Annotated in this window: 57 protein-coding genes and 4 pseudogenes (1 of these 61 running past the window's edge); 33 read left to right on the forward strand and 28 right to left on the reverse strand. The window is 60.1% G+C overall.

Translation table 11 applies throughout. The annotated features are described in order from the left end of the window. Window positions 1-182, forward strand: a pseudogene (locus tag QDY28_RS20185) (ISAs1 family transposase); the annotation flags it as partial. A gap of 23 nt (window positions 183-205) precedes the next feature. Here QDY28_RS20185 and QDY28_RS20190 read toward each other — a convergent pair. After that, window positions 206-733: pseudogene (locus QDY28_RS20190) on the reverse strand (response regulator); the annotation flags it as partial. Between the two features lie 270 nt (window positions 734-1,003). On the opposite strand from QDY28_RS20190, the gene QDY28_RS20195 reads away from it, so the two are divergent. Both QDY28_RS20195 and QDY28_RS20200 read left to right on the forward strand, forming a co-directional pair. Then, a complete protein-coding gene (locus QDY28_RS20195; protein ID WP_331383436.1) occupies window positions 1,004-1,210 on the forward strand; it encodes a NepR family anti-sigma factor in 207 nt (68 codons plus the stop codon). A gap of 12 nt (window positions 1,211-1,222) precedes the next feature. Then, window positions 1,223-1,774: an RNA polymerase sigma factor gene (locus QDY28_RS20200; RefSeq protein ID WP_331383437.1), complete on the forward strand. Its 552-nt coding sequence runs from the start codon at window positions 1,223-1,225 to the stop codon at window positions 1,772-1,774. Window positions 1,775-1,961: 187 nt separating this feature from the next. Here QDY28_RS20200 and QDY28_RS20205 read toward each other — a convergent pair whose 3' ends face one another. The 7 genes from QDY28_RS20205 to hemP form a co-directional block, all read right to left on the reverse strand. Beyond that, on the reverse strand, window positions 1,962-2,366 hold the full coding sequence (locus QDY28_RS20205) for a hypothetical protein (RefSeq protein ID WP_331383438.1): 405 nt from the start codon (window positions 2,364-2,366) through the stop codon (window positions 1,962-1,964). A 9-nt stretch (window positions 2,367-2,375) separates the two neighbouring features. Continuing rightward, entirely contained in the window at window positions 2,376-2,726 is a 351-nt protein-coding gene (locus QDY28_RS20210) for a hypothetical protein (RefSeq protein ID WP_331383439.1), read from the reverse strand. Between the two features lie 173 nt (window positions 2,727-2,899). Beyond that, a complete protein-coding gene (locus QDY28_RS20215; protein WP_331383440.1) occupies window positions 2,900-3,691 on the reverse strand; it encodes a heme ABC transporter ATP-binding protein in 792 nt (263 codons plus the stop codon). Window positions 3,692-3,698: 7 nt separating this feature from the next. Further along, window positions 3,699-4,793: a FecCD family ABC transporter permease gene (locus QDY28_RS20220; RefSeq protein WP_331383520.1), complete on the reverse strand. Its 1,095-nt coding sequence runs from the start codon at window positions 4,791-4,793 to the stop codon at window positions 3,699-3,701. Between the two features lie 19 nt (window positions 4,794-4,812). After that, window positions 4,813-5,736: a heme/hemin ABC transporter substrate-binding protein gene (locus QDY28_RS20225; RefSeq protein WP_331383441.1), complete on the reverse strand. Its 924-nt coding sequence runs from the start codon at window positions 5,734-5,736 to the stop codon at window positions 4,813-4,815. A 10-nt stretch (window positions 5,737-5,746) separates the two neighbouring features. Beyond that, window positions 5,747-6,814 carry a hemin-degrading factor gene (locus QDY28_RS20230; RefSeq protein ID WP_331383442.1) on the reverse strand — a complete coding sequence of 356 codons (1,068 nt, stop codon included), beginning with the start codon at window positions 6,812-6,814 and terminating at the stop codon, window positions 5,747-5,749. Window positions 6,815-6,823: 9 nt separating this feature from the next. Then, entirely contained in the window at window positions 6,824-6,997 is a 174-nt protein-coding gene (hemP, locus tag QDY28_RS20235) for a hemin uptake protein HemP (protein ID WP_331383521.1), read from the reverse strand. A 186-nt stretch (window positions 6,998-7,183) separates the two neighbouring features. Here hemP and QDY28_RS20240 point away from each other — a divergent pair, with 186 nt between their 5' ends. From QDY28_RS20240 to QDY28_RS20260, 5 genes are all read left to right on the forward strand, one after another. After that, window positions 7,184-7,630: a hypothetical protein gene (locus tag QDY28_RS20240; protein WP_331383443.1), complete on the forward strand. Its 447-nt coding sequence runs from the start codon at window positions 7,184-7,186 to the stop codon at window positions 7,628-7,630. 1 nt (window position 7,631) lies between these two features. Next, entirely contained in the window at window positions 7,632-8,921 is a 1,290-nt protein-coding gene (locus QDY28_RS20245; protein ID WP_331383444.1) for an energy transducer TonB family protein, read from the forward strand. Between the two features lie 120 nt (window positions 8,922-9,041). Further along, entirely contained in the window at window positions 9,042-9,440 is a 399-nt protein-coding gene (locus QDY28_RS20250) for a DUF2325 domain-containing protein (protein WP_331383445.1), read from the forward strand. After that, complete coding sequence (locus tag QDY28_RS20255; protein ID WP_331383446.1) at window positions 9,437-9,715, forward strand: hypothetical protein; 279 nt, start codon at window positions 9,437-9,439, stop codon at window positions 9,713-9,715. The genes QDY28_RS20250 and QDY28_RS20255 overlap by 4 nt, the downstream gene beginning before the upstream one ends. Before the next feature lie 18 nt (window positions 9,716-9,733). After that, window positions 9,734-10,048, forward strand: coding sequence for an antibiotic biosynthesis monooxygenase family protein (locus QDY28_RS20260; RefSeq protein ID WP_331383447.1), 315 nt, complete (start codon window positions 9,734-9,736; stop codon window positions 10,046-10,048). Window positions 10,049-10,092: 44 nt separating this feature from the next. Here QDY28_RS20260 and QDY28_RS20265 read toward each other — a convergent pair whose 3' ends face one another. The 3 genes from QDY28_RS20265 to QDY28_RS20275 all read right to left on the reverse strand — a co-directional run bounded on the left by QDY28_RS20265 (window position 10,093) and on the right by QDY28_RS20275 (window position 12,050). Beyond that, window positions 10,093-10,470, reverse strand: coding sequence for a DUF423 domain-containing protein (locus tag QDY28_RS20265; protein WP_331383448.1), 378 nt, complete (start codon window positions 10,468-10,470; stop codon window positions 10,093-10,095). A gap of 7 nt (window positions 10,471-10,477) precedes the next feature. Continuing rightward, entirely contained in the window at window positions 10,478-10,867 is a 390-nt protein-coding gene (locus QDY28_RS20270; protein ID WP_331383449.1) for a group II truncated hemoglobin, read from the reverse strand. A 139-nt stretch (window positions 10,868-11,006) separates the two neighbouring features. Next, entirely contained in the window at window positions 11,007-12,050 is a 1,044-nt protein-coding gene (locus QDY28_RS20275) for a substrate-binding domain-containing protein (protein WP_331383522.1), read from the reverse strand. Between the two features lie 133 nt (window positions 12,051-12,183). Between QDY28_RS20275 and QDY28_RS20280 the strand changes: the two genes are divergently transcribed. The 14 genes from QDY28_RS20280 to QDY28_RS20345 all read left to right on the forward strand — a co-directional run bounded on the left by QDY28_RS20280 (window position 12,184) and on the right by QDY28_RS20345 (window position 26,293). Continuing rightward, the gene (locus QDY28_RS20280) at window positions 12,184-13,224 is read left to right on the forward strand and encodes a Gfo/Idh/MocA family protein (RefSeq protein WP_331383450.1); all 1,041 of its coding nucleotides are present in this window, start codon (window positions 12,184-12,186) and stop codon (window positions 13,222-13,224) included. 7 nt (window positions 13,225-13,231) lie between these two features. Then, entirely contained in the window at window positions 13,232-14,125 is an 894-nt protein-coding gene (locus QDY28_RS20285) for a sugar phosphate isomerase/epimerase family protein (RefSeq protein ID WP_331383451.1), read from the forward strand. A 247-nt stretch (window positions 14,126-14,372) separates the two neighbouring features. Next, complete coding sequence (locus QDY28_RS20290) at window positions 14,373-15,641, forward strand: ABC transporter substrate-binding protein (protein WP_331383452.1); 1,269 nt, start codon at window positions 14,373-14,375, stop codon at window positions 15,639-15,641. A gap of 72 nt (window positions 15,642-15,713) precedes the next feature. Continuing rightward, window positions 15,714-16,616: a carbohydrate ABC transporter permease gene (locus tag QDY28_RS20295; RefSeq protein ID WP_331383453.1), complete on the forward strand. Its 903-nt coding sequence runs from the start codon at window positions 15,714-15,716 to the stop codon at window positions 16,614-16,616. A gap of 1 nt (window position 16,617) precedes the next feature. Beyond that, window positions 16,618-17,502, forward strand: coding sequence for a carbohydrate ABC transporter permease (locus QDY28_RS20300; RefSeq protein ID WP_331383454.1), 885 nt, complete (start codon window positions 16,618-16,620; stop codon window positions 17,500-17,502). 54 nt (window positions 17,503-17,556) lie between these two features. Beyond that, entirely contained in the window at window positions 17,557-18,657 is a 1,101-nt protein-coding gene (locus QDY28_RS20305) for an ABC transporter ATP-binding protein (RefSeq protein WP_331383456.1), read from the forward strand. 82 nt (window positions 18,658-18,739) lie between these two features. Continuing rightward, window positions 18,740-19,303: a TetR/AcrR family transcriptional regulator gene (locus tag QDY28_RS20310; RefSeq protein ID WP_331383457.1), complete on the forward strand. Its 564-nt coding sequence runs from the start codon at window positions 18,740-18,742 to the stop codon at window positions 19,301-19,303. Between the two features lie 119 nt (window positions 19,304-19,422). Then, on the forward strand, window positions 19,423-19,764 hold the full coding sequence (locus tag QDY28_RS20315; protein WP_331383458.1) for an SMR family transporter: 342 nt from the start codon (window positions 19,423-19,425) through the stop codon (window positions 19,762-19,764). Between the two features lie 200 nt (window positions 19,765-19,964). Further along, window positions 19,965-20,750 (forward strand): ThuA domain-containing protein, encoded by a 786-nt coding sequence (locus QDY28_RS20320; RefSeq protein WP_331383459.1) that lies wholly within the window; start codon window positions 19,965-19,967, stop codon window positions 20,748-20,750. Between the two features lie 8 nt (window positions 20,751-20,758). After that, window positions 20,759-21,802: a Gfo/Idh/MocA family protein gene (locus QDY28_RS20325; RefSeq protein WP_331383460.1), complete on the forward strand. Its 1,044-nt coding sequence runs from the start codon at window positions 20,759-20,761 to the stop codon at window positions 21,800-21,802. Between the two features lie 298 nt (window positions 21,803-22,100). Beyond that, window positions 22,101-23,201: a helix-turn-helix transcriptional regulator gene (locus tag QDY28_RS20330; protein WP_331383461.1), complete on the forward strand. Its 1,101-nt coding sequence runs from the start codon at window positions 22,101-22,103 to the stop codon at window positions 23,199-23,201. 156 nt (window positions 23,202-23,357) lie between these two features. Further along, on the forward strand, window positions 23,358-24,182 hold the full coding sequence (locus QDY28_RS20335; RefSeq protein ID WP_331383462.1) for a class I SAM-dependent methyltransferase: 825 nt from the start codon (window positions 23,358-23,360) through the stop codon (window positions 24,180-24,182). A 516-nt stretch (window positions 24,183-24,698) separates the two neighbouring features. Next, complete coding sequence (crcB, locus tag QDY28_RS20340; RefSeq protein ID WP_331383463.1) at window positions 24,699-25,088, forward strand: fluoride efflux transporter CrcB; 390 nt, start codon at window positions 24,699-24,701, stop codon at window positions 25,086-25,088. Between the two features lie 359 nt (window positions 25,089-25,447). After that, window positions 25,448-26,293, forward strand: coding sequence for an aspartyl/asparaginyl beta-hydroxylase domain-containing protein (locus QDY28_RS20345; protein ID WP_331383464.1), 846 nt, complete (start codon window positions 25,448-25,450; stop codon window positions 26,291-26,293). An 85-nt stretch (window positions 26,294-26,378) separates the two neighbouring features. On the opposite strand, the gene QDY28_RS20350 is transcribed toward QDY28_RS20345, so the two are convergent. After that, complete coding sequence (locus QDY28_RS20350) at window positions 26,379-29,702, reverse strand: thiamine pyrophosphate-dependent enzyme (RefSeq protein WP_331383465.1); 3,324 nt, start codon at window positions 29,700-29,702, stop codon at window positions 26,379-26,381. Between the two features lie 280 nt (window positions 29,703-29,982). Then, the gene (locus QDY28_RS20355; RefSeq protein WP_331383466.1) at window positions 29,983-30,975 is read right to left on the reverse strand and encodes a sterol desaturase family protein; all 993 of its coding nucleotides are present in this window, start codon (window positions 30,973-30,975) and stop codon (window positions 29,983-29,985) included. Window positions 30,976-31,124: 149 nt separating this feature from the next. Here QDY28_RS20355 and aac(6') point away from each other — a divergent pair. Further along, window positions 31,125-31,563, forward strand: a pseudogene (gene aac(6') / locus QDY28_RS20360) (aminoglycoside 6'-N-acetyltransferase). Window positions 31,564-31,593: 30 nt separating this feature from the next. On the opposite strand, the gene QDY28_RS20365 reads toward aac(6'), so the two are convergent. Continuing rightward, window positions 31,594-32,256 carry a GNAT family N-acetyltransferase gene (locus tag QDY28_RS20365; RefSeq protein WP_331383467.1) on the reverse strand — a complete coding sequence of 221 codons (663 nt, stop codon included), beginning with the start codon at window positions 32,254-32,256 and terminating at the stop codon, window positions 31,594-31,596. A 34-nt stretch (window positions 32,257-32,290) separates the two neighbouring features. Continuing rightward, complete coding sequence (locus QDY28_RS20370) at window positions 32,291-32,974, reverse strand: pyridoxamine 5'-phosphate oxidase family protein (protein ID WP_331383468.1); 684 nt, start codon at window positions 32,972-32,974, stop codon at window positions 32,291-32,293. Between the two features lie 95 nt (window positions 32,975-33,069). Between QDY28_RS20370 and pdxR the strand changes: the two genes are divergently transcribed. After that, window positions 33,070-34,497, forward strand: coding sequence for a MocR-like pyridoxine biosynthesis transcription factor PdxR (gene pdxR, locus QDY28_RS20375; RefSeq protein WP_331383469.1), 1,428 nt, complete (start codon window positions 33,070-33,072; stop codon window positions 34,495-34,497). Here pdxR and QDY28_RS20380 read toward each other — a convergent pair. The 7 genes from QDY28_RS20380 to QDY28_RS20410 all read right to left on the reverse strand — a co-directional run bounded on the left by QDY28_RS20380 (window position 34,472) and on the right by QDY28_RS20410 (window position 40,987). Continuing rightward, window positions 34,472-35,053, reverse strand: coding sequence for a histidine phosphatase family protein (locus QDY28_RS20380; protein ID WP_331383470.1), 582 nt, complete (start codon window positions 35,051-35,053; stop codon window positions 34,472-34,474). The genes pdxR and QDY28_RS20380 overlap by 26 nt on opposite strands. Window positions 35,054-35,139: 86 nt before the next feature. Continuing rightward, complete coding sequence (locus QDY28_RS20385) at window positions 35,140-35,346, reverse strand: hypothetical protein (protein WP_331383471.1); 207 nt, start codon at window positions 35,344-35,346, stop codon at window positions 35,140-35,142. Continuing rightward, entirely contained in the window at window positions 35,343-36,098 is a 756-nt protein-coding gene (locus QDY28_RS20390) for a COG4280 domain-containing protein (protein WP_331383472.1), read from the reverse strand. Before QDY28_RS20390 ends, QDY28_RS20385 begins: the two co-directional genes overlap by 4 nt. A 30-nt stretch (window positions 36,099-36,128) precedes the next feature. Beyond that, the gene (locus tag QDY28_RS20395; protein ID WP_331383473.1) at window positions 36,129-37,172 is read right to left on the reverse strand and encodes an ABC transporter ATP-binding protein; all 1,044 of its coding nucleotides are present in this window, start codon (window positions 37,170-37,172) and stop codon (window positions 36,129-36,131) included. Further along, the gene (locus QDY28_RS20400; RefSeq protein ID WP_331383474.1) at window positions 37,169-38,971 is read right to left on the reverse strand and encodes an ABC transporter permease; all 1,803 of its coding nucleotides are present in this window, start codon (window positions 38,969-38,971) and stop codon (window positions 37,169-37,171) included. Before QDY28_RS20400 ends, QDY28_RS20395 begins: the two co-directional genes overlap by 4 nt. A gap of 16 nt (window positions 38,972-38,987) precedes the next feature. Beyond that, window positions 38,988-39,995, reverse strand: coding sequence for an ABC transporter substrate-binding protein (locus tag QDY28_RS20405; protein WP_331383475.1), 1,008 nt, complete (start codon window positions 39,993-39,995; stop codon window positions 38,988-38,990). A gap of 92 nt (window positions 39,996-40,087) precedes the next feature. Next, a complete protein-coding gene (locus QDY28_RS20410; RefSeq protein WP_331383476.1) occupies window positions 40,088-40,987 on the reverse strand; it encodes a MurR/RpiR family transcriptional regulator in 900 nt (299 codons plus the stop codon). Between the two features lie 237 nt (window positions 40,988-41,224). Between QDY28_RS20410 and msrB the strand changes: the two genes are divergently transcribed. Continuing rightward, window positions 41,225-41,713 carry a peptide-methionine (R)-S-oxide reductase MsrB gene (gene msrB, locus QDY28_RS20415; RefSeq protein WP_331383477.1) on the forward strand — a complete coding sequence of 163 codons (489 nt, stop codon included), beginning with the start codon at window positions 41,225-41,227 and terminating at the stop codon, window positions 41,711-41,713. Between the two features lie 40 nt (window positions 41,714-41,753). Here the strand turns inward: msrB and QDY28_RS20420 are convergent, their stop codons facing one another. Together QDY28_RS20420 and QDY28_RS20425 are read right to left on the reverse strand one after the other, a co-directional pair. Continuing rightward, complete coding sequence (locus QDY28_RS20420; RefSeq protein ID WP_331383478.1) at window positions 41,754-42,797, reverse strand: LLM class flavin-dependent oxidoreductase; 1,044 nt, start codon at window positions 42,795-42,797, stop codon at window positions 41,754-41,756. Between the two features lie 186 nt (window positions 42,798-42,983). After that, on the reverse strand, window positions 42,984-44,648 hold the full coding sequence (locus QDY28_RS20425) for a phosphoethanolamine transferase (protein ID WP_331383479.1): 1,665 nt from the start codon (window positions 44,646-44,648) through the stop codon (window positions 42,984-42,986). Between the two features lie 256 nt (window positions 44,649-44,904). Here QDY28_RS20425 and QDY28_RS20430 point away from each other — a divergent pair, with 256 nt between their 5' ends. Then, window positions 44,905-45,324: a response regulator gene (locus QDY28_RS20430; RefSeq protein ID WP_331383480.1), complete on the forward strand. Its 420-nt coding sequence runs from the start codon at window positions 44,905-44,907 to the stop codon at window positions 45,322-45,324. A 23-nt stretch (window positions 45,325-45,347) separates the two neighbouring features. Here QDY28_RS20430 and QDY28_RS20435 read toward each other — a convergent pair whose 3' ends face one another. The 3 genes from QDY28_RS20435 to QDY28_RS20445 form a co-directional block, all read right to left on the reverse strand. Beyond that, window positions 45,348-46,112, reverse strand: a complete 765-nt coding sequence (locus QDY28_RS20435; protein ID WP_331383481.1) for a phosphatase PAP2 family protein — start codon at window positions 46,110-46,112, stop codon at window positions 45,348-45,350. A gap of 205 nt (window positions 46,113-46,317) precedes the next feature. Beyond that, the gene (locus QDY28_RS20440) at window positions 46,318-46,794 is read right to left on the reverse strand and encodes a cupin domain-containing protein (RefSeq protein WP_331383483.1); all 477 of its coding nucleotides are present in this window, start codon (window positions 46,792-46,794) and stop codon (window positions 46,318-46,320) included. Between the two features lie 143 nt (window positions 46,795-46,937). After that, complete coding sequence (locus QDY28_RS20445; RefSeq protein WP_104823932.1) at window positions 46,938-47,315, reverse strand: VOC family protein; 378 nt, start codon at window positions 47,313-47,315, stop codon at window positions 46,938-46,940. A gap of 297 nt (window positions 47,316-47,612) precedes the next feature. Between QDY28_RS20445 and QDY28_RS20450 the strand changes: the two genes are divergently transcribed. Together QDY28_RS20450 and QDY28_RS20455 are read left to right on the forward strand one after the other, a co-directional pair. Next, window positions 47,613-48,014 (forward strand): YciI family protein, encoded by a 402-nt coding sequence (locus QDY28_RS20450; protein WP_331383484.1) that lies wholly within the window; start codon window positions 47,613-47,615, stop codon window positions 48,012-48,014. A gap of 31 nt (window positions 48,015-48,045) precedes the next feature. Next, a complete protein-coding gene (locus QDY28_RS20455) occupies window positions 48,046-49,314 on the forward strand; it encodes an RNA polymerase sigma factor (RefSeq protein ID WP_331383485.1) in 1,269 nt (422 codons plus the stop codon). A 72-nt stretch (window positions 49,315-49,386) separates the two neighbouring features. Here the strand turns inward: QDY28_RS20455 and QDY28_RS20460 are convergent. Next, window positions 49,387-50,786, reverse strand: a pseudogene (locus QDY28_RS20460) (MFS transporter). Between the two features lie 121 nt (window positions 50,787-50,907). Between QDY28_RS20460 and QDY28_RS20465 the strand changes: the two are divergent. From QDY28_RS20465 to QDY28_RS20485, 5 genes are all read left to right on the forward strand, one after another. After that, window positions 50,908-51,903, forward strand: coding sequence for a LysR family transcriptional regulator (locus QDY28_RS20465; RefSeq protein WP_331383523.1), 996 nt, complete (start codon window positions 50,908-50,910; stop codon window positions 51,901-51,903). Window positions 51,904-51,923: 20 nt separating this feature from the next. Then, the gene (locus tag QDY28_RS20470) at window positions 51,924-52,442 is read left to right on the forward strand and encodes a GNAT family N-acetyltransferase (RefSeq protein ID WP_331383486.1); all 519 of its coding nucleotides are present in this window, start codon (window positions 51,924-51,926) and stop codon (window positions 52,440-52,442) included. Window positions 52,443-52,570: 128 nt separating this feature from the next. Then, on the forward strand, window positions 52,571-53,677 hold the full coding sequence (locus QDY28_RS20475; RefSeq protein ID WP_331383487.1) for a hypothetical protein: 1,107 nt from the start codon (window positions 52,571-52,573) through the stop codon (window positions 53,675-53,677). A 393-nt stretch (window positions 53,678-54,070) separates the two neighbouring features. Then, on the forward strand, window positions 54,071-54,640 hold the full coding sequence (locus QDY28_RS20480) for a PE-PGRS family protein (protein WP_331383488.1): 570 nt from the start codon (window positions 54,071-54,073) through the stop codon (window positions 54,638-54,640). A gap of 124 nt (window positions 54,641-54,764) precedes the next feature. Continuing rightward, window positions 54,765-56,042 carry the 5' portion of a type I secretion system permease/ATPase gene (locus QDY28_RS20485; protein ID WP_331383489.1) on the forward strand. The gene runs 462 nt beyond the window's last position, so only the first 1,278 of its 1,740 coding nucleotides appear in the window; the start codon lies at window positions 54,765-54,767; its stop codon lies off the right edge, out of view.

Here is a 56,042-nt window from a genome sequence, read left to right on the forward strand (position 1 = left end):
ACGTCACCTTCAACGAGGATGCCGCCCTATCTCGAACCGGGCATGGACCAGCCAACATGGCCGTCGTCCGACACTTCGCCATCAACATGGTTCGAAGCCATAACGACAAGCGCAGTATCAAACTCAGACGAAACAAAGCAGGCAGAAACCCACAATACATGGCCGAAATCATCCGAGCATAACTGTTAACCCGGATTCAGAGCCGTGCCTCGGCATGGGTCCGGGCGATGCCGGTGACCCGGTGCCCGAGGCTTTCCACCATCTGCTCAATATCCATCGCGATCAGCGGTTCATCCTCGATGATCATGATGTCGGTCGCGACTTGGCGCGAAATCTCCTGCGAGGCCTTGTCCAGCAGATTCATGGCCTCGGTCTCCGTCACGTCGAGAATGTCGGCGATCTCGCCGAGACGGAAGTTTTCGACGGAGGCGAGAAGGAAGGCCTGACGGGCGATGGGAGAAACCTTGGCGAGATTGACCGAGGCGCGTTGTTCCCACGCATAGGGCGAGGTCGGTTCGGGGATCTGGATCGCCGAGGAACCGAAGAGCTGGGTGAAGAGTTTATAGAGTGCAACGCGGTCGTTCGGCGTGTCGGGGAAGATGGAAAGATCGGCAATGATCGCTTCCAAAACCGCCGCGACATAGGCGTCACCCGATGTCTGTGTCCCGGTGAGCGCGCGGGAATAGCGGCGCAAATAGGGAAGATGCGGCGCAATGCGTGTGGAAAGTGTCATCAATGGCTCCCGCCCCTTATCAATTCCTAATTGAAACACAGCCTCCAAGACTGCAATGACAAACAAACGCAAATTCGATAAAAAAGTTCCTCGGCATCGGAACTTTTTTTGGAGAAGCACATTACCCCTGCCGACGAACAGTAGGCTTAAACCTCTCCGAATTCGGGCCAAAGCGGACGTGAGGAGGGCGGACTGGCCTCCCCCACTGGGGTGCATAGAGGTACACCCTGAATCCATGAACGCAAGAAAATGCGGAAGCGAGCAGGCTAAATGACCACCCAGAATCAAGAGGACGCGGACCGCAAACGACCTGACGTGCGAGCCACTGATATCCTCGATCCCAACAATCAAATCGGCAACCGGCTGCGCTCATTCTATGCGGCGGTGCAGGACGAGGCTATCCCCGATCGCTTGCTCGACCTTCTCGAGAAGCTGGATCAGGCCGAACGTTTGGCTTCCGCAAAAGTCTCCGATTAAGGAGGAAGCGTCATGGAATCGAAACCGAGCTTCAAGCGCGAACTCCTGGCTGCCCTGCCGAGCCTGCGGGCCTTTGCGATCTCGCTGACCGGTCGCCACGACCGCGCCGATGATCTCGTGCAAGACACGATCATGAAGGCCTGGGCCAAGCAAGACCATTTCGAGATGGGCACGAATATGAAGGCCTGGCTCTTCACCATCCTGCGCAACGAACTCTACAGCCAGATGCGCAAGAGCGGCCGCGAAGTGCAGGACAGCGACGGCCTATTCACAGAATCAATGGCAACGCACCCCTCGCAATACGGAGCGCTGGACCTGCAGGACTTCCGCAAGGCGCTGGATCAATTGCCGCCCGATCAGCGCGAAGCCATCATCCTGGTCGGTGCATCCGGTTTTTCCTATGAAGAAGCTGCTGAAATCTGCGGTTGCGCTGTCGGCACCATCAAGAGCCGTGTGAACCGCGCCCGCCAGCGGCTGCAGGAATTGCTGCAGATTTCCGGAGAAGCGGATTTCGGGCCGGATGCCACCTCAGCGCCTTTGACGTCCAAGGCGTTTGCCTTCTAATCACGCGATCTGCACCACGTTTGCTCCATGGCGCAAATGCATCTATTGCGCCATGGTAGCCCAGCTTGACGTTCTTCCGATCGATCGTTGGCCAGGACAGCGTTTCCCTGCGCTGGCCAAAAACCCCTTTGAATTGTTTGCGGCAATGCGCGGACTTGTAGCGCAACACGAGGCTACTCAAGTCACCCTAGTCGTCTCGGCTCTTTGTGCCGATCAGGTTGCCGAACACCAGGGCGGTGGCGATGGCGGCGGTTAGCAGCGGCTGCGACTTGGCAAGGCCGAGCGCCGCCACAGCCATAGATTCCAAGGCCGCACGGCGTTCGCGGGCACGGCGTTCTTCCTGCTTGTTTATCACCGCCATGATGACGAGAAGGATCAGGGCGAGCAACAGCGCGCCGGCGGCGATCAGGAGCGCCGAAACGGCTGCGCCATAGATGGTCGCCAACCAGATTGCGGCGGCTATGAGGGCAAAGGCATAGGCCGTCAGAAAGAGGATAGCCGCTATGCCGATGAAAATACCGCTGCGTTTCGTGCGCGCAACGGTGCGACTCAATGAGCCCGAAAGAAACAGGCCGAGGAGCGGAGCTAGCATTGCGGCTCCTTAACGGCGCGACAGAAGCAGGGCAAACGCCAATCCGAAAGCTGCAGCCGCCCCGATAGTGGCAATGGGATGCTGGCGCACGGTCCTGCGCATTTCGCGCGTGCCCTTGGCATAGCCATGTTGCAATTCCCGCAGCAAGTCTTCGCCACGAGCCGCCAAATCCTCAAATCCGGTCTCCGCCCGCGCACGCATCGACCTGCCCTGAATGGCGCTGTTTTCACCGACGATCTTGGCGAAAGCGGCAATTTCATTGCGCAGATGCTCGATCTGCTCCTCAATGCTGGCTTCGAGGTCATGCAGGCTGCCGCCATTACGCTTAGCTCGCGCCGAATGGAGGATGGAAGTCGCCATGGTCTTGCTCCCTTACGTCGTTGGCATCTTTGTGCCGGCGCTGCTGCGCCGGCTTTGCGATGAGCGAATGCTGCCAGACATATTGCGCGGTTGAGCGCGCAGAACAGCGATCTGGATCACCGATTATCAACGCAGCGATGCAACGAAAAGTTCCGGATTTGACGAAAGGAGGGTCACTCCGCTAGTGCGCTGTGAGCGAGAACGAACGGGATGCCGTCGATCGGAACACGATTGACCCTTAGCGCGCAGCCGAAGACATCCTGCAAATGCCGGTCGGTCAGAACGTCGCCCACGGGACCTGCCGCCTGCAACCGGCCGTTCTTGAGCAGGACCATTTGATCGGCGAAGAGCGCCGTCAGGTTAAGATCATGCATGACGGCGATGACACCGCCCCCGCGCCGACAAAATTGCCGGGCGAGCGTCATAATGGTCAGTTGATGGCTGATGTCGAGGCTGGAGACGGGCTCATCGAGAAGCAGCCAGCAGGGCTTGCCATCCACGACGGGCTCGGAGATCTGGCATAGCACCCGCGCGAGCTGGACGCGTTGCTGCTCACCGCCGGAAAGCTCCTGATAGAAGCGACCTTCGAAGCCGGCGAGGTCGACGGAGGAGAGCGCCTCCGCGGCGATGCGATCGGCCTGCTCGGGATGGCTGTTGCGGCCGCTGGTCAGTCCCATGCGTACGATTTCCCGAACGGTGAAAGGGAAGGAAATGGCACTCGCCTGCGGCAGCACGCCGCGCAATTCCGCCAGTTGCCAGGCTTGAAGGCTGCCGATCTCCGATGCGTTGAGACGCACCGAACCTTGATAGGCAAGCTCCCCTGAAATCGCCTTCATGATCGTCGTCTTGCCCGAGCCGTTCGGCCCGCAAATCGCCGTCAGCGCGCCGACTTTGGCGGTGAAGCACACATCCTGCACGACTGTTTTGCCCGAGAGCCGAACAGAGAGATTTGAGACCTCGATCACCGGAACCTCACAGGCTGAGGCGCGAGCGCTGCCGAAGCAGCATCCACAGGAAGAAGGGCCCGCCGACGCCGGCGGTGATGATACCGATCGGCAGTTCGGCCGGAGAGACGACGGTGCGGGCCACCACGTCGGCGATGATGAGCAGCGAGCCGCCGAGCAGGGCGGAAGCCGGCAGCAGGAAGCGATGATCGGGGCCGATCGCCATGCGCAGGATATGCGGCACGATGATGCCGACGAAGCCGATGCCGCCGCTGACCGCGACGGAAGCGCCGACCGCGGCCGCAACGCTGACGATGGCTATATTCTTCAGCCGCTGCACGGCGACGCCTATGTGGAAGGCGGCTGCTTCGCCGAGGGTTAGCGCATTGAGACCGCGCGCCATGAAGGGCAGGGGCAGCATGGAGAGAATGATGATTGGTCCGGTGGCCGCGATCTTGGACCATGTGGCACCGGCAAGCGATCCCATGCTCCAGAAGGTAAGATCACGTAACTGCCGGTCGTCGGCCATGTAGATCAGCAAGCCGGTGGCCGCCAGCGCCAGCGCGCCGAGCGCAATGCCGGCCAGCAGCATGGTTGCTATGGACGTCAATCCTTGTCGCGTCGCCACTCTGTAGAGAAGTATGGTCGTGACGAGGCCGCCGGCGAAGGCTGATATCGGCAGGGAGAAGATGCCCAGGACCTGCGCGACCGGTGCGAGGATGCCGCCGCCGAGAACGATCATCCCCACGGCGCCGAGGCTGGAGCCGGCGGAAATGCCGATCAGGCCGGGATCGGCCAGCGGATTGCGGAAGAGGCCCTGCATGACCGCGCCGGAGACCGCGAGCCCGCCACCGATCAGAAATCCGAGAATGGCGCGGGGCAGGCGAATGTCGAAGATGATGATCCGATCGCGGCTGCTCAGCGCATTGTCGGCGCCGCCGCTCACCATGCTGCCGATGACGTCGACGATCGAGGCATCGGATGCGCCGGTCGTGATTGAAAAGACGAAAGCAATGAGAGCGGTGATGACGAGGCCCGTCAACACGAAAAGGGAGAGCGCAGTGCGGTCGCCTTCGCGGTGGCGGCGGTTCCTTCGGTGCGACTTGCGCTTCAGTCCCGGCATGACCTCGTTGAGCGCCACCTCAGCCCCCGTAGATCGCGGCATTCAGCTCGCGCACGGCACTGGCGGTACGCGGCCCGAAGCCGAGCAGATGCAGGCCGTCCATGCGGACGATCGCCTTGTGGCTGGCGGCGGGTGTCAGCGAGATCGCCGGCTGCTTCAAGAGGTCGTCGTCTTTCATCGACAGCGGACCCTCGCGGTCAATGATGAGGATCACGTCGGGGTTGGCCTTGATGATCGCCTCATCGGTCAGCGGCTTGTAGCCCGAGAAATTGCTGACGGCGTTGATGCCACCTGCAAGCTTAATGATGCCCTCGGCGGCGGTGTTGCTGCCGGAGGCGAGAATCTTGCCGTTCTGGTTGCTGAGAATGAAAAGGACGCGTTTGCGTTCGGCCTGCGGGCGCTTCTCAGAGTCAGCAATTGCCGCGTCGAGATCAGCGGCAACCTTGTCCTCCAATGCCTTTGCCTTGTCGTGCACGCCGAGCAGCGAGCCGACCACGTCGATCTTCTTCAGAATGCCGTCACGGTCATAGCTCTGCGGCATGGTCTCGAAGGGTACACTGGCATTGCGCAGCACCGCCAAAGCCTCGGGCGGGCCGGAACCATCCACTGCGATGATGGCGGTCGGATTGACGGCGAGAATCCCCTCCGGCGACAGCGCCCGCATATAACCGACATCGGGCAGCTTGGCTGCCGCCTCCGGGTATGTGCTGGTGGAGTCGCGGGCAATCAGCCTGTTTTCCTCGCCGAGCGCGTAGATAATTTCGGTGACATCGCCGCCGACGGAAACGAGGCGCGACGTATCGATCTTGCGCGCTTCAGCGGCATGGGCGCGCTGAACCAGACTATAGCCGCCTTTGACCGGCACTAGCGGCAAAGCCATCACCAGCGCCGTCAGCGCGATTTCCCACGGCTTGATGCGCTTGAGATTCTTCAGCATCATCATAACCCGATCCTTACGCGGCGACGCTGGCGCCGGCCTTCGGCAGGTTCTCGATGATGGCGCGCCAGTCGGGACGCTCGTCGAGACCTTCTTTTCGCTTGCCGAAGAACTGGATGATCATCTCGCCCTTGGCGTTGTAGGCTTCGAGCGAAGTGACGTGACCGTCCTTCGTCGGCTTGCGCACGGCCCAGGCCTCGGCGATGTGATCCTGGCGCAGATGCAGATGGAACGTGGGGTCCATAACGTTGATCCAGAGACCCATTGTCTGCACGTTGAAGATCGGACCGGAATGAATCTGCACGATGCCGTCATTGGCGACGAAGCACATGATCGGCAGACCTTCACGAACGGAAGCATGCATCATCTCGGCGACCGCGTTCGTTTCCAGCTTCCAGGCATAGTCGTCGCCCACCGTGCGGATCGCCGCCTGGCGGCCGATCTTCAGTTTTTTCAGCATGCCGAAGAATTCATGCGTGTCCGTCATACGGCTCCAGTGGTCGCGCAGTTCGTCGCGGCTGACATCGCCCTCGATCTCGCCGTTATCATAGCCCGTGCGATCCTCGACAAAATCCTGCGACTGCTCGTCCAGCCGCAGTTCGGCGACCATGGCGTGGTAGGCTTCAACGTTAGAGGTGGGGCGGAGATGCACCTTATGCACGGCATCGCCGGCCTTATCGAAGAACTGCAGGCTGAGCCGTTGCTGGTCGCCGTCGGTTTTGGTGACCGCGAAGGCGTGCGCCCAGCGCTTCGGGAAGATGCGCAGATCGATGTTCTCGCCAAGCACAATGGCCGCCTGCACACCTGATTTGATATTTTCGTAAGCCCCGATCTTTTCGTGCACGGCGCTTTCGTTGCGCGACAGTGCCAGGACTTCGCCAAGGGACGCGACGCGAGCCAGGAAACGGTGGGCATCGGCATCGATACGAACAGCGGAAATGCCGACTTCCGCAGCGACCAGCGCCGCTTCGGAAACGCCCAATCGAGCCGCGAGATCGCGCTCGCGCATTTTCGCATTTTCAGCGCGAAAAGCGCGGATATCGGCTGGGGCCAATCGGGTCGTTTCTCTGGTCGTCTCAGTCATCTGCAATGCCTATTTGTTGAGAATGAGTTTGCCTTGGCGCGTGATTTTCATCCGGTAGATGGTGCCCTCGTGCCTGATCATGATTTCAGTCTGGCCGCGAAAAATATCCGTGCTCTCGATAATTCTAATGTGCGGTGCGGCAGTCGGCGGCACCGGCTGTAATGGTGGTTTCTCAGCAATCATCCTGCTTGGTTTTGCCTGAAAATTCATAGGAAGCCGGGCTCTGTTCCGGCCAGATTTATCTTGACTCACATACTCAAGGTTTCCTAAAGACGCAATAGAAGACTGTAAGAGTCAAGTTTTAATTTTGGGCGATGCACGCACGGCATTGATCCGCGCTCGTCAGCCAATATTCAGGAGAGATTGCCAATGCCGACGAAGACGATTTTAGCCGTGGTTGCCGGCGGACTGTTCAGCATTGCCTCCTGCCTCCCAGCCTTTGCCGAGGAAGCGACCGCGGCTTCGCCAAATGCGCCGAAGCTCAATGTCGAACTCAATGCGCTCGTGCCGTCTCAGAAGGGCTGCATGATGACCTTCGTCGCGGAAAACGATCTGGCGACGCCGATCGGCAAGATCTCCTTTGAGCTCGCCTTCTTCAACGACAAGAACGCGGTCGACCGTGTGACCGTCCTTGATTTTCGCGACCTGCCGGTCGGCAAGAAGCGCGTGCGGCAGTTCGATATGCCTGGTGTGAAGTGCGAGAGCGTCAGCCGCATCATCATCAACGATACGCCGGTGTGCGACGGCCCCGCCGCGGGCGAGTGCAAAGCCGCGCTCACCACCCGTTCGCAGCTTTCCGTTTCCTTCGAAGGCTGAGATGATGGCCTCCCGCTCGGTCAAGGTTTCCATCGAGCGTCACCGCGCCGGCGGTGACATGAATGACAATCATCCGAGCGTTCTTCCGGGGCACGAACTGACCGGACTTGACGGCGTGCCGCGGCCGCCAGCCGCCGAGGCGGTGGTTCACTACAGCCGTTTTGCCCAGATCGGTTCCTTTCCCGCCCATCCTGCCGAGCCTGTGTCTGATGCGTCCGAGCCGCCTGCCATGGATCTGCCGGCGGAGAGACCGAATCGTGCTTTTGCGACTGGCAAGAAAACAGTCACCTTCGCCTGCCTCGGCTCCTTCCTCTTTCACGCCGCCATCGTCGCCGCCTTGTTGGTGACGATGGTGGCAGTGCCCGAAGATGCCACGGAAGAGGCGGGCGATACCGTCAGCGTCATCATGCTCGGCAGCTCCGATATGGACCAAATGTCGGCAGGCGAGGAAAGCACGGAGCCGCAGCCGGAAGAGATAACGGCAGATGCCGTGCAGCCCGAGACGGTGCAGCCGGCCGATGTAAAGCCCGCTGAAATGGAAGCTGTTCAGCCGATGACCGAGACCGTGGAGGCCGTGCAGCCGTCGCAACCGCTGCAACAGGTGTCTCCGGACATCGTCGTCAGCCCGGAGCCGGAGGTGCTGGCGACGCAGGCGCCGGCTGAGACGACAGTGGTTCAACCGATGACGTCTGTGCAGCCGACAGATGCTGAGCCTGCCGAAATTCGGCCCGCCGAGGCGGAACCGGTCGACGTGCAGCCGGCGGAAACTATGCAAGCAGCCGTGCCACCCACCGAAGTGGTGACCCCGGTCGAGAAACCGGTCAAGCCAGCCAAACCGGTCGAAAAACCAAAGGATGTAGTCAAGAAGCAGCCCCCGAAGGTGGCGAAGAAGGCCGGCTCCGGTGGTGAGAGCGAGCAGGACTCGAAAAAGGGCGCTGCCGAAGGGACGGAAACGGTGCAGTCAAATGGGAATTCGCAAGCCGACGGCCAGCGCACTGGCTCGGGCAGTGCGGCGGTTGCCAACTATCCAGGTAAAGTGCAGTCCCGTATTCGCCGCGCTGTCCGCCTGTCGTCGAAATACGAAAAGGGCATAACGGTTCGTGTGCGTCTGACGATCGGAGCGGGCGGCGAGCTCAGTTCTCTTTCCGTAGCACGGAGTTCCGGCATTCCTGAACTGGATGAAGCCGTCACCGACGGTGTTCGTCGCGCGGCGCCATTTCCGCCGCTGCCGCCGGAATGGGGCAAGCCCAGTTGGTCCTTCACGCAAGAGGTTCAGGTGACAGGGCGATAGGTTGAATAAATATGACCCAGTATCTCAACTTTATTCTTTACTGCAAAACTCAACTTTAATATGGTCGCCTCGCGCTCGATGGAATCGAGCGCAAAAGAGCAACCAGCAAACGGGTGATGCATGGCGCGTAAGGGGAAAAAGGATTTTGGCCGCGATGGCCGCGAGGCGCAAACGCCGGCGCAGGTATCGGCAAGATCCAGTCTCGACGGGCGCAGCTTCCTTTATGTCGGCGGCCGCGATTGCCAAGTGGCGCATCTTCGCGAGATCGCCAGCAGCTTCGGCGCCGAGCTGATCCATCACGACGGCGGTTTGCGCGAGGCAGTGTCGCGCATCGACACCGTGCTGCCTTCCGTCGACTGCGTCTTCTGCCCGATCGACTGTATCAGCCACGATGCCTGCCTGCGGGTGAAGACCGGCTGCAAGAAGTTCGGCAAGGCATTCATTCCTTTGCGCAACGGCAGCAAGTCGAGCCTTGAGCGAGCGCTGCAGACCATGAACGAACGAGACAATTCCCGATGACTGACAAAGGCCCTGACGGGTTCATGATGATCGGCCTGCACAAGCTCGCCTCGCAGAAGGGCGACGGCTTGGTGCCGGAACTCTATGAGCTGTTGATGCGACGCGCCGAAGAGCAGCGACAGGCTCCAAATGTGACGGCTTTTCCCTTTTGGGAGGCGCGCCTCCCCGGTGAAGCGACGGATATCCCGCTCGGCATTTCCGCGCGCGACGGCACGAATGTCATTGCCTTTGCGCCACAGCCGGGCAAAACTGCCGAGCGCCGCAAGAAGGTTTGACCGCCGGGAGATCCAGCCATGTACATCGCGATGAACCGCTTTAAGGTCATCATCGGTTCGGAGAGCGCTTTCGAGGCCGTTTGGAAAGGCCGCGATTCACGGTTGGAAGAGGTTCCAGGTTTCGTAGAATTCCGTCTGTTGCGGGGCGGAACGAATGTGGAGGAGGGCTTTACGCTGTTTTCCTCGCATACGATCTGGCGCAGTGAAGAGGATTTCCTCAACTGGACGAGATCCGAGAATTTCCGCATGGCGCACCGCAATGCCGGAGACAACAAGGCCCTCTATCGGGGACCGCCTCGATTCGAGGGATTCAATGTGGTTGCCGGGGTTTGACGGCATCGCCACATATCAGCCTGGCGAGATAAACCGCCGGTTCTTCAAGTTTCAATCGCTGTTCTTTTAAAGAACGCTCCCAAAGCCACCACGGCCCATCCGCCTATCATTCCGAGCCCTCCCGTCGGTGCGGCCAGCGGGAAAAGCGAATTGCCACCGAAATGACGGCCGACGAGATCGCCGGCAAAGATCAGTGTTCCCAGCCCAAGCAGCACCGCCGCCACCGGGGCTGTGCGGATGCGGTCATAGCCGGCGTAGAGGGCAAGCAGGGCAGGGGCATGCGCCAGGCACATAGTCGAAGCAGAGCCGAGAAAATGCGCATCGCCGCCATGGGACGCTGCTGCCGCGAGCGCGACACCGGCGCCGCCGAGAATGCCTGCGAGAAACAGGGTGAGCGGACGGATTATAGTGCTGGAGCTCATGTCTTTTCTATTCCCGGTTCTGCATATGAAAGGCGAGTCGCTCGACCGGCTCCCAAATGATAGTCCGAAGCTTCTCGTTCTCGATGGTTTCGTCCATGGCCCTACGGAAGCAGAGCAACCATTCGTCGCGCTCCTTTGGACCGATGGCGGCAATGAAATGGCGGCTGCGCAGGCGCGGATGGCCCCGCTTTTCGATATAGAGCTGCGGGCCACCGAGATAGCCGGTCAGATATTCGTAAAGCTTTTCCCTGGAGCCTTCGAGGCTTGGCGGATGCACGGCGCGGCAGTTTGCTGCTTCCGGAAGCGTATCCATCAGATCGTAAAAACGCGCCGTCAGCGCCCGCACGGTCCGATCGCCGCCGATTGCCTGATAAAGTGTGATGGTCTCTTCGCTCAAATGCCAGCCCCCATTTGCTGCGCTCTAAATGGCAACTCGCAAGACTGGCCGCAACTGCCGATATCCTCCATGCGGCGTTTCGGCGCTGCAGCGGCATGATCTCATTCAAAAGCTGTTCTCGATCTTTGCAGATCGAGCGCTATTCCGCCGCCATCAGTTGGAAACTGTCGCTTTCGCCGGGAATGAGCTCGAGCGGCCAGATCGTCTGGCGCGTCTTCCTGGGGTATTCCTGGCTGTAAGCGGGCATTCCGGAAAGCAGGATCTCAGCCAGTTCGACGCCGAGATCGTGCAATGAGGTGCGGAAGCAGGTCAGTGCCGGCTGCAGGAATTTGGCACGCGGCGCCTCGCGAAAGCTTACGACGGCAATGTCGCGCCCAGGAATGATGCCGGCTTCCATCACGCGACGATAGAGGCCGATCGCCATCAGTTCGTAGATCAGGATCACGGCCGTTGGCTTCTCTTTGAGCCGCAACAGTTCGTCGGCGACCTGATAGCCGCCCTGTTCGCTCGATTTGGCGCGAATGACGAGAGCCGGGTCATAGGCGATGCCATGCCGCTCCAGCGCGCGGCGATAGCCCTCCACGAAAATGAAGCCGAGATTGATGTCGCTGGAGGGGGCGCTGATGGCGATGCGGCGATGTCCATGCGCCACGAGCCGGTCGACTGCGCTGTTGGCAACACCGTCGAAATCGAGGTCGGCCCATGGATGCTGCGTGCCCGAAAGGCTGCGCCCGAGAGCGACGAAAGGTATCTTCGCTTTGGCGAGTAAGTCAAAACGCTTATCGACGCGATGCGTCTCCGAAATGATGAGCGCATCGACGATGCGTCTCGCCACCATGCGCTTCAGATATTCATAGGGGTCTTCGTCATGCGGGCAGGGCAACATGATCAGATCGAGCTTGTGGCGCAACAATACGCTCTGCAATCCGCCTGTTACCGTCAGAAAGAAATTATCGCTGTTTTCAACAGTTTCCCGGCTGGATTGGATCATCAGCCCAATGACGTTTGTCGTACCTTGCCGCAGGCTGCGCCCCGATTGGTTCGCTACATAGCCAAGCTGTTCTGCCGCGGCGAGAACGCGCTTGCGGGTTTCCTCATTGACGTCGGGCTTGCCGTTAAGCGCCCGCGACACCGTGCCGATTGAGATATCGAGATGTTCGGCAAGCTGACGGATACCCTTCATCGACTGCGTTTTTCCTTCCTGCGGCAATTTGCGGTCTCCCTCTATTGACACAGTAAATTCTTTTCGCATAGGATCGTAAACGTTTACGGGACGCGTGTCACGAGGAGTTTGACACCGTTCGCTGGAGGAAATCGTGAAATTTAACGCCATTCTGTGCGGGTGCGGAGCTATGTCAAAAGGCTGGCTCAAAGCCATTGCCTCGACCCCGTCGCTTGCCGAATCCATCAGGATTGTTGGTCTGGTGGACCTGAACCGCGCGACCGCGGAAAACCTTGCGGGGGAATTCGGTCTTCAGGAGGCGGTTATCGGCGCGGATCTGGCCGAGGTCATTGCCGCGACGAAGGCCGATCTGGTATTTGACGTTGTCATCCCCGCCGCCCGTTTCGGCGTCGTGTCGACCGCGTTGAAGGCTGGCTGCCATGTCCTGAGCGAAAAGCCGATGGCAACCTCGCTCGCCGAGGGTGCCGCTCTTATCGATCTCGCCACCGAAACCGGCAAGGTTCATGCCATCATCCAGAACCGCCGCTTCATCTCCGGCGTGCGCCGCATGCGCCGTTTCGTGGAGGAGGGCGCGATCGGCGAGCTTACCGGCATTCATTGCGACTTCTTCCTGGCCCCGCATTTTGGCGGATTCCGCGAGGAGATGGACAACGTGCTTCTCCTCGACATGGCGATCCACACCTTCGATGCTGCCCGGTTCGTTGCCGGCAAGACGCCGCTTGCTGTCTATTGCGTCGAGAAGAATCCTGCCGGCTCCTGGTACAAGCACGGTGCGTCCGCGCATGCGCTGTTCGAATTTTCCGACGATGTCGTCTTCAGCTATCGCGGCTCCTGGTGCGCCGAAGGCAAGCGCACGAGCTGGGAGAGCCAATGGCGGCTCACCGGCAGCAAGGGCATGCTGACCTGGGACGGCGAAGAGCATTTCGAAGCCTCCCTTGCCGGCCATGAGTCCGGCCTGCTGCACGGCTTTACCCCGATCGACGTTCCCGGTCCCGAGCATGATGACGAGACGCATGGGCATGCCAGCGTCATTGCGTCGTTCATCGAGGCGGTGAAGACAGGCAAGCGGCCGGAAACCGAAAGCCGGGACAATATCCATAGCCTCGCCATGGTCCTCGGCGCGATCGAAAGCGCCAAATCGGGCCGGCGTATCGAAATTTCAGCACAAGGATAGTGAGCTCATGACAAATCCGGCAAAGGCCATCCGCATCGGCACGATGATCCGGGCGGCCAACGAAGATGCCGCCGCAGGCATTGCCAAGATCGCCGATCTTGGCTTCGAAAGCTTCGAACCCTTCTTCTGGCAGACGACCAACGGCCAGAACCTTGCGGAACTCGGCAAGCGCTGCCTCGATGCGATCGGCAGCCGCGACATCACCATTTCTACGCTCGGCATGTTCGGCAATCCGCTCGAAGCAACCGAACTCGACCAGCAGACGCTGCAGGGCTGGAAGGATTGCATCGACAACGCCCATCATTTCGGTGCGACCTGCGTTGCGGGCTTTACCGGCCGCATCCGCAACAAGCCGCTCACCGACAGCCTGCCGCGCTACAAGCAGGTCTGGAGCGAGCTTGCAAAGCGTGCCGCCGACAAGGGCATCAAGATCGCTTTCGAGAATTGCGCCATGGACGGCGATTGGGCAACCGGCGATTGGAACATCGCGCATAATCCCGATGCCTGGGAGCTGATGTTCAACGAGACCCCGGATGACAATCTCGGCCTGGAATGGGAGCCGTGCCATCAGATGGTCTATCTGATCGAGCCGCTGCCGCAGATCCGCAAATGGGCAAAGAAGATCTTCCACGTCCACGGCAAGGATGCGACGATCCGCTGGGACGTCATCAGGGAACACGGCATTTTCGGCAAGGAGAAGTTCGTCTTCATGCGCACGCCGGGTTTCGGCGATAGCAATTGGACTGATATCATCTCCGAACTGCGCCTAGCCGGCTGGTCCGGGTCGATCGACATCGAAGGCTGGCATGATCCGGTCTATCGCAATGAGCTGGAAATGACTGGCCAGATCCATGGCCTGAACTATCTCAAGAAGAGCCGCGGCGGCGAATTCGTCGAATAGCGCGCAGCCGCCTGAATCGGGATCCATTTAGGAAAAGAGTTGTGCGTTAATTCGGTGAGCTGGAGCGGCGCTTTGTTACGCTCCAGCCAGCCCGGGCGTCGAAACGGAGGAGCGTTGAGAGGTCGAAGGACTGTTTGCCGGGCTCAGGGTGGCGGACAGACGTAAAGCCAAGAGGAAAACGCCGACAGGCATCGCGGGCCATGCCGTCGGACGGGTACCGTCACGGTTCGCAAGTGGAGGAGAATAGATGAACATGTTTTCGAAGCTGGCGATCACTGCCGGCATGTCGCTCCTGTTGGCTGCCGGCGTGGCGCAAGCCCAGAGCAAGACATTTAACGTCTGGTGGTACGAACTGCCGGATACCGCCCAGGCCAAGGCATGGACGCAGGCGCTTGGCGAACTGAAAGCCAAGCATCCCGACATCAATATCAATTTCGAACAGAAGACCTTCGAGCAATTACAGAAGGCTGGCAGCCTCATTCTTAATTCGGACCAGGCGCCGGATGTGCTCGAATATAACAAGGGCAACGCCACGGCCGGCCTCGTCGCTTCGCAGGGATTGCTGACGCCGCTTGACGATGAATTCAAGTCGCGCGGCTGGGACAAGATTCTCAACGAAACCAATACGCAGCTCAGCAAATACGACGAGAACGGCATCTACGGTTCCGGCCCGATGATCGGCATTCCGGCCTACGCCGAATTTGTCTCGGTGTTCTACAACATCGACATGTTCCAGGCGAACGGCGTCAAGGTGCCGACGACCATCGATGAGTTCGAGGCCGCTCTCGATACCTTCAAGAAGAAGGGCATCACGCCGCTTGCCTATGGCACGGTGGATTCCAACGCACAGCATCTGCTTTATACGCTGGCGCTGACGCAGGCGGACGACACCTGGGTCAAGAATTACCAGGGCCTCAAGGCTCCGCTCGACACCAAGCCCTTTCTCTTTGCCGCTCAGAAGATCGTCGACTGGGTCAACAAGGGCTACATCTCGAAGGATTCGACCGGCCTCAAGGGCACAGGCGGCGCCGATAACCTGTTCTCCTCCGGCAAATCGCCGATGTTTGTCAGCGGTACGTGGAACAACGGCAATTTCGCTACCAATATCAAGAACTTCAAGTGGAGCCAGTTCATCTTCCCGACGCCGAAGTACAGCACCGGCTCTACCGGCAGCATGTTCATGGTGCCGAAGAGCGCCAAGAACAAGGATCTGGCCTATGAGTTCATCGATCTGGTGCTGAGCAAGAAAAACCAGAACGCGCAGGCAAATCTCGGCGGCGTTGCCATCGCTGCCGATCCGGCCGCCATCACCGATGAGGTCGGCAAGCGCAACGTCGAGCTCTTCAACCAGATCTCCAGCAAGGGCGGCCTCGGCTTTTATCCGGATTGGCCGGTGCCGGGCTATTACGAGCTGCTCATCCAGGCAACTACCGGTCTGGTGAATGGTTCGACGACACCCGACCAGTTCGTCGCGCGCCTGAAGAAGGCCTACGACGACGTGCAGGCGGCTCAATAAAACCATCGGCAGCATTTCACCGCGGCGGGACGGCTTCAATGCCGCCTCGCCGTATCGAACTGGAGGAATTCGATGGAGAAGTCGCAGAACGCCGGGAAAGCGGGCTACTACCTCTATATAGTCCCAGGCATGGTGGGATTTATCCTGGTGGTGCTCGTTCCGTTGATCGCCAATTTCGCGATCAGCTTTACCACCTGGAAGGGCGGGAACATTGCGCCGCGCTTTGTCGGAGTTGAGAACTATCAGAGGCTGCTCGCCGATACGGTGTTTTGGAGTTCGATCCAGCACACGGTTCTGTTCATCATTTCGATGACGATCGTGCCCATTCTGCTTGGGCTGGTTCTGGCGGCGGTCCTCTTCGACTATATCAGCGCGCAGTTCAGCGAGACCTGGTCGAGTTTCTTTCGTGCCGGCTTCTATCTACCGCAGATTTTGCCGCTGACGGCGGCGGGCGTTCTTTGGGCATGGATCCTCAATCCGGTCGGCATCATCAACGCGGTGCTGAAAGGGATTGGCCTCGATTTCCTGGCGAAGAATTGGCTGGGGGACGCAAGCTTTGCGCTCTGGGCCGTTTCAGCCGTCATCGTCTGGGTCCAGGTCGGCTATTGCCTGGTCGTGTTCATGTCCGGATTGGCGCGCGTTGACCCTTCGCTCTACGAAGCCGCCGAACTCGACAATGCGAGCTGGTTCGGGCGTTTCCGCTACATCACCATCCCCATGCTCATGCCTGAGATTTTTGTCGTCGCGCTGACGACGCTGATCGCGGCGCTCAAGGTCTTCGCGCCTATCTACGTTCTGACGTCCGGCGGCCCCGACAATGCGACGACCGTGCCATCCTATCTGTCCTACTATCATTTCTTCACGACAAACCGCGTCGGTTATGCAGCGGCGATTGCGACCTTGCAGACCGCGATGACGATCGTGCTCGGCATCGTCTTCCTACGCATGCAGTCGAAACAAGAGGGAGGGCGCTGACATGACGACCACGGCTTCGCTTTCGACCGAGGTTGCATCGGACATGCATGTGCATCATGCCCAGAAGAAGGGCTTTGCCCGCTGGATCGTGCTGGCTCTCTTGCTCGTCCTTCTTGCTGCCACGCTCTTTCCCTTCCTGCTGGCGGCTTTGAATGCTATCAAGACGCCGGCAGACTATACGGCCAATGGTCCGCTTGCCTTGCCGCATAGTTTCGACCTGACAGCGCTCAAGAACTTCTGGACGACTGTCGATTTCACCCGCAAGCTCTTCAACAGCATTCTGATCAGCGGATGCACGGCCATACTGGCCGTGGTTCTCAGCCTGCTCAATGCCTATGCGATCGGCATCGGCCGTGTGCGTGGCGGAAAAGCATTGCTGGTGATCCTGCTGATTTCCATCATGGCGCCGCAGGAAGCACTGGTTTATCCGCTTTATTACATGGCCAAGCAGGTCGGCCTGTTCGACTCGATGCTTTCCGTGATCCTGATCATCGGCGTCTTGCACACCGCGTTCGGCACTTATCTTCTGTCATCAGTCATGACGACGTTCCCCCGTGAGATCATCGAGGCGGCGCAGATCGACAATGCGAGCCGATGGCAAATCCTTTGGATGGTGATCGTGCCGGTGCTGCGGCCGACGCTTGCCGTTCTGGCAACCTTCTTCTTCATCTGGACCTGGAACGAGTTTCTGATTCCCCTGGTTTTCCTGGTCTCCAACAATAATCAGACGGTCTCCGTCGCCATGGGCGTGCTGTCGGGTGCCAATACGCAGGATCCGACCGCGATTGCGGCAGCATCGTTGCTCGGCGTCACGCCGACGGTGATCTTCTTCCTGATTTTCCAACGCACGCTGACGCGGGGCGTGGCGGTTGGTGCTGTCAAATAGACCGAGTGAAGAGGCAGGTCTGACAAGGTTCAATTCTCCTGGAGGAGGAAAAAGGTGGCTGGTATCAACATCAAATCCCTCACCAAGCATTTCGGTGCGGTGCAGGTTCTGAACGACATAGACCTGACGATTCAGCGCGGAGAGTTTGTCGTGTTCCTGGGCGGGTCCGGTTGCGGCAAATCCACTTTGCTGCGGATGATCGCCGGGCTTGAGTCGATCACGAGCGGCGAGATCTGGATTGGAGGCAAGCGCGTTGACCAGCTTCCGCCCGGCGAGCGCGGCGTGTCGATGGTGTTCCAGTCCTACGCGCTTTATCCGCATATGACGGTTCGCGACAACATGTCGTTCGGTCTCAGGAACATCAAGACGCCGAAGGCGGAGATCGCGAAGCGCATCGATGCCGCCGCCAAAATATTGGAGATGCCGCATCTGCTCGACCGCAAGCCGTCGGAACTTTCCGGCGGCCAGCGCCAGCGTGTCGCGATCGGCCGCGCCATCGTGCGGGAGCCGGAAGTCTTCCTGTTCGACGAGCCGTTGTCCAACCTTGATGCCGGGCTGCGCACCCGCACCCGTGTCGAGCTTGCCCAATTGCATGAACGACTGGGCGCAACGATGGTCTTCGTCACCCACGACCAGGTGGAGGCAATGACGCTTGCCGACCGGATCGTATTGCTGAACAACAAGAAGATCGAACAGGTGGCGACACCGGTGGAGATCTATACGCGTCCGGCGACGCGCTATGTCGCCCAGTTCGTCGGCTCTCCGGGCATGAACTTCGTCAATGTAGCCGATGTCGGCGAAGCCGGCGGCTTTGCGACGGCGACCTTGCCCGATGGATCGGTCATCAAGACGTCTGTTCCGCTGAATGGTATCATGCGGTCTGAACTGACGCTCGGCATCCGGCCGGAATATCTGGTGGTCGCGACGGCGGAGAAGGGCGATATTGCCGGCACCGTCGAGACGGTGGAGCGATTGGGCGACCGCTCGCTCGTCCATGTCAGGCTGAAGGACGGCTCGAAGATCATCGGGACCGATCCGGGCATGACCACCATCGCAACGGGAGCGCCGATCGCCTTTGCCGTCAACAGTGCCAAGCTGACGATCTTCGACCAGAACGATGTTGCCCATCATTCCGCAGTCGAGGGAACGCATTAAAAATCGGAAATAATTGCCGCCACCAAGGCGAAGCGTCAAACCTGCCATTGACGAAACCGTCTATTTGGTATGTTATGCAGGCATGTCTGACGCGCACCACAGAAAGAAGCAGCCTATGCTCGTCCGCCAGCAGTTGCTGGAGGTGGCGGCACGGTTGGCCTCGGAGAAGGGCATGACGGCGGTGACGCTGGATGCCGTTTCCGGTGCTTCCGGCGTGAGCAAGGGCGGACTGCTCCACCATTTCCCCAACAAGAATACCCTTTTGGAAGCGGTGTTCGATAGCCTGCTCGAGCGCCTGGATGGGGCAATCGAAGAGGCGATGCGCGCCGATCCGTTGCCACACGGGCGTTTTACGCGCGGCTATCTCCGTGCCTGCCTCGCGCTTCGCGATCAGCCGCAGGAAACGAAGGATTGGGCGCAGGTGACGATGGTGCTGCTCAGCGAACCGCAATTGCGGCAACGCTGGCGCGATTGGGTGCGCGAGCGCAGCGAAGAGTATGTCGGCACGGACTCTTCGGCAGATGCCGCGATCGTGCGTTTGGCGACCGACGGGATCTGGCTCGCCGACCTGCTCGGCAGTCATGACATGGATGAGAGCGCCCGAGAGAAGCTCGTCGACCGGCTGATCGAACTCACGCAGCTTTAGAGCACTTCCAGGAAAAGTGCGAAGCGGTTTTCCGTCCGCAATGCGTAAAAACAAAGGGATAGAACGGTTCAGCAATTCCGTGAAACGCTGAACCGTTCTAGAAATCAAGGAAGAGCGTAATGGCGAATGCATCTGTCTATGCGATGCTGCTGGTGGCAATTGTGCTGGAGGTGGTCGGCACGACGGCATTGCAGATGTCGCAGCAGTTTACCCGCCTCGGCCCCTCGATCGTCCTCGTACTGTGTTATGTCGCCGCCTTCTATTTCCTGTCGCTGACGCTGCGGGTCATTCCGGTCGGCATCGCCTATGCCATCTGGAGCGCGCTCGGCATCGTGCTGATCTCCGCCGTCGGCTTGGTGTTTTTTCGCCAGAAACTCGATTTGGCCGCCATTATCGGCCTCGGGCTGATCATTGCCGGTGTGCTGGTGGTCAATCTTTTTTCGAAATCCATATCTCATTAGGGCGACGTCACACCCCTGACATCACGGTTTATATTATGTGACCGAAAACGTTTTCGGTTGCGGCGATTTTGCCTTTGTCAAATCCCTGGTGAGCGGTTATGTCTTCTTCAGGAGGCCGGAAGGAGAGTTGGGCGGCTATTTTCTCAAAGCGCTTTGGATCGGCTCACCATTCAATAAATCTGTTTCAGAGGAGCACCGAAATGACCATTCGCACCGTCGTTTGGGGAGAGAATATTCATGAGCAAACCAACAAGATTGTCGCCGAAATCTATCCGGAAGGCATGCATACGACGATTGCCAAGGCGCTGAATGCCGATGCTGGCATAGAGGCGACGACTGCGACGCTGCAGGAACCAGAACATGGTCTCAGCGAGGCACGGCTGAAGGACACGGATGTCCTCGTCTGGTGGGGTCACAAGGATCACGGCGGCGTAAAGGACGAAATCGTCGAGCGTGTCGCCAAGCGCGTCTGGGAAGGCATGGGTCTGCTCGTGCTGCATTCCGGGCATTTCTCGAAAATCTTCAAGCGGCTGATGGGCACGCCCTGCGCGTTGAAATGGCGCGAAGCGGGCGAACGCGAGCGCCTTTGGGTCATCAACCCCCGCCATCCGATCGCCGCCGGCCTTGGCGAGCATTTCGAGCTGGAAAACGAGGAGATGTATGGCGAGCAGTTTTCCGTTCCCGAGCCGCTGGAGACGGTGTTCATTTCCTGGTTCCAGGGCGGTGAAGTTTTCCGCTCAGGCATGACCTGGCGGCGCGGCGCGGGCAATATCTTCTATTTCCGACCCGGCCACGAGACCTATCCGACCTATCACAATGAGACCGTGCAGAAGGTGCTGATCAACGCCGTCAAGTGGGCGCACAATCCGCTCGGCACGCAGACCAGCATCCATGATGCGCCGAATGTCCCGGTCGAAAAGGCGCTGGAGCCGATCGTCGAGCGTGGCCCGAGACTCCATCAGGCCGGCGAAGCCGGTTATCGCTGAGGTAAAACATGCGTCTCATAGTTGTTGGCACGGGCGGCATGGCGAAGAACCATGTGGAGCATTTCGCCCGGATTCCAGGCGTCGAGATCGTGGGCGCCGTGGATACGGATGCGACCAGGCTCACGGCCTTTACCGATATGTTCGACATCAAAAAGCGCTTTTCGTCGCTGGACGAAGCGCTTGCCTGGGGCGAGTTCGACGCGGCGACCAACGTCACGCCGGACCGGGCCCATCATCCGACCACCTTGCCGCTGCTTGCCGCCGGCAAGCATGTTCTCTGCGAGAAGCCCCTTGCGGAGAACTACGACAAGGCACTGGAAATGACGGAGGCGGCCGAACGCGCCGGCGTCGTCAATATGGTCAATCTTACCTATCGCAATGTCGCGCCGCTGCAGAGGGCACGCGAGATGGTGATATCGGGCGAGATCGGCACGGTTAAGCATGTGGAGGCGTCCTACCTGCAGAGCTGGCTCGTTTCCAGGGCCTGGGGCGATTGGCGCAGCGAATCCAAGTGGTTGTGGCGGCTGTCGACCGGGCACGGTTCGAACGGCGTGCTCGGCGACATCGGCATCCATATCCTCGATTTCGCCGCCTATGGCGCGGCGACGGATATCGACCACGTCTTCGCCCGCCTGAAGACCTTCAACAAGGCGCCGGACGAGCGCATCGGCGAGTATACGCTCGACGCGAACGACAGCTTCTCGATGACGGTCGATTTCGCCAATGGCGCGCTCGGCGTCGTGCATGCAAGCCGCTGGGCTACGGGGCATCTCAACGAGCTGAAACTGCGTATCTATGGCGAGCGCGGCGGGCTGGAAATCTCCCACAGTCCGGCTGGTTCCGAATTGCGCGCCTGCCTCAGCGACGATACCGAGACGGCGACATGGAAGGTTATCGAGGTTCCGCCGGTGCCGACCAACTATCAGCGCTTTGCTGAAGCCGTCATGGCCGGCAGCCATCAGGACCCGACCTTCCGCCATGCCGCCAACCTGCAGCGCGTGCTCGATCTCGCGATGGTGACGGAAGTGGAGAGACGCGAACTAAAGGTCTAACGACGCCTCAGCTTTGTCTCCGACGTTCATGCGGCCGCCTGCGGGCGGCCGTTTCTTTTGGAGACAGTAGAATTTCAGGGATCTTTTCGTCGATCTTTGTAAAACAATGATATTGTTGACAATTTCATGTATATTAGAGAGAGTGTATATTTCGCGTATTCTATAAAATTTTGATAATACCAAAAATGTTGCTTGTATTATTTAGAATTCGTATGGATAAACTGATTCGCATATAATACCCATGGGTTATTGTGGGTGAGGTGCTTAGATCGGCCGGTTGAGGCCGAGGTGAGGGTCTATGCGGTTCGATCTCCACGCGCTCGACCGGGCAACGGACGGATTTTTCGGCGCCGCCCTGGATCCGGGGCTATGGCCGGTCGTGCTCGAGAAGGTCGCGGAAGCGACAGGATCCTTTGGCGTCAACATCGCGCCGATTGAAGGCCGGTTGCTGAACACCTTCGTTGTTACGGAAAGTCTTATTCCCGCGATGGAGAATTATTTCGCGGAAGGGTGGTACACGCAGGACTTTCGCCGACGGAACGTGCCAATCATGCGACGTGCGGGAGTGATGATCGAGCAGGATTTTGCGGGTGAAGACGAGTTCAAGACGCTCGACTTCTACCATTCCCAGGAACGTTTCGGCCTGCGCTGGTCGGCGATAATAGGTTTTTCGTCCGGCGATGATCTGCTGGCTTTTGCCTTGCAGCGGCGGATCAAGGACGGTCCCTACAGCCGAGAAGAAGCAAGAAATTTATATCGCATACGTCAGAAACTTATGATCACGGCGAGGATTATGCGCGACATATCCGCAAGTGAAGTGAAGGGCATGGCGACCGCCTTCGAGATGGCCAATGTCGCCTGTGTGTTTTTCGATCGGACGGGTCTTGTGACCACCGTCAACGAGAAGATGCGCCGATTGCTTGGCCCCGATTTGCAAATCAGTCAGGGGCAAATGCGGCCGACCCGCAAGGAGGACGCAAACGCGTTCGACCGGCAGCTCAAGGCTGTATTGGGCGAAGACAACCTGCTGACGACGGGGGAGCCCGATATTCTGCTGCTCAGCCGCAAGGGAAGGCGGCCGCTGATCGTGCGCATGCAGCGGCTCGACGGCGATATGCAGGATATTTTCCGTCATTCCTGCGCCTTTGCGACCATCGAGGATCCGGAAGAGAAGGTCCACCAGCGCCCGGGAACGCTGACCAAGCTTTTTGGACTGACCCGCGCCGAGGCGGAAATCGCCTTGATGCTTGCGCAAGGCATGACGCTGCATGACATTGCCGCCCAGCGCACCGTCAGCTATCAGACCGCTCGCGCCCATCTGAAATCAATCTATCGCAAGACCGATACGAACCGGCAACCGGAGCTCTCCCTTCTGCTGGCAGGGATCAGGATGGGGTGAGAGGCGGTCGGCCCCCGCAGCGAAGGGCCGATCCGGCATGCGTTACGATTTCCATCGATCCGCCTCGTACACTGAGGTTGCAACCGCTTGACGGAGCGGGGGCAGGGGCGCAGCATTCTTCCATGATCGTGTAAATGCGAGGTCATGGAGAGGGTCATGTCCACCGAAGAAAAGGTTGCAAGCCACTATACGCATGGATCGCTGGGGTCGACGATCCTTGGCGGTCTCACAGCCAGCGGGAAGGATATCGATCATCTCAGCGTTGACGACCTCGCCGGTATCGATGAATTCCATCTCGGACGGCGCGAAGCAACGGTGGAATTCGCAAAAGATCTCGAGCTGCTCGACGGCATGCGGCTCATCGACGTCGGATCGGGGCTTGGCGGGTCGGCGCGCTATATTGGCAGCACCTATGGCTGTATCGTCACGGGTATCGATCTGACGGATGAATTCGTCAATGTGGCCAACGACCTGACGGCGCGCTGCGGCATGGCTATGCAAGTGTCCTTCCATCAGGGAAGTGCGCTGGCGCTGCCTTTGCCAGATGAAAGCTTCGACCGTGCCACGCTGATCCATGTCGGCATGAACATCGAAGACAAGGCGGCATTGTTTGCGGAGGTGCGGCGGGTGCTGAAGCGCGGCGGCCGGTTCGGTCTTTACGAGATCATGCAGGTGCGCGATGGCACGCTGCCCTATCCGATGCCCTGGGCGATGACGGCGGAGACGAGTTTCGTGTGCAGCCCCGCGACCTATCGGCAGTTGCTCAAAAAGGCCGGCTTTACGGTGGAGTTCGAACAGGACCGCAGCGCTCTGGCGATCCGGATGGCGCAGGAAATGCGCGCCAGCGCCGCAAACGGCGGACAGGCGCTGAGCCTCGGCGCGCTGATGGGACCGACGGCGGCGGAGCGGATGGGCAATATCAGCGCATCGGTTGGCGGGGGATTGGTTGCGCCGATCGAAATGATCGCCAAAGCCGGTTGATGGAAGCAGATCTATGCCCGGATTGACAAGGGCGTTCGCCCATCTGTATGGAGAATCCAACGGTAATGGATTCTGCCGGGTCATGGTGGCCGAACCGCTGCTCTGAATTTCAGGGACGCTAATGACTCCTACTCAACACGCCCGCCGGGCGATGGAGTAGAGTCATGTCCGCAATTCTGTCCTTACCTCTATCTCGTTCAAATGATCATTGTTCCCCGACAGACTCGCCGCCGGTGTGCCAGTCACATTCCCCGTGGCTCACCCTTCGTCACGGTCGTGATCTCTACGTCAATTCACTTTGAGATATGGTCGGCAAACTTCGCCAGACGCCACCAAAATTCCAATGGGAAGGTTCGAAGCCATGATCTGTTACGAGCTTGTTGGTGGAGAACCGGATAATCCCCGTCGGCGCGCCCAGGTTGTGGGCAAAGCAGTGTGAGGCGGCCGGCCGCGAAAGTGCTGCAGCAGATGTTCAAAATGCAAATATCGGTGTTGAATTTCTATTCGAGGAGTTCCATGAATTATCTGATCGTCTTCCTAGGCGCTGGATTGGGCGGCGCCTTTCGTCTCGGCGTCAATCAGGCGACCATGCGTTTGTTCGGCCTCGGATTTCCCTTCGGGACTCTTGGGGTCAATATCGTCGGCTCCTTGATCATGGGTCTGTTGACCGAATATTTCGTCCTCCGCAGCGGTCTGTCGCAGGAATTACGGCTGTTTCTGACCACGGGTATCCTCGGCGGCTTCACGACGTTCTCGACCTTTTCATTGGATACGGTCGCTCTCTGGGAGCGCGGTCAATGGGCGACTTCGTTGATCTATGTCGTGCTTTCCGTGGTCTTGTCATTGGCCGCATTGATTGCCGGGCTCATAATTATTCGGCTGGTCGGGCAAGGTCAGACGGCTTGAACTATTCGGCTGGAGACGCTCGATGGCGGGCGGCTATCGACAATGTGAAGCTGCCTGCGGCAAAAAGCATCGCTGGCGGCCGTATTTTTGCCGATTCGGCAGCGGAGCATTTTCGGGAAATTCGTTGGGATTTCATCTCACAACAAGGCACCGCTCTCGCGAACGGTTTCCCTTGCGAAAATCGACTAACGAACTCATATAATCGACTATTATGATCATTGCATAACAGAGGAGTCGCGTGCCGATCAGGGATGGGCCAGCAAGCGCTGAAAATCGCCAGACCTATCGCCTCTCCAAGATTTCCCGCAATTTCTCCCACGACAAGATTTCCTCCCCAATATAGCCCCTATTAGACAGACATGACGGAGAGCACTTTGAGCGCACCAGCTCCCACAACCACCGAGCCGCGTGCTCCGGAACAAACCTTCGGTACGGTCGGCATCGCGCCGATGGACCGCCCCAGCGCAATGACGCGCTTTTTCATGGGTATCGTTGCCTGGGCCGAAAGCCTCAATCTGAAATACGCCAAACTCGGCAATCCGCCGGTCTATGACAATGCGACCTTTCCTTGGGCGGCCGAGATCGAGAAGGACTATCCCGCGATCCGCGCCGAGCTGGAAAAGGTGTTGCAGCGCCAGAGCGAGCTGCCGACCTTCCAGGACATCTCCACCGATGTGAAGACCATTTCGACGGATAGCCGCTGGAAGACCTTCTTCCTTCTCGGCTTCGGCGTGAAGTCCGAACAGAACATCAAAGCCTGCCCGAATACCTGGGCTGCCGTGCAGAAGATTCCGGGCCTGAAAACGGCGATGTTCTCGATCTTCGAGCCCGGCAAGCACCTTCCTGCTCATCGCGGCCCCTATAACGGCGTATTGCGCCTGCATCTCGGCCTCATTGTGCCGGAGCCGAAGGACAAGCTCGCCATCCGCGTCGACCAACAGATATGTCATTGGCAGGAAGGCAAGGCGCTGATCTTCGACGATGCCTATGATCACGAGGCCTGGAACCATACCGACAAGACCCGCGTCGTGCTCTTCGTCGATTTCGTCAAGCCGCTGAAATTCCCGGCCCGCTTCGTCAACTGGGCGCTGATGAATCTGGCGATCTTCACGCCCTTCATCCGCGAAGGCCTCGACAATCATAAGGAATGGGAAAAGAAGTTTTATGCCGAAGCCGAGGCGCTGAGAAATCGCCCCAAAGCATAAGGCGCGTCGCTTACAGAGATTGAAAAACCCCGGAATTCCCTGCGAATTCCGGGGTTTTGTTTGACTGGTCCAAAGCTGTTTACAGCTATTTGATCGTGCGCACGATGGCTGCGCCGGATGTCATGCCGCCGCCGAAGGCGACGAGACCGAGGTTGAGCGGCTCGGGGCGTTCGTTGGCGACGTGCATCATGGCGAGCGGGATGCTTGAAGAGCTGGTGTTGCCGTAGGTCTCGATGACGCTGAGCGCCGGCCGGCCGCTGCGCTTGGCAATGGTGTCGATAATGCGCTGGTTGGCCTGATGCGGCACCAGAAGATCGAGATTGGCAAGTTCTAGCCCGGCATCGACGCAGGCATCCTCGATCGAGCGCGACATGGAATGCACGGCTTCGGTGAAGACCGAGCGGCCATTCATCGAAATGACGCCTTCGTCCGGCAGCGGCACGTAGAGGAGATCGCCTCGCTCAGGACGGCCGCTGATGACGGGGCGGCTGGCGGCAAACAGCGGATTGCGCGCCATGTCGCGGCTGGTCACCAGACAGGCCGTTGCCGCATCGCCAAACAAGATGGCCGTCGAGAAGTCGTTCATGTCGAGCAGCGGCGATAGCACCTCCGACGTGACGATCAGAACCTTCGCGTCGTTCTGCTGGGCGATGAAATCGTACGCCTGCTGCAGGGCATAGAGATAACCGGAGCAGGCGGCCCCCATGTCATAGGCGGCAAGCGACGGCCGCACGCCGTCTTCGGCAACGGCAACCGCAACACGGCTCGCGAGCGATGGCGTGGCGATATCGGGCGTGCCGGTGGCGGCGATGACGAGGTCCATATCATGGATCGTCATATTGGTCTGGCGCAGGAGATCGCGGACGGCCTTGGTGGCGAGGCTCAACGTGCCTTCGTCGGGGCCGATCCAGTAGCGGCTCTTGATGCCGGTCAGCGCAAAGATTTCTTCGGCGCGCCGGTTCGGCCAGTTGTGGATGATGTCTTCATTGGTGACACGCCGGGCGCCAGTCGCAAAACCCATGCCGCTTACGGCAATTTCCGAGAAGTTGCCGGAATGACGGCGCAGCGCCGGGATCGAATGGGATTTCAGCCGCCGCAGCACGAATTTATTATGGGTCTCCGAAGCAAGCGCGAAGTTGCGTTCGCTCAGGTCGCGATTGGCATCGACGGTCAGAAGTGCGCTATCGGTGGCGATCTGATCGCCGATTTTGGCGAAAACCTCTTGAACGACGCCGCCGATATTGGCGCAGATTTCGACCGAGGCTTTCGTCGCCTCGACGACGGCGACGAGTTGGCCGACTTCGATGGTGTCGCCGGGTTTGACCAGGAGATCGGTTACCAGCACGCTTTCATCGGCGGGGCCGGAGCCGATGGCCTTGATGGCTGCGGTCGGACCTGTCTTGTCCTCTTCATGCCAGGTGACCTCGCATTCGAGAACCTCGGCCATCAGATCGACGAGCTTGCTGTAGGAGGGCAGCGTTTCCAACTGATTGCGGAAATTGAAGGGCACATGCGCGTCCGAGCGGGCAAGCCGGCGGACGATGACCGGCACGTCGGTCTTCTCGGTGACGGTCGCGACGATTTCGGCGCCCATGCCGACCGTCCGATTGTCTTCATGCACGACGATCAGCCGCCTGGTGCGCTTGGCACTTGCGAGCACTTCCTTCTCATCCCAGGGCGAGATCGAGCGGAGGTCGATGACCTCGACCGAAAATCCCTGCGCTTCGAAGGCGCTCGCTGCCTTGGCACACAGCGAAACGGTGTTACCGTAGGTAACCAGCGTCAGGTCGCGGCCGCGAGCGACATAACGCGACAGGCCCGGACGGACGAAATGCCTGTCGAGATCGGCGGATGTGCGGCCGTCGGAATTGTTGAGCACGGCCTTGGGGTAGAGGAAGACGGTCGGCCGGCGTGATTCGAAGGCAGCATTGAGCAGGCCGGCAGCATCGCCGGCGCTGGAGGGCATGACGACGTCAATACCGGGCGTATGCGCCAGCATGCTCTCGAAGCTCTGCGCATGGAACGGTCCGAGGCCCGGCTTATAGCCGCCGCAGCTCACCATGAGAATGACCGGTGATTCCCAAGCGCCTTGGGTGCGCCAGAACATGCTGCCCATTTCCGAGACGATCTGGTTATAGGCGAGCGGCAGGAAATCGGCGAATTGAAGGAAGGCAACCGGGCGCTGGCCGGCAAGCGCGCGGCCGATCGCGGTGCCGACGATGGTGGATTCGCTGAGCGCCGCATTGCGCACCCGTTCGGGATATTTCGTGCTGAGGCCGCGAGTGACACCGAAGACGTCGCCCTTGGGATCTTCGATGTCCTGGCCGAAAAGGACGACATCGGGATTGTCCGCAAGCTGCTTGTCGAGCACGCCGTTCAGCGCCTCGCGCATGGTTAGCGTCGCCGCGCTCTTGCCGCCGCGATATTCGGCGGCCTTGTTGAACGAAGCCGGGTAGGGCGCTTTCGCTTCCGGCTCGACATGCGGCGCATCTTCCTTGCGGGCAAGGGCTGCTTCCGCCTGCACCTCGGCGGTCAAGTCTCTCTCGATCTTTTCCAGCGCAGCCGCATCGATACCGGCTTCCTGCAGCGCAGCGCGCAGATTGACGAGCGGATCGCGGACGGAGCCGGTCTCGATCTCTTCCTGGGTGCGGTAGGTCTTCTGATCGTCGGCGTTGGTATGGTCGGACAGACGCTCGACATTGAGAACCACGAGGCTCGGCGTGCGGCCGTTGCGGCTGTGGCGGACAGCTTTACGGAAAGCTTCGCGCGACGCCTGCAGATCGGCGCCATCGGCGCGGATGATCTCGAGGCCGTAGAAGGAAGAGGCGGGCCCGGTCGGCAGATCGAAGAAGGTCTGTTTGGTGGTGCGCGTCGAGATGGAGAAGCTATTGTCTTCAACGATGAAGACGACGGGATATTGGCTGCGCACGGCCTCGGCCACGGCTTCGACGAATTCGCCCTGCTGCGTGGTACCGTCACCGATGCAACAAATGGCGATCGGCATCCCGGACTTGTGTTTCAACGCCGCGCCGACGCCGACGGCATGCAGTGCGTTGTTGCCGACGGGACCGACGATGGATGTGATGTTGAGAGCGCGGGAGGAAAGATGCGCGCTCATCTGCCGGCCGGCCGAATGGGAATTGGCTGTGGCGAGAAGGCTGGAGAAAAACTCACGAATGGGCATGCCGCGCGCCAGCATCAAGGCTTTGTCGCGATAATGCAGATGCAACCAGTCGTCTTCATGGAGGAATTCGTCGAGCAGCGCCGTCGACTCATGTCCGGCACCGGAAACGTGAAAATGTGCTATGCCTTGCTTGATGAATTCTCGTTCAAGCCGGTCTATTTCACGAGACGTAAAAAATATTCTGTGAAGTTGCTTGAGATGATCTTGGGTAAATCTCCCTTCCATTTCAACGATTTTCCTAATCTCTCATGACCATCAATTTGCGTCGGATAGGTAACCCCGTGGGGTATCTTTTTCAATACACGTTAGATGACAATATCTTCTCGGTTTGAAATAGGTTTTCCGAGCATTGGTTGCATCGCGCGAATTTGGCAGAGCCGGTTTCGATGAAAAACGTCTTTGCCCATGCCGGCCGCTGCTGGCCCAGGCCGGGTGAGCATCTTGGCACCACCGGTCGTCGCCAGCGCCCTTCCGCGCCAAGCGGCGGGTGCTGTCACAGTGGTCCTCAGCTCGTTTTGCGGATCGGCTCGTCGGCTTCGTCGCGAAGCGAGGCCCTTCTTACCAGTTCTTCCTTGGCCAGCAGCTCCTTCGGCTTTTTGCCGATGATCTGCCTGCGTCCCTTGGTGGAGAAGGGCTGCACGAGTTGGGCAAGGAAGCCCTTGGCGACCTTGCCGCTGATGCCGATGTCGGTGGAGGAGGGGCGGGGTGGGTTGTAGTAGGTGCCGAGGATCTGGTCCCAGATCACGAGGTTTTCGCCGTAATTGGTGTTGCCCTCAAAAAGCAGCTTCGAGTGGTGCCAGCGGTGAAGGCGCGGCGTCGAGAGGATCCAGTCGAGCGGGCCGGTACGCACGTCGATGTTGCAATGGGTCAGCAGGCCGATGAATGCAGTCACCGCGCCAATCCACAGGAAAACCGGCAGCGGCGCACCGACGAGATAGAGCGGGATCTGGCCGAGCGCGATCTTGAACAGCGAATCAATGATATGGAAACGCCCCGTGTTGATGACCCACAACCGCTCGACGCTGTGATGCAGGGCATGAAAACGCCAAAGCGACAGATATTCATGCGCAAGACGATGGGCGACATAGAGACCGAATTCGGCGATGATCAATCCCAGCACGACCTGCAAGGCCAGCGGCCATTGTTCCGGCCAGATATGTGCCTGGTGGCTCAGAAAAGGTTGCGCCACAGTCGCCACCGCCATCGGAAATGATGTGCCGATGGCAGCAGCGATCTGCACGCTGCCTTTGCTCAAGAGCGTGTGTGCGACGTCGCTAAACGTCTCACCGTCGCGCTCCAGCCAGGTCTCCTCGTAAGGCATAAGCCGCTCGAACAGCGCAATCGTCGCCACGATGGAGAGATAGACGACATTGAACCAGAGGAGCTGCATATGCGACTGAAACGCAAAATAGGAGCCTGTCAGTCCGGCGCAAAAGATTGCCGGCCACAACAAGGATGAAACAGCAGCGTAGAGACGCGAACTGTTTTGAAATGTCATGCCATTATCCTCGGATGCTAATCGATCGGGTGGGTTGGCGGTTAAAATATGCGCGATATGTACCGCGATGATTGTGGGCGAGAAAGCGAAATTTTCCGCTGATCGGTTTCTCGTCCTATGAATTGGCTTCTCAATTGTTGGAGATCGTCATGCGGATCGAGGAAGCCTGTTCCGAATCTCTGGACAGATGGTCGCGTCTGCGCGCCGAACTTTGGCCGAAAAATCCGATCGAACATCATCGCGCCGAGTTGATGGGTTTTCTCTCGAAGGAAGGCGCCATTGCCTACCTCGCATGCGATCAGGCGGGCGATGTCGTGGGATTTGCGGAGGCGACGCTCCGGCATGACTATGTCAACGGCTGCGAGACCTCCCGTGCTTTTCCTCGAGGGGATCTATGTCTTGCCGGAGCACAGGCGGCAGGGTGTTGCTTGCTCGCTCTGCGATGCCGTTGCCGCCTGGGGGCGTGCTGCCGGATGTCACGAATTCGGCTCGGACGCGCTGCTCGACAATGTGGCGAGCCACGCCTTCCATGCCGCCTTGGGTTTCGAGGAAACCAGACGCGTGGTCTATTTCCGAAAACTGCTTTAGGATGAAAACCCTCGGCCGAAGAGCCAAAGCTCATTCGAACGTCAGCTTGCTCTTCTGCTGGCCGGCCTCATCGAAATTCTCAGGGGACAACCATCTCTCGTAACCGGCCTTCAGGCGCGGCCAATCGGCGTCGATCATGGCGAACCAGGCGGTATCGCGATTCCTACCCTTGGCGACCATATGCTGGCGGAAAATGCCTTCGAAGGTGAAGCCGAAACGCTGCGCAGCGCGCTTTGAAGGCTCGTTGTGATTGTGGCATTTCCACTCGAAACGGCGATAGCCGAGCGTGTCGAAGACATAGGAGGCGAAGAGATAGAGCGTTTCGGTGGTGATGCGGCTGCGGGCGATCGCCGGTCCCCAGAGGATGCTGCCGATCTCGATGACGCCATGCACGGGATCGATGCGCATTAGCGCCTGACGGCCTTCGGCCTTGCCGGTCCGCTTGTCGATCGTGGCAAAGAATAGCGGATCGGTGCCGGCGGCCGCCTTTTCGAGCCAGGGCGTGAAGGCGGCGATATTGGCCGGTGCTTCCTCGAACAGATAGCGGAAGCGATCCTCGGCCCCAGGCGCCTGTGCCGAAGCATAGAGGTCGGCGCCATGGCGGGCCGCGTCGAGCGGCTCCAGCCGGACATAGCGGCCTTCCAGAGTGATTCGTTCCGGGCGTGGCACGCCGTTCCAGTTCGCGAGGTCCATGTCGAAGTCCTTTGGTGTCAAATCTAAGAATAATCTATCGAATCCGGCCCGATTGTATCAATGCCGCCAGCGGTTCGGGTAGCTCTATCCCATCAGGCAATCCGGGCGCGGCTTCTGCCGGGGCCAGGTGGCTTCGCACCGGCAGGACGCCCGCCCAGACCGGGAAATCCGCCTCGTCGATATCGCCCGGGGGGCCGTTGCGGACCTTGGCCGTCGCCTCGTCGATTTCCATCCTCAGGACCGATGTCGCTTTCACCTCCTGGCTTGTCATCGGCCGCAGACTGTCCCAGCGGCCGGGAAACAGATTTTCGATGAAGCGGCGGAGCGCATCGGCCTTCTCCTCGACATCCTCCACAAGGCGCGCCGTGCCGAAGACCATGGCAGAGCGGTAGTTGACCGAGTGGTTGAAGGCGGAACGGGCAAGGACGTATCCATCCATGACGCTGCAGGTGAGGCAGACGGGCATGTCCTCTGCCGCGCGCAGAAAGCGGCTCGCTGCCGAACCGTGCCAATAGACAAGATCGCCCTCGCGCCAATGCAGCGTCGGCGTCACATAGGGCGCGCCGTTGATGACATAGCCGACATGGCAGAGGGGTGATGCGTCCAGAATGGCACGAACATCCCTGCGGGCATGGCTGCCGCGGTTGGGTGAGCGCCGGACACGCGAGCGTTCGGTGGTCGGATAGTCGCCTGTCTGCGGCGAGTGGAGATCAGCCATGGTTTCCTCACTGGTATCATTTTGATCTATGTTGCCAAAGAGGTAGGTTATAAACGGCCAGTTTTTCCATTCCTTGCAGACCAGTTGGAGATTTCATGGCACCGATTGCACAATGGCCGGCCCTCGATCGGGTGGCGGGCGACTTGGAAGGCCAGGTGTATCGCGTGATGCGCGATCGCATTCTTCAGGGACAGATGCCGCCGGGACAGCGGCTGCCGTCGACGCGAATGCTGGCGATTGCGCTCGGCGTGGCGCGCTCCACCGTGGTCAATGCCTACGAGCGGCTGAAAGCCGAGGGCTATCTGCAATCAACGACGGGTGCTGCGACCCGCGTTGCCGCATTCACGACCCCGCCTCTGCAAGGGCAAGCTGCGCCGGCAAAGTTCAGTCCGATGCCGGTTGCCGAGCGGGCCGTGGGCGGGTTGTTCGAGCCCGGCGTGCCTGACGTTGCTGCCTTCCCACACCCCGCCTGGGCACGTTGTCTCGGCGCCCGCGGCCGTTCGCTGCGGGTGCACGATCTCGGTTATGGCGCTCACAGCGGCATCCGCGAGCTGCGCGAAGCCATCCTCGATCATATCTCCACCACGCGCGGTGTGATCGCCCGCCCCGAACAAGTCCTCATCGTTCCGTCCACCGGAGCTGCCATCGATCTGCTGGCGCGCGTTTTGTTGCGGCCCGGTTGCTCGGACGGGTTGGTCGCCTGGATGGAGGAGCCTGGATATGCGACGGCGCAGGCATTGCTGCGCATGGCGGGCGCGGACCTTGTGCCGGTGCCATGCGATCAGGCGGGCATCGATGTCGGCAGAGCTGCCGGCCCGCCGCCGCGGCTGATCTATGTCACGCCCTCGCATCAATATCCGACCGGTGTAACGATGAGCCTGCCTCGCCGTCTGGCGCTGTTGGAATTTGCCCGTGCCAACGGTTCCGTGGTGCTGGAAGACGACTATGACAGCGAATTCCAGTATGCCTCCCGCCCGATCGCCGCGCTGCAGGGCATCGATCGCGGCGAAGTGGTTGCCTATCTCGGGACTTTTTCGAAAACGCTCGCGCCCGGCCTACGCGTCGCCTACGCGGTCGTGCCATCCTGGCTCGTGTCTGAGGCTGCGGCCGCGCAGCGGCTGAGAGGGGCTGTCGTGCCGATCCACATCCAGGCAGCACTTGCCGATTTCATCCGCGAAGGCCGTTTTCGTGCGCATCTGAGACATATGAATGCTGTTTATGCCGCGCGGATGGCAGCGTCCGTTTCCGCGCTGCGCCGTCATTGCGGAGATCGGCTGGAGATCGGCGAGGGCACCGGTGGCCTGCAACTGGCTGGCTGGTTCCGGGACGCCGGGATCGACGACCGGGCGATCGTGCAGAGGATCAATGCTCAGGGTTTTGCGCTTCGCGCCATGTCTGCTCTGCATCTCGGGCCGTCACGGCCGGGGCTGCTGTTCGGCATAGCACGCATGGCGCCCGAGGCGGCGGACGCGGCAGCGGCAAAGATTGCGCGGCTGATCAAACCTGGTTCCAGCGGCGGATGACCGGTTCGCTCAGATCGTGTTCGTAGCCGAGAATGCTGATGCTGGTGGTGTCGAGCACGAAGTGTGCGCCCCTTTGCGGCGGGAGACCGAGCCAGCGGGCGGCGAAAACCCTCAGAAAATGCGCGCTTGAGAAGATCAGGATATTGCCGTTTACCCCGCGAAGCTCGCCGATGATCCGGTCGGCTCTCGCGCCGACGTCAGCTGCGGACTCTCCATCGGGGCATCCGTCGCGAAAGAGTTGCCAGCCGGGACGCTGAGCGAGGATGTCCTTGGTGGTGACGCCTTCATAGGCCCCATAATTCCACTCCGCCAGATCGTCCTTGATAACGCGCGCATCGCCGAACCCCGCCAGTGCACTGGTGCTCTTGGCACGCTGAGACGGGCTCGACCAGACGGCCGCGAAATCGATGGCGGGCAGGCGGCCCGCGACCTTGCGGGCGGCTCCTTCACCGGCGGCCGTGAGGGGAATATCGGTTCGGCCGGTATGCCGGCCGGACAGGCTCCATTCCGTCTGTCCGTGCCGGACCAGGTAGATTTCCGGATACGCGCTGCTCATCGGAACGCCTCTCGATCTCGCTGAAATACCCGTCATTCTTCGCATCCGCGAGACGCTCTGTCGAGGGAGGATGTTGGTGCTTCACGTCACCGTTTGACGGCGCGGCGGACGCTGTACACCAGAATGGCAAGGCAGCCCAGCAGCAATAGCAAACCGCCGATCAGCGGCGGCAGGGCGAGAAGCTTGACTGCTCCTGCGACCAGGATCACCAGGATCAGCGAGAAAGCCGCAAGGCTGCCGTCGTCGATGAACATGCCGATCAGTTCGGATAGGGCGATGCGGATAACGTTCATTGGACTGCCTTTACGGTGGATTTGCCGACGGAGCCGCGCAGGCTGCGGATGATGGCGAAGGACGCCAGGGCAACGATTGCGAAGATGGCGATAAGCGCAAGATCGGCGCCCGGCCAATCCGCGCCGATGCCTTCGCCGGTCCAGAAAATGCCGAAGCTGGTGAGCATTAGCCCGACCACAAATTTGAGCGTGTTTTCCGGCACCGTGGCGAGCGGGCGATGCACCAGCAGGCCGATCAGCATCACCAGGATGAAGGCGGCAAGGGCACCGAGGCCGGCATAGAGCGTCAGGCCATGGGCGCCGCCAACGGCAATGACGATGAAGACCACTTCCACGCCTTCGAGCAGCACCGCCTTGAAGGAGGCAAGGCCTGCGAGATAGTCGGCGCGCCGGTCCTCGGATTGTTGCCGGAGTGCGGCTGTTTCCTTGGAGAAGGCCGCGTCCTCATCATGCAAGGCTATGACGCCGAGCGAGCGCAGAATGGCCTTTCGAAGCCAGCGCATGCCGAACAGGATCAGCAGAACGCCGACGACGAATTGCAGCGTGGTGATAGGCACCAGCGCGAGTAATGGCCCGAAGATGAGAACGAGTGCGGCAAGCACCGCAAGGGCGAGCGCCGCACCCGTCAGTGCCGGACGCCAGCTCCGTGTGACCCCGACCGCAAGGACGATGGTGAACGCTTCCACGACCTCGACGAAGGAGCCGAGGAAGGACGCCGTTATGGTGGAAAGGATGGGTGTGAGACTGTTCATGCAATGGATCCTGGATGGCGGACAGATAGTCTAGGCGGCGAGGACGACGCAGCGTTCGGGCGGCAGGGAGAAAGTCAGCGACGCGCCGGCGGGCATGGCTTGCGGCCAGTCGAGCCGGATGCGATGCGGCCCGATATCGATCATCAGGCGCCAGCAGCGTCCCTGGAAAGCGCTGGACTGGACAATACCCTGAAGCCGGTTGTCGGGATAGGCATCGGATGGACGGGCGTCCTCCGGCCGAACGACCAGAAGGGCGCTGCCGCATTGGGCGCCGCCTGTGCGCAATGCGTCAAGCGGGGTATTCTCGATCTTGAAACGACCGCCGCGCACCTCGCCCGGAACGATCGAGAAGCCGCCGATAAAGCTGGCAACGAAAGCGTCGGCCGGAGCCTCGTAGATCGCCTGCGGCGTATCGAACTGCGCGATCACGCCGGAACGCATGACGGCGATGCGATCGGACACTGCCATGGCCTCGGCCTGGTCGTGGGTGACATAGATGACCGTCGTCGCCTCGCGGCGCACCAGTTCCATCATTTCCACCCGCATGTCTTCGCGGAGCGCCGCGTCGAGATTGCTGAGCGGTTCGTCGAAGAGCATCAGGGCTGGCCGGGCGGCAAGGCAGCGGGCGATCGCCACCCGCTGCTGCTGGCCGCCGGAGAGTTCCGCCGGATAGCGGTTGCGATAGGCGGTCAGGCGCGTCACCTCGAGTGCGTGATCCAGCCTTGCCGTCACTTCCGTGTCGGACAGGCGCTGTGATTGCAGCCCGAAGGAGAGATTTTGCGACACTGTCATATGCGGCCAGAGCGCATAGTCCTGAAACACCATGCCGACGCGGCGCTTCTCCGGCGGCACGATGGATTGCCGGCTCCAGACGACGGTATCGTCGAATTTGACGATGCCGCTGTCCGGATTGATCAGACCGGCAATGATGCGCAGCAGCGTCGTCTTTCCCGATCCGCTGGCGCCGAGCAGCGAAACGACCTCGCCGGCTGCGATCTTCAGATCAAGATTGCTGAGAACGGCCCGCCCGCCGAGGGATTTGCAGATGCCGGTGCAATCGAGTGATGCGGTCATGGTTGATACTCTCCTGCGGCATTGCAGTGCCGTTTCGGCATGAAGCGCCGTGCCAGCAACCAGGCCAAGGCCGCGCCGCCGCCGGCAACCGCCATTGCCAGCAATGCGATGGCGCAGGCAAGGCCGTCCTGATCGTGGCTGAACAGTTTCAGGATCAGCGTCGGGGCCGCCGGGCCGCTGAGCGGGATAAGCATTTGCGACATCGGCAGTTCGAAAACCGTGCGGATGAAGGTGAGAAGGAAAGCTGTCACCACGCTGAGCAATATCAGCGGCAAGGTGATGGCAAGCAGGCGACGCACTGCGCCGGCGCCCTGCAGTCGCGCCGCATCGGTGAGGCTCGGCGCTAGCTGGCCGATGGCGGAAAGGATGACGACAAGGCAATAGGGCAAGGCAGCGGCGACATAGCCGGTGATCAGCAGCGAGCCGTCGCCATAACGCGGGAACGGCCAGTCGCGAAAGCCGGGGAGTCGGTTCCAGACCAGGATATAGCCGAAACCGAGTACGATGCCGGGAATGGCGACGGCGCCGAGCGACAGGCCGATGGCGATGGTGCGCATAAGCGAATTGGACCGGTCGAGCCGGGCGGAGAGGAGCAGGGCGATGCCGCTGGCGATGATCGCCGTCAGGCCGGCATAGCCGAGACTGCGCAGCAGTCCCTCGTTCGCGGTAGTGCCGAGGCTCAACGCCGTCTGGACATTGATCAGCGTGAAATTGCTCCAGTCCAGCCCATTGCCGAGCGTCTGACTTAACGCTCGAACAGCGACCGCGAGCAATGGCAGGACCAGCGCGAGGACGATGACGGCGAGTGCTGCGATGGTCGCGGGCCAGCGCCAGGGGCCAAGCTCATAGCGGCGCGCCGGTCGTGCCCTTCCGGAAATCAAGCGAGGATCGGCCCGGCGGCGCAGCATACGGTCGGCCAGCACCACAAGCAGGACCAAAGCCAGAAGGATCAGCGCCTGTGCGCCCGCCGAGGCGAAGTCGACGGGATAATCGCTGGTGGCGGAATAGATGCCGTAGGTCAGAACGCCGAAGTTCGAGCTCCGCGCTATCGTTGAGGCGAGGCCGAAATCCGACAACACCTCCGCAAAGGTCGCGATGATGCTGAGGGCGATAGCGGGTGCCAGCAGCGGACCGTTGATCCGCAGCCATATCTTTACGGGCGATGAGCCGGAGAGCCGCGCCGCATCTTCAAGCTCGCTGCCGAGCCCGGCAAGCGCGCTGGCGATGATGAAGCTGGCCAATGGGAAAAGGCCGAGCGTATGGACGAAGACCAGGCCTTCCAGCCCAAAGAAAGCGTCGCTCCAGACCTGCGGTAGGATGCCGAGCTGCGCCAGATAGCCGCCGGAAGACATCAGCAGCACCCAAGCCAGCGCCTTGAGATAGGAGGGCGTCAGGAACACCAGCCAGGGCGCCACGGCGATGGCGCCGCGCAAAGGCACGTTGCATCGCTGTACGAGGATGGCAAAGGCGCCGCCGAGGGCAGTGGTCGCAATGGCGACGGTTGCCGCCAGTTCCAATGAATTCAGGATGGATTGGAGAATGCGCGGCGAGGCGAAAGCGTGCGCAAGGGGTTCCAGGCTGAAGGCGGTACTGCCGGCCTGGGTGTCGAACAGCCGCGGCACTACCGCTTGGATCAGCACCAGTGCCAGGGGTAGTCCGATCAGCAGGAAGAACACGGCGTAAATGGCGATCGGTCCGGAGAGGCGGCCGAATGCGGGGAGCAATCCATTTGGCAATAGGCGACGGATGCCGGAGCCGCGGACGAAAGCCGCGGCCCCTTCATGATGCAGAACGGTCATCGCAAGCTCCGTTCGATCACGGGACGAAATGATCCTTGTACCATTGCTTCCATTCGGTCTCGTGCGCGGAAGCCACCTTGTCGTCGAGGTGAACGAAGGCAACCTCGGTCTGACGGCCGGGCTTTGCCTTGACGCCCGTAATGACGGGCATGAAGAAGAAGTCGGTATCCTTGCCGTCCTGCATGGCGGCCTGGCCTTCGGCGCTCGTCACGAAATCGATGAACTTGCGGGCGGCGTCCATATGGTTCGTCTTGGCGCTGATGCCGAGGCCCTGCGGCAGGGCAATCGAACCCTCGGCCGGGTAAACCGCGATGACGGGTTCACCGCTGGCGATCTTGGCGAAGATGGCGCTGTCCTGGTTGATGCCGACGGAGGCATTGCCGGTCAGCACAGCGGTATTGACCTTGCCGCCGCTGGAAAGGCCGGAAAGCGATTTCGTGGTCAGCACCTTGCCGAGCAGATCCTTGCCGGCATCGATGCCGTTGGTCTGGAAGAAACCGGCGAGCCACTGATAGGCCGGACCTGAGAGGTTCGGGTCCTTCGCGGCGACCGTACCGGCGAAATGCGTGAGATCGGCCCAGGACTTCGGCGCCTTGTCGGGGGCGACTTTCTTGGTGTTCACCTCGATAGCCGTCGTGCTGGCGCCGGTCGGCAGGAAAGCGTGGCTTGCGGGAATGAGCGATTTGCCGAAATCGGTGAAAGCGGCCTTGTCGTAGACATCGCCCGGGATCGGCTGCAAGACATGATTGGCGGCCATGCGTTCCATCACGGCCGAGCCGTCCAGCCAGACGATATCGAATTGCGGATTGTCGCCTTCGGCGGCGATCTTGCCGAGTACTTCGCCGGTGCTGCCGGGCTCGACGACGTCGACCTTGAGTCCGGTCTTTGCTTCGAAAGCCTTGGCGACCTTGCCGCTGAAATCGAGGGCATCGTAAAGCACGAGGTCTGCGGAAAAGGCCGGCGCGGCCATGAGCGTCGTCATTGCGACGCCAAGTGCAAGTCCAGCAATAGTTTTATGAAGCATTGCTTTCTCCAGTATTTCTCAGGAAGATATAGTTAGTGCAATTTTATACTATAATTCTTTCTTGAAATATTTATGTCTGAGAAGAGTGTTCTTTATTTCTTTTTCTTCGTACCGCGTTTGCTCCACGCCTTGTCGATCGAGCCACGCAGGACGCTGAGTTGGTCGAGGCTGTCGAAAGCCGTTTCCCGGCAACGCCCCGCCAGACCGACGATCATGGCTTCGATCAGCACCATGGTGCCGCCATGCATGGCGAGATGATCAGCCTTGCCACGCGGGACAGGGATAATTTCCATGACCTTGTCGGCGACCAACGGACCGAGATTATCGCTGATCAGGATCACCGGCACGTCATGCCGGTTGGCTTGATCGAGCACCACTTCGACTTCGCGGTAAAGCGGCGCATAGGCCATCATCAGAACGGTATCGCCCTTGCTGAGCCAGAGAAGACGGTCCGCCAGAGCAACGCCCGATGCGGACAATGCGCTGGTCGGCAGGCCGATGCGGTTGAATTGCAGGCTGGCATAATCCGCCATCGCGCCAGAGGGGCCGATGCCGAAGACGTAACGCCGCGTGGCGCCCGCCAGAATATCGATCGCGCGCTCGAAGCTTGCGGCGATCTCCGGACGCCGCAGAACGTCGAGCACGCTCTCGTGGATGCCAATAACATGATGAAGGGCGCCGGCGGCATCGCCGTCAGTCTCGGCAAGGGTTCGTTCCAAGCGATTGCCGGGCGACGGCGTGCCCGTCAGCTCAGAGAGCAAGGCGGCACGGAGCGCCGAGAGGCTTTCGAAGCCGAGCGCCCGCGCGGTGCGCACCACGGTCGCGTCGCTGGCGCCGGCAAGCTCGGCGATCTGCGCGGCAGAACTGAGCAGCACAGCCTGCTTCTGATCGACGAAGAAACGGGCGACCCGCTGCTCAGCCGGCGCAAGCTTCTCAAGCGCTGCGAGAATCTGGGCGTCGAACGTCGCCTGCGGCTGGATGGCTGTTGTCATGACGGTTTCCGTGCGTAGTAAATGCTACGGCTGATGATATAGGTAGTGTTTATTACGCGGACATGACAGCTGCTACCGCCGGAACAATGCAATCCAGCTTTCGCCGAGTCCGAGAGGGTGTCGAAAGCCGTTTCATGATCACGTTTCGGTGCTTCACGCGCAGATATGTAACAAAATCAGCATTAGCGCCGTATATTTGCAGGACAGGTGATCGTCCCTTTGACGGGAGTTCCAGAAATGTTGAACAGACGACTTTTCCTCATTGCTGCCGGCTTCGGCGTAGTTGCGGCCCGACTTGGTTTGGCAGCAAATCCGGCTGTTGCGGCCGAGAAATTTCCCGTGACCCACACCGACGAAGAATGGCGCAAGCTGCTGACGTCGGACCAATATACCGTGCTGCGCGAGGAGGGGACGGAATACCCGTTTTCCAGCCCGCTGCTGCATGAGGAGCGCAAAGGCAACTTCGCCTGTGCCGGCTGCCAGCAGGATGTTTTCTCATCGAGCACGAAGTTCGACAGCGGCACCGGCTGGCCGAGCTTTTGGGCGCCGATCGATGGCGCAGTCGGCACGACAGAGGACCATTCCTTCGGCATGGCGCGCACCGCAGTACATTGCAGCCGCTGCGGCGGCCATCTCGGCCATGTCTTTCCCGACGGCCCGAAGCCGACAGGTCTGCGCTACTGCATGAACGGCCTCGCCATGACATTTCACGCGGTTTCGGCCTGATCGGCGAAAGTAGAGGCCTTTGGCTGAAAAGGCCGGGCTCTCAGGCATTGCCATTTATCGCCGCCCGTACCGCGGGGATAACTTTCTGTCCGTAGAGCTCGATGCAGCGCATCAGTTTGCGGTGGCTGAGCGTGCCGGCGCTGTATTTCAACTGGAAGCGGCTGATGCCGAGCGTCTTGACGACAGGCGCGAGCTTGGCGGCAACCGTTTCGGGCGAGCCAACATAGAGCGAGCCGCTTTCGATCTCGCTGTCGAATTCGTTGCGTGTCATCGGCGGCCAGCCGCGCTCGCGGCCTATGCGATCGCGCATCGCCTTGTAGCTCGGCCAGAGTTCTTCGCGAGCCTGATCGTCCGTCTCGGCGATATAGCCCGGCGAATGGATGCCGATCGGCTGGACCGTGCCGCCCAATTGCGCGAATGCCCTGTGATAGAGATCGATATAGGGCTGAAAGCGATAGGGGCTGCCACCGATGATCGCCAGCATCAGCGGCAGATTATATTGCGCGGCGCGGACGACCGAAGCCGGGCTGCCGCCAACGCCGATCCATGTTTTCAGGCGACCGTTCTCGATCGTCGGGAAAACGCGTTGATTGCTGAGCGGCGGGCGGGTCGTGCCCTTCCACGTGACGGGTTCATTGGAAAGCAGGGCAGCGAAAAGATCGAGCTTTTCCTCGAACAGCTTTTCATACTGCGACAGCTCGAAGCCGAAGAGCGGGAAGGATTCCGTAAAGGAACCGCGGCCGAGGATCACCTCGGCCCGTCCGCTCGAAGCGGCATCCAGGCTGGAAAAGCGCTGGAAGACGCGGATGGGATCATCGGAGCTTAAAACCGTCACGGCTGAGCCGAGGCGGATTCGCGACGTGCGGCCGGCAATTGCGGCAAGCACCGTTTCCGGTGAGGAGATCGCGAAATCCTGACGATGATGCTCGCCGATGCCGAAGAAATCGATCCCGAGCTGGTCCGCGAGTATGCCTTCCTCGATCACATTGCGGATGACCTGTGCGTGAGATTCCCGTGTCCCGCTTTCGTCTTGGGTCACGTCACCGAAAGTATCGAGCCCAAATTCGACAATCTTTGCCGTCATGATGTTTCCGTCGCCTATCGCAATTGCGTTGGCCAGGCATTTACCCCTGTTCTCCCATGCGAACCATCCGTAAAGTTTCGGCGATTCCGTTCGAGGAATTCGATATCCGACGCGGCTTTGAAAGGCGGGGGCGACTTGCGGTCGCGGCTTAGGGGGACCGCAAGTCGGGTTCGAGGCTGGCTGCCATCAATGCAATTGCGCCAGCTTATTCGGGGAACGACGGCACCCGGCGAACACATCCAGGCTGGGGTCGTAGACCTTCGTTGCGACATCCATCAGGCCGAGGACGCTGTGGAAGATGTTGTCGTGAGAATAGGTGCCGTCAGCGGCGTGTTTTGCCAGACAGCTCATGTCATAGCCGCCCGTCTTCGCCAGATCGTCGGCGAGCCAGACCAGGAACGGCACATGGGTCTGTTCCGACGGGGCGATGAGATAGGGCGTGCCGTGCAGGTAGATCCCGTTCTCGCCAAGCGACTCGCCGTGATCGGAGAAGTATACGACCGCGCCGGACAGCGAGTTTGAGCGCTGCTTCAACTTATCGATCACCGCCGAAACGATGTGATCGGTGTAAAGGATCGTATTGTCATAGGCGTTGGTGATTTCCTCCGGCGTGCAACTGCCGAAATCATTGGCGCGGCAGTCGGGCGTGAAGCGGCGGAACTCTTCGGGATAGCGCTGGTAGTAGGCGGGGCCATGGCTGCCGAGCTGGTGCAACACGAGGACGCTGTCTCCTTTGACATGGTCCAGCCAGTTGTCGACCTTGTCCACCAGGATCGCATCCAGGCATTCGCCATCCTTGCAGAAGCGGGGATCGGCCGACGTCGGCAGATAAGTGTAGGGGACGCGGTCAGTGACGTGATAGCTGCCCGTATCATTGTCCAGCCAGGCGACGTCAACCTTTGCATGGGTCAGCACGTCGAGGAGGTTCTGCGTCTCGAGACCCTTCAAGTGGGTATATTGCTCCCGTGTATAGACCGAGAACAGGCAGGGGATCGAGGTTGCCGTTGCCGTGCCGCAACTGCTGGTGTTGGGGAAGTACACGATATTCTGTTTCGCCAGCTCCGGATTGGTCATCTTGCCATAGCCGCCGAGCGAGAAATTTTGGGCACGCGCGGTTTCGCCGGCGACGATGATGGTCACCCGCGGCTTGCCGTTGTCCGTCGCGCCAACCCTATGGGCATCCGTCCCCAAAGGCTGTGCGACGATGCTTGAATCCTTTCGCGAGTTGATGGCGTAGCGCACGGCGCTGCTGATCGGCATTACTGGGTTGAGCATATCCACGAGATCGGGATGCGCACGGCCGACACCGGCGAACGTTTTGTAGAAGCTGGTGCCTACAACCACGAAAACGGCGAGGCAGGAGAGGATGACAGCGGTATTATAGGCAAGCTTCTTGAGAATGGGACGATGCGCAATGCGCACCCATGCAATCACCAGAGAGGGCAAAACGCCCGTCAACAGCACATGCGTCGCGAAGCGCAGCGTGATCAGGTGGCCGGCCTCGGCGCCGGTCGATACCGCCGCATTGCGGATCATCTCCTTGTCGATGATGACCCCGAACTGATCATTGAACCAGGAGGACACCGCCGCCACGAGAACAAAGAAAATCAGAACCGGTTTGGTGACGTATTTGGCGGAGAAAGACGTGAAGAGCGCCATGATCGCGGCGGAGATGCCCATGGCGAAGGCGGCAAAGGCGGTAGGTTCCGCGATGAAATAGCCGTAAGCCTTGGTCCAAAACGCCTGGTTTGTCACAAGGAGGATATAAATCGTGGTTAAAAGGCAAAGAGTGACACTGCCGATTGCTGGCCGGACGCCCTGTCGGCCAGGCTGGGTGTTTTTGTCGTTCAATGTTTTTCTCCAAGGCGTTTCCTGCAAAGCGAGTCGGCAAACCGTAGATCGCAGCGCATAGGACGCGACTTTGACTATTTTAAAGCGCGGGACCGTGCCCGCGGTTGCTGACATTTACCTGAACGACATCCGCTTGTGCACCATTGTTTGGTGATCGCTGCCCCTTATCTGCTCTTTTCAGCCCGCGAAGATGCGAATTTCAGGTCGTCGTCAGAAATTCCGATCATAGCTTCATTTCTTGAACAAGGGAGAAGTCGTGCGGATTTTGCTGGTCGAAGACAACGCCACCATTGGCAATGCAGTGCAGGATCATTTGCTTGCCGAGGGCTGGACGGTTGATTGGTCGACGGACCTTCGGTCAGCGATGACGGCGGTTGCGGCCGGAGCTTATAGCGTCGTTCTCCTTGACCTTCGCCTGCCGGATGGCAGCGGCCTGGAACTGCTGAAATATATGGGCAAGAAGGCCGAGAAGGCCGATTCAACGCCGGTCATCATCATGTCGGCTTATGATCAGCTCTCGGACCAGATCACCGGAATGAGCATCGGCGCGGTCGATTATCTCATAAAGCCGTTCGGGCTTGGCGAACTCACTGCCCGCATCCGTAGAGCAACGACATCTTCGAGTGTCGGAAAATTCGGACATTGCCGCTCGCACATTCTTCCCAAAGCCGGCTGAACGACGCAGCCACGATGCTGTCCTCAAGGCTGCTGCGATCTGGCGCTGAAGATCTCGAAAACGGTCAGCATGGCTGCGAAAATGACCAGCGACAAAAGCCAACCCAGGACTGCGTCGGACAGGTAATGAGCACCGGTCAGAACACGCATCGTCGGCATTATGACCGATACGACGGCAAGCGGTACTCCAAGAGGAACGCGCCAGCGGGGCGGCAGCAACAGGACGAGACAGAGAAGCCATCCGGCCGATGACGACTCGCCGGAAATGAAGGAACAATTCCTGAGACACTTGCCCGCAAACGAGCCGGCCTGAACGAAATCCAGCGCCCCGCCGAAGAGATCGGTATCGCGTGGGCGGGGCCGGCCGGAAAACGCTTTCAGGAACAGGTTGACGATGAGGCCGCAGCCGAGGGCAAGCGATAACAGCGCCGCCATGCACTGGTCGATTTTCGGCGTGCGCCAATCGGGTCCAAGTTTTCTCCAGGAAAGGAAGGGAATCGCGAGCAGTACGGCCACCGCAACGTAGGGTAAAGCAAGCGTCATGGAGCGCAGGATGACGAAGAGCCGATCCTTGTCGTAGGCAAACATGCCGCAGACGTCGCCGGCCGAATCGGTCCACGGGCAAGGCGCGTTCGTGAAGACGCTGCGGGCGACGGAAAGATCAATCTCAGGAAATCTGTTGAAGAGAAGAAGCAGCAAACACCAGGATGCGGATAATGCCAGGAAGAAGGCAAGCGGCCTGCCGAACGACGCCGTACGTTTGGGGTAAGCAGCAAAATCATCATACATCAGGAAAGGCCGTCTTCCGTCATCGCATATAGGAACGGGACGAAGGTTCGGCTCTCGCGAAACGCTGCTGACAATCTTCGCCCAGCTTTCCCTACGGCAAAAGCCTGACAGCAGCCTGAAACATCAAATGGTTAGGAAGTGGGGTTTGTCCTTTCAAAGAGTGGCCAACAAATTTCTGCGGTTGCGGTGATTTTACCGAGCACGATCATTTTGTGTGGCGAGTGGAGAGGGCCTCGGTTTCGTCGTTGACGATTCCCAGCCTTGCCTCGATAACAGCAATCTTTTCGGGCGTATCCGCGCCTGTGGCTTCGATGTCTATGAAAAGTTGTTCGCATCCGCCGGGCGTCACAGTGACGAACATCTGGCCGGGTTCGTCGCTGATGTTGCGCCAGCTATGGCGTACATGCGGGGGCAGCGCGACGACGGTGCCGGGCGCGGCATCGAACTCCTCTTCGCCGCACTGGAAGCGGTATGTGCCACGGATGATGCGAAATACCTCCATCTCGCGCGTATGGGTGTGCGGCGCTGGCCCTTGGCCCGGCGGGGTGAATGTTTCCCACATGCCGATAGCACCATTTGTATCCGCGGCGGTTGCGTGAATGACCACCGGGGCGCCGAAGGGTGTGCGGGCGATCCGTTCAGCGCCCGGCCGAGAGATAACTGCCTTCCTGAATATTGTCATGCCTGCCTCCAGGGTGAAAGTTACGATGGGGTCGTGGCGACATTCTCGGATGAAGGCGAGGAGATTAGCACGGGACAGCTTAGGATTGAAAGCAGGCTCGCTCTGTATACGGAAATTCTAGCGAGTGGCCTGCCTGCCGCAGATTATTCGCCGGTCTGGAAGTAAGCTTCGAGACGATAACCGTCGGGATCGATGATGAAGGCTGCATAGTAGAATTGGCTGTAATCGGGCCGGATGCCCGGCTTGCCGTTGTCCTCGCCGCCATTGGCAAGCGCGGCGGCGTAGAAGGCATCGACCGCCGCCTGGCTCGGTGCGACGAAGCAGAAGTGCAGGCCGGAGCCGCGATCGGCCGGAACCGGTCGCTCCACCTCCATGACCCAGAACTGTGCCCGTTCCGCGCCATATCCGATCGTGCCTTCGAAATTCGACAGCCGCTCGTAGCCGAGCGGCGCCAGTGCCGCGTCGTAGAATTGCCGCGCTCTGTCCAGGCTTTTGACACCAATGGAGATGTGATCGAACATAAAAGCAGGCTCCTGTTGTCGGCTTCCGCGGTTTCGTGCTTGCCAAGGCCGAAGGTACGTCATCCCTTCAAATCCAATGGCTTCGGCGTTGGTTCCAACCATCTTTCAACGACCGTTCGAAGTCAATAAAGAGCACAGGGAAGAGTGCGGGCGCCCGTTTGGGATCTTGAGCCGAGGCGCTTTCAATGCATTTTTTCAAACTGTCTGTCGATTTCCGCAGCATTGCTTCGTCGTCATAGTGAGCGAGACAATTTCGCGGCAATGGCGCCAGCGGCTCGGCTCGAAAGGAATGGTCAAATGCGTTTCATGTCCATCATCACTTCCGCCCAAATCGGCATGCCGACGCCGGAACTCGTGGAAGCCATGGGTAAGCTCGCCGATCGCGAGATCAAGGCCGGGCGCATGATCGATACCGCCGGACTCATGCCGATGGAAACCGGAGCCCGCGTCAGCATCAAAGACGGAAAGCTCGTCATCGTCGACGGCCCATTCGTCGAGGCCAAGGAAGTGGTCGGCGGCTACGCGATCTTCGAATTTCAGAACAAGGAAGAGGCCGTGGCGCTGACAGTCGAATTCATGCAGCTCCACATCGATCACATGCCAGGTTGGGAAGGCACATGCGAGGTCCGGCCGTTCTTCACGCCGGATATAGAGAACGTATGCAAGCCGCACTCCGTTCACTCCGCTGCGGTCGCGTGAGGCGAACGGCCGAAAGACGGGACGGGCGGCCATGACGGCCGCCGACGCCCACCGGACGATCCTGGCGGTCTGGCGGATCGAGCAGCCGAGGCTGATCACCAGCCTGGCAAGGATGCTGCGCGACGTGCCATTGGCCGAGGACCTCACTCAAGAGGCGCTGTTGGCCGCGCTGGAACGGTGGCCCGAGACGGGCGTTCCAGAAAGGCCCGGTGCATGGCTGATGGCGACGGCCAAGCGGCGGGCGCTGGATCACCTGCGCCGCCGTCAGATGCTCGAGCGCAAGCATGAAATGATCGCCCTGGATATGGATGAGGAGCAGCAGGCGATGCCCAATTTAGACGCTGCCCTCGACGACGACATAGGCGACGAACTGCTCCGTCTCGTCTTCACCGCCTGTCATCCGCTGATATCGCGGGAGGCTCGCGTTGCATTGGCGCTGCGGATGATTTGCGGCTTGACGACAGAGGAGATCGCCAGGGCTTTTCTGCTGCCGGAGTCAACGATCGCTCAGCGCATCGTTCGCGCCAAACGAACCCTTTCGGAATCGGGGCTGGCTTATGAGACACCTTGCGGCGAGGAGCTCGCGCAACGGCTCGCCTCCGTGCTGGAGGTCGTCTATCTGATTTTCAACGAGGGCTACACGGCAGCGCGCGGCGAGGATTGGCTGCGGCCGCAACTCTGCAACGAAGCATTGCGCATGGGCCGCATTCTCACCTCCATCGCGCCGAACGAGGCCGAAGCGCATGCGCTGCTGGCGCTGATGGAACTGAATGCCTCACGCACGGCAGCGCGTACGGATGCAGCCGGCGAGCCGATCCTTCTGCTGGAACAGAACCGTGCCCTTTGGGATCAGCTACAGATCCGGCGGGGATTGCGAGCACTGGCGCGGGTGCGTGACCTCGGCGGTGCGGGCGGCGCTTACGCGCTTCAGGCAGCCATTGTCGCCTGCCATACGGAAGCTCGGACCGCCGAGGCGACCGATTGGTCGCGCATTGCCGGGCTTTATGCGGAACTGGCGGCAATTCTGCCTTCGCCGATCATCGAACTCAATCGCGCGGTCGCGGTGGGGATGGCTGAGGGACCGGAGGCGGGGCTGGCGATCGTGGATCAGCTTGCAGATGAGCCGGCGCTCAAGGGATATCACCTGCTGCCGAGCGTCCGTGGCGACCTGCTCCAGAAGCTCGCTCGTCACGGGGAGGCGAAAGCCGCTTTCGAAGCGGCCGCCGCCCTTGCCGGAAACCAGCGGGAGCGCGACCTGCTGAAGCGGCGTGCCGCCGAGGCGGCATCGCTGTCGTCGTAGGGGGTCAGGACAATCGAAGCTGGCTGATCGCAAATACCCGCACCAAAGCAGTGCGGGTACCTGCAACGCCAATTATTCCGCCGCCTGATAGGCGTCCGGGCGCGCTGTCGATGTTCTCGGTCCCACGGCGGCCAGCAACGTCACCGCGGTCGCCAGTATCGCGACGAAGGCGGTGCCGGCGATATAGGGATTCCAGCCGAAGCTCGGGCCGCGCCGAAGATCGCCGATGCGGCTGCGAGCACGATGCCGCCGCCGATCTGGAAAGAAGCAAACAGCAGCCCGGACGCCAGGCCCGACTTATCGTCTTCAACGTCGGACAGTGCCGCAACCTGCACCGACGGATAGGTCATGGCATAGCCGACGCCTAGCAATATCTGAGAGACGGCAACGAGCAGGATCGGATTGATGTTTCCAACCGAGAGAACCCAGAAGACATAGCTGATGGCCTGCAGCCCGGCCCCAAGCGTCATCAGCAAGGTCGTGCCGCGGTTCTGCCCGATCGTGGCGAAGCGGGGAGCGAGAAACATGACGCAGACACCGCCGAGCGCGAAGGCGAAACCAGTCGCGAAGGCCGACCAGCCGACGACGTTCTGGTAGTAGAGCGTCGCGATGAACTGGAAGCCGACATAGACGCCCTGGAACAAAGCGGCAAGGGCATTGGCATGGCTGAGCTTTGCCCGTCGGAAGATGGCGAGCGGCACCATCGGATCCCTATGCCGGGCTTCGACCAGCAGAAAGAGCAGGATGAGGACCAGAGCCGCGACCAATGCTCCCCAGGTGGAAAATGCCTGCCAGCCGGCGGCTGCGGCATTGGTGATGCCGAAGACGAACAGCAGCAATCCAGGCGTGATCGTCAGCGCGCCGGCCCAGTCGAAATGAGGCCGCGGCCCAGTCCGCCGATGATCGGCAGGCAGGACGAAGGGCGCAAGCACCAGCGCGAGGATCGCAACCGGCGCGCCCATGACCAGCGTCGCCCGCCAGCTAATGATGGTTGCGGCGCCGCCGAGCACCATGCCGAGTACAAAGCCGGCAGCGCCGGTGGAGGAGAATACGCCGAGCGCCTTGGCGCGGGCGCTTCCTTCTCCGAACACGGACAGCAGCAGGGCAAGTGCTGCCGGCGCGGTAAAGGCTGCGGCAATGCCCTTGATCAGACGCGCGGCAATCAGGGTCGGTGCGCTATCTACGAAACCGCCGGCGATGCTGGCGGCGGCAAAGACACCGAGCGACCAGAGGAAGACGCGGCGGTGGCCGAAAAGATCGGCGACGCGGCCGCCGAGCAGCAGAAAGCCGCCATAGCCGAGCACGTAGGCGCTGACGGCCCATTGCAGCGATGTCGCCTGAATGCCGAGTTCGGTCTGGATTGCGGGCAGGGCCACGCCGATGGTGGAGACATCCATGGCGTCCAGGAAGTTGGCGGCGCAAAGCAGCAGCAATGCCAGCCCGGCTCCACTTCGTGATTTGGAATAAGTCATCGGAATCGTTCCTTCCTATGCTGCCGCCTCTCGGGAGGTTGGCGGGCGGCAGGGAACGAGAAAATGTACAGCTTCTAACCCTATTGCAAATTGATAGTAACCATGCCAGGTATTACTGGTGATGATGAATGATGCGACGCTCCGAAAAATCGATCTCAATCTGCTGCTCGCCTTTTCCGTGCTCATGCAGGAACGGAATGTGAGCCGTGCCGCCGAGCGCCTATTGCTCGGTCAGCCGGGCCTGTCGGCTGCGCTGCGCCGGTTGCGCGAGACGCTGGATGACGAATTGTTCGTGCGCGTCGGGCGCGGTTTGCAGCCGACGCCGCGCGCTCTTGCCATTGCTCCGGCGATAGAGGATGCGCTTTCGGGTATCGAGCGCGCCATTCGCCCGCCGACCGCCTTCGATCCGGCAAGCTGGGAAGGCGAGTTCCGCGTCGGCATGTGCGACAATCTCGAATCCGCTTTCTTCGGCCCATTAGTGGCGCGGTTGCGGTTGATGGCGCCGGGCGCACGCTTGATCGGCGTGGCTTTCGACAAGCGCGACGCCGGACGTTTGCTGGACGAGGGCGCCTATGATTTCAGCGTCTCGGTACATGACGAGCCGGCATCCTGGCATATTCGTGCGCCATTGTTCGAGCAGGCATCGGTCTGCATCTACGACCCGGTTCAAATAGGGCGGACCGCACCGCTCAGCTTCAAGGATTTTGCCGCCGCCGCTCACGTCACCGTGTCCTTTGAAGGCAATACGTCCAGCAATGTCGATATTGCTCTCGCCCGCACCGGCGATCGCCGGCAGGTGGTGGCGACCGTGCCGCGCTTTTCGGCCCTGCCGACGGTTTTGCGGGCAATGCCGGCCATCGCCACCATCCCGGAATCGATTGCCCGCTGTATGGCCCAGCTTCATGGCCTGACCGTCTCCGAGCCGCCGCTCGATCTGCCGGCCGAGCCGGTGACGATGCTCTATCGTCGCGTCGACCGGACGGACAGCCGGGCTGTCTGGTTCCGCCGGCTGTTCGTGGAAATCGTCGCAGAGTCATTAGAAGCATCCGGATGCCGTATGGGCGTTTCCGACGCTGCCTGCTGCTTCGACCAGGTTCCTTTGGCCGAGGCGGTGTGAAGCTTGGAGAAAGGGCTCCTATGCCATCATCTTCGGTTCGGCGAACGAAACGCTTGCTGTTGCGCACGCCCGCGGAGGCGGATCTCGATTTCGTGACGGCGCTCTTTACCCGGCCGGAGCTCGTCGCGCACCGGCCCGATCCGACGCCGGATACACCGGAGGCAAGCGCCCGACGACTCTCTCATGACATCGATCATTGGCGTAACCACGGATTTGGTCGCTGGGCCGTCGAGGCGAACGGCCGGCCGATCGGGTTCGGCGGCGTGACGGTGTCGAAGGAATTCGAGGGTCTCAACCTGTCCTATCACCTGCATCCGGATAATTGGGGACAGGGTTACGCGACCGAATTGGTGACGGAGATTTTATCATTTGCGTTCAGTAACTTATATGCTGCGCGCGTGATCGGACTCGTCCGTTCGGCCAATGTCGCTTCCAGACGTGTGCTCGAAAAGTCCGGCTTCACCTTCGAGCGTGAAGTCATGCTGCACGGTGCGCCGACCAATCTCTATGCGCTCACGGCCTACGGCCAAATGGTATAACCGCCAAATGGCTATTATACCCGCCCATGTGGGCGTAGACGAATTGCAGGCTCTTCTTTTTGCTATTCGCACTCCACAATGGAGTTCGACATTCGCGCCACGCGTGAGAGTGCAAAGGGGAGACCGCGATGACGGAAACTCGTCTGACAGGGGAAGACGTGCCCAATGCGAGCAGTGGGCAAAACGTGCTCTCCGGTGCTGGTGCAGGACATCTTGCACTGGTTCCCACATGGATGCCGTTGGATCTTGCGCCCAACTCGAATATCAATTCCGCAGGAAGCGGCGGCGACGGAATCGCGACCGGCCTTATCAGCAGCAATCCCCTTGCTATCTTCACCCCATCCAATGCCGCCATAGCCGGCCCTCAATCGACAGCCTATGCCACTCAGGGCAATGATGCGTTCATCAATCAGCACTCCACCGAAATGGCCGGCATAGGCGGCAATGGCGGTAGCGGCAATATCGCGCTCGGCGGTATCGGCAACACCTCCGTCAACCATGCCGGAACCGGCGGCAATGGCCTGTTTTTCGGTGGTATCGTCAGCTCCGATGTGGCCGTCTTCGCTCCGGTGAACACTGCCGTTGCCGGCGGCTCGGGATCTGTGGCGCATTCGGACCAGGTGAACAACGCGGCGTTTCTGCAGGGCGCGACCCAGATCGGCGGCGTCGGCGGCTCGGGCGGCGACCACAATCTGGCCGCCGGCGGCGGGTCGGAGGGTGCCGACACAAACCATGGAAACACGCTTATTCTTGCCGGTGACAACTATGCCGGCCACGGTGGCGACGGTCACTTCATCGGCAGCATGATCGATCTGAACGTCGCCATTTTTTCGCCGATCAACATCGCGGTGGGTGCTGCGGGCGGCTCGGCGGAAGCCCATCAGACGAACGATGTGATTTTCGATCAGGGCGGTATCCAGATGGCGGGTATCGGCGGCAATGGCGGCGGTTTCAACATGTCGTCGGATACGATCTTCACCGGCAACAGTATGGGTGGCGGCGGCGGATCGGGGTCGGCCAACGGTAGTTTCGTCGATGTCAGCATCGGGTATTTCCATCCGATCAACATCGCCGTTCCGGCCGGCGGCACGGCCGATGCCACGCAGATCGATCATATCCTCACCGATCAGCATACGCTGCAACTGGCGGGCATTGGCGGCCATGGCGGTGAGGGCAACCTGACGGATGCACATTCGGCTTTGGTCGACGACATCCTCAATTTCATGCATAGCTAGAACGGCTCAGCCGTTCAGGAAACTGCTCTTTCTTGTTTTTGCGCAATTGCGGACGGAAGAACCGCTTCGCACTTTTCTTGAAATTGCTTCGGAAGCACATGTTTGCAAGGACATGCGCAGATCGTTCCAGTTCCGCGTTCCAAGTTTTAATGGAAGTTCTCGCAGAGAGGGTCGGCCTGTTGTCGAGCCCTCCGCCCGCTTTCTTTTCGGCATAACCATTTGGGGATACATCCTCTTTCCCGGCCATACCCCCCCAAAGGGACGTCTCCGAATATCCGGCTGGTTAGCCGGTTGAATTGCGAGCACTGTCTGCAAGCGGTTTTCTTGCCAGGTAATGACGTACCGGCATCGGGCCGTGGGAGACTTTCGGACCGAATAGGAGAGGAGTTAACTATGCCTATTCCACAGATAACTGATACGATCAATCTCAGTGATCCCTCTGGCGGCAACGCAAATGCTGGCAATGGCGGCGATGGCTTCGGCAATGGTGATATCCATTACAATCCCAGTGCCTATATCAGTAACTACCAGGACGTCTACGGCGCCTCAACTGATCTCCATAATGGCGATCACGTTCACCAGATGGCTGACTGGGATGCCGGCGGCGGCGGATCTGGCGGATTTGCCCAAGCTTATAACGCCACGCTTGCTGCACTCACCGCCACCGGTGGAGCTGGCGGCGACGCCACTTCGAACGGTAGCCAGGGCTCTGTGAGCGGCGGCGACGTAGCAGCCGTTTCTGCAGCCACGACAGCCACACAAACCACTCAGTCGTTTGTCGACCAGCATGCCACTATCGTGTCCGGCGCCGGCGGCAATGGCGGTAGCGGCAACTTTGCCCAGGGCGGCGATGTCTCGACCGCGTTGGTACATACCGATACCATCAGCACGGCCGTATCGAACGCTTTCGATCATTTCGACAACACTCTTGGCAGCATCGACGTGCACCACCTCGGTACGTGATCGACTATGCCAGCCGGCCCGTGAATTCGGGTCCTGAGGATCGCAGGTTCGGGCCAGCGATCCTCGTATTTATGACAGTTCGACCAAGCATTCGCCTTGTCATAATCCGGAGCTGCGAGATCTGATGACGCCAACAAATCTTGCACAATCCCCGCGCCAGCAAACCCAACTGGTCATGGCCCTTCGGGCTTGCGCCGGAGCCTTCGGCTTGGTCTTTCTCTATAGCAGCGGCTACAATCTCTTTCTTCTCGCTCCTTCCATCTACCTCTTGCAGATATACGACCGGGTGATGTCGAGCCGCAGCGTCGATACGCTGGTGATGCTGACGCTCATCATCGCCGTTGCGGTGGTGGTCGGCTCGACCCTTGATATCGTGCGCCGGGCAGCGCTTTCGCGCATCGGCAGTTGGCTGGACCATCGTTTGCGTCCGGATGTCCTGAACGCTTCATTCGAATATGCGTCCCGTGCGGACTCCAGTGTTGCGGCCGATTGTTACCGCGACCTTGCATCGCTGCGCCAGTTTCTCGATTCACCGGCAAGTGCGCTTCTTTTCGATATTCCCTGGGCGCCAGTATTCCTGCTGCTGCTTTTTCTCGTTCATCCGTTGCTGGGCACGATCGGCCTTCTCAGCGCAATCGCTCTCCTGTCGCTCGCTCTCCTGACTGAACTGGCGACGCAGCAGCCGATTGCACAGGCAAATCTTTCGCTGTCGCGGAGCTATGTGCGGCTTGCAACAGCCCTTCGATATATTCAGGTGATCCGCGCCATGGGGATGCAGGACGGTGCGGCACAGATCGTCTACCGCGATGCCGAGGCAGCCAGAAGGGCGCAGGATACCGCCATGCACCGGACCGAGATTATTCTCGGATTTTCGAAGTCCATCAGGACGTTAACGCAAATTCTTGTCATGGGAGCGGCCACCTGGCTGGTGCTCGAAGATAACAGCAGCCCGGGTATCATATTTGTCGCGAGCCTGTTGCTCGGCCGTGGTCTTGCACCGGTCGAGGGCGCGATTGGTGCCTGGCGCTCGTTTGCGTTCGCACGCAATTCCTTCAATCGTCTCAATAAGATGCTGATTGTTGTTTCTTCCCAGGATGATCCGAGAACGATCCCCGTTCCAGAACCCAGCGGCCTTATCCTGGACAATGTCGGCTACTCCCTGCCGTTTGCCGATCGGCCCATCTTGAAAGGTGTCACGCTGCGCCTGATGCCAGGTGACTGCGTTGCGCTGATCGGCCCTTCAGGATCCGGCAAGTCGACGCTTGGCCGGATCATGGCCGGGGTCCTGCACCCGACAAGCGGAGCCACGCTCCTGGGGGGCGTCGATATTTCCGCGCTGCGCCTCTGCGCCAATACGCGCCACGTCGGCTATCTGCCGCAGGACATCGAACTTTTCGGCGGA

Source organism: Rhizobium sp. BR 362 (assembly GCF_036528765.1).
Classification (GTDB): domain Bacteria; phylum Pseudomonadota; class Alphaproteobacteria; order Rhizobiales; family Rhizobiaceae; genus Rhizobium.

Coding starts and splice junctions, on each gene's coding strand:
- QDY28_RS20420 (WP_331383478.1), bottom strand. CDS start 42,797: ATGACGGCAAAGATTGTCGAATTTGGGCTCGATACTTTCGGTGACGTG.
- QDY28_RS20295 (WP_331383453.1), top strand. CDS start 15,714: ATGGAGAAGTCGCAGAACGCCGGGAAAGCGGGCTACTACCTCTATATA.
- QDY28_RS20395 (WP_331383473.1), bottom strand. CDS start 37,172: ATGACCGCATCACTCGATTGCACCGGCATCTGCAAATCCCTCGGCGGG.
- QDY28_RS20475 (WP_331383487.1), top strand. CDS start 52,571: ATGACGGAAACTCGTCTGACAGGGGAAGACGTGCCCAATGCGAGCAGT.
- QDY28_RS20390 (WP_331383472.1), bottom strand. CDS start 36,098: ATGAACAGTCTCACACCCATCCTTTCCACCATAACGGCGTCCTTCCTC.
- pdxR (WP_331383469.1), top strand. CDS start 33,070: ATGGCACCGATTGCACAATGGCCGGCCCTCGATCGGGTGGCGGGCGAC.
- QDY28_RS20440 (WP_331383483.1), bottom strand. CDS start 46,794: ATGACAATATTCAGGAAGGCAGTTATCTCTCGGCCGGGCGCTGAACGG.
- QDY28_RS20370 (WP_331383468.1), bottom strand. CDS start 32,974: ATGGCTGATCTCCACTCGCCGCAGACAGGCGACTATCCGACCACCGAA.
- QDY28_RS20350 (WP_331383465.1), bottom strand. CDS start 29,702: ATGGAAGGGAGATTTACCCAAGATCATCTCAAGCAACTTCACAGAATA.
- hemP (WP_331383521.1), bottom strand. CDS start 6,997: ATGATTGCTGAGAAACCACCATTACAGCCGGTGCCGCCGACTGCCGCA.
- QDY28_RS20380 (WP_331383470.1), bottom strand. CDS start 35,053: ATGAGCAGCGCGTATCCGGAAATCTACCTGGTCCGGCACGGACAGACG.
- QDY28_RS20445 (WP_104823932.1), bottom strand. CDS start 47,315: ATGTTCGATCACATCTCCATTGGTGTCAAAAGCCTGGACAGAGCGCGG.
- QDY28_RS20330 (WP_331383461.1), top strand. CDS start 22,101: ATGCGGTTCGATCTCCACGCGCTCGACCGGGCAACGGACGGATTTTTC.
- QDY28_RS20195 (WP_331383436.1), top strand. CDS start 1,004: ATGACCACCCAGAATCAAGAGGACGCGGACCGCAAACGACCTGACGTG.
- QDY28_RS20255 (WP_331383446.1), top strand. CDS start 9,437: ATGACTGACAAAGGCCCTGACGGGTTCATGATGATCGGCCTGCACAAG.
- QDY28_RS20320 (WP_331383459.1), top strand. CDS start 19,965: ATGACCATTCGCACCGTCGTTTGGGGAGAGAATATTCATGAGCAAACC.
- QDY28_RS20335 (WP_331383462.1), top strand. CDS start 23,358: ATGTCCACCGAAGAAAAGGTTGCAAGCCACTATACGCATGGATCGCTG.
- QDY28_RS20470 (WP_331383486.1), top strand. CDS start 51,924: ATGCCATCATCTTCGGTTCGGCGAACGAAACGCTTGCTGTTGCGCACG.
- QDY28_RS20275 (WP_331383522.1), bottom strand. CDS start 12,050: ATGAAGGGTATCCGTCAGCTTGCCGAACATCTCGATATCTCAATCGGC.
- QDY28_RS20230 (WP_331383442.1), bottom strand. CDS start 6,814: ATGACTGAGACGACCAGAGAAACGACCCGATTGGCCCCAGCCGATATC.
- QDY28_RS20455 (WP_331383485.1), top strand. CDS start 48,046: ATGACGGCCGCCGACGCCCACCGGACGATCCTGGCGGTCTGGCGGATC.
- crcB (WP_331383463.1), top strand. CDS start 24,699: ATGAATTATCTGATCGTCTTCCTAGGCGCTGGATTGGGCGGCGCCTTT.
- QDY28_RS20220 (WP_331383520.1), bottom strand. CDS start 4,793: ATGCCGGGACTGAAGCGCAAGTCGCACCGAAGGAACCGCCGCCACCGC.
- QDY28_RS20410 (WP_331383476.1), bottom strand. CDS start 40,987: ATGACAACAGCCATCCAGCCGCAGGCGACGTTCGACGCCCAGATTCTC.
- QDY28_RS20200 (WP_331383437.1), top strand. CDS start 1,223: ATGGAATCGAAACCGAGCTTCAAGCGCGAACTCCTGGCTGCCCTGCCG.
- QDY28_RS20250 (WP_331383445.1), top strand. CDS start 9,042: ATGGCGCGTAAGGGGAAAAAGGATTTTGGCCGCGATGGCCGCGAGGCG.
- QDY28_RS20400 (WP_331383474.1), bottom strand. CDS start 38,971: ATGACCGTTCTGCATCATGAAGGGGCCGCGGCTTTCGTCCGCGGCTCC.
- QDY28_RS20345 (WP_331383464.1), top strand. CDS start 25,448: ATGACGGAGAGCACTTTGAGCGCACCAGCTCCCACAACCACCGAGCCG.
- QDY28_RS20365 (WP_331383467.1), bottom strand. CDS start 32,256: ATGGACCTCGCGAACTGGAACGGCGTGCCACGCCCGGAACGAATCACT.
- msrB (WP_331383477.1), top strand. CDS start 41,225: ATGTTGAACAGACGACTTTTCCTCATTGCTGCCGGCTTCGGCGTAGTT.
- QDY28_RS20405 (WP_331383475.1), bottom strand. CDS start 39,995: ATGCTTCATAAAACTATTGCTGGACTTGCACTTGGCGTCGCAATGACG.
- QDY28_RS20210 (WP_331383439.1), bottom strand. CDS start 2,726: ATGGCGACTTCCATCCTCCATTCGGCGCGAGCTAAGCGTAATGGCGGC.
- QDY28_RS20450 (WP_331383484.1), top strand. CDS start 47,613: ATGCGTTTCATGTCCATCATCACTTCCGCCCAAATCGGCATGCCGACG.
- QDY28_RS20225 (WP_331383441.1), bottom strand. CDS start 5,736: ATGATGATGCTGAAGAATCTCAAGCGCATCAAGCCGTGGGAAATCGCG.
- QDY28_RS20290 (WP_331383452.1), top strand. CDS start 14,373: ATGAACATGTTTTCGAAGCTGGCGATCACTGCCGGCATGTCGCTCCTG.
- QDY28_RS20385 (WP_331383471.1), bottom strand. CDS start 35,346: ATGAACGTTATCCGCATCGCCCTATCCGAACTGATCGGCATGTTCATC.
- QDY28_RS20355 (WP_331383466.1), bottom strand. CDS start 30,975: ATGACATTTCAAAACAGTTCGCGTCTCTACGCTGCTGTTTCATCCTTG.
- QDY28_RS20325 (WP_331383460.1), top strand. CDS start 20,759: ATGCGTCTCATAGTTGTTGGCACGGGCGGCATGGCGAAGAACCATGTG.
- QDY28_RS20480 (WP_331383488.1), top strand. CDS start 54,071: ATGCCTATTCCACAGATAACTGATACGATCAATCTCAGTGATCCCTCT.
- QDY28_RS20315 (WP_331383458.1), top strand. CDS start 19,423: ATGGCGAATGCATCTGTCTATGCGATGCTGCTGGTGGCAATTGTGCTG.
- QDY28_RS20265 (WP_331383448.1), bottom strand. CDS start 10,470: ATGAGCTCCAGCACTATAATCCGTCCGCTCACCCTGTTTCTCGCAGGC.
- QDY28_RS20260 (WP_331383447.1), top strand. CDS start 9,734: ATGTACATCGCGATGAACCGCTTTAAGGTCATCATCGGTTCGGAGAGC.
- QDY28_RS20310 (WP_331383457.1), top strand. CDS start 18,740: ATGTCTGACGCGCACCACAGAAAGAAGCAGCCTATGCTCGTCCGCCAG.
- QDY28_RS20205 (WP_331383438.1), bottom strand. CDS start 2,366: ATGCTAGCTCCGCTCCTCGGCCTGTTTCTTTCGGGCTCATTGAGTCGC.
- QDY28_RS20300 (WP_331383454.1), top strand. CDS start 16,618: ATGACGACCACGGCTTCGCTTTCGACCGAGGTTGCATCGGACATGCAT.
- QDY28_RS20245 (WP_331383444.1), top strand. CDS start 7,632: ATGATGGCCTCCCGCTCGGTCAAGGTTTCCATCGAGCGTCACCGCGCC.
- QDY28_RS20240 (WP_331383443.1), top strand. CDS start 7,184: ATGCCGACGAAGACGATTTTAGCCGTGGTTGCCGGCGGACTGTTCAGC.
- QDY28_RS20465 (WP_331383523.1), top strand. CDS start 50,908: ATGATGAATGATGCGACGCTCCGAAAAATCGATCTCAATCTGCTGCTC.
- QDY28_RS20435 (WP_331383481.1), bottom strand. CDS start 46,112: ATGTATGATGATTTTGCTGCTTACCCCAAACGTACGGCGTCGTTCGGC.
- QDY28_RS20285 (WP_331383451.1), top strand. CDS start 13,232: ATGACAAATCCGGCAAAGGCCATCCGCATCGGCACGATGATCCGGGCG.